Origin of the sequence: Peribacillus sp. YIM B13477 (assembly GCF_042787955.1) — a bacterium.
Lineage (GTDB): Bacteria > Bacillota > Bacilli > Bacillales > DSM-1321 > Peribacillus > Peribacillus frigoritolerans.
Window position 1 is genome coordinate 56068 of record NZ_JBHZPD010000003.1, and the last position, 57671, is coordinate 113738.

The window sequence follows — 57671 nt, forward strand, 5'->3', positions numbered from 1 at the left end:
TATGAGGATAGGCAAAAGTAAGCAGCGTATCTCCGAAGTCCCTCAGCACCCTTGCAGCAAGGTAGATGAAATAAAGGATGTATAGAAAAGCTACGATCCTGCCTAGAAAATTCCCCAATATACTACGTACAAATTCCGTTAACAGCTGATCAGGGTAGTATTGAAAAAGGCCATAATAAATGAAAAATAATAAAAATCCGCCTACCATTGCAATTAGGATGACCAGCCAGGCAGCCTGCTTGGCTTCACCTGCAAGCGGAACCAAAAGTGCACTGCCCATTTCAAACAGGAAAATAAGGACGAACAACTGGTACCCGCTGATATTTGCCTTTTCCATGAGGATGCCACTTCCTTTCCTTTATTGTTCATCCTTTTTTAAATTCGATAGATACGGCTTATTACGCAATCCGGTACGGCGAATGAAAGTTTCTACCTGCACTTCAACTTCCAGTTTAGGAAAAGTATCGTCGTCCCAGTTTTTCTCTAACTTCTTCCATTCTTTCGGATGGGATTCATGCATGAGCTCCCCAAAGCCAAAAATATCGGATTTATTTTTTTGTGCCCGAACGATTGCGTCTTCCATCTCCTTCTTCAAGTCTTTCGCTAATTTCTTTTCAATATCTATCAGGACATGCATATCGGTTAGATTCAAGGGAACATTCGCCTCCCGGATATCTCCTTCTGCACGGACCTTTATCGATATTTTCGGTTTGCCGTCTACCATTTTTGCCCCGATGTTGGTTTTTTGGCGAATGACTGAATAGGTGATTGCTTCTTTTTTACCCTCCCAATCAAGGTTTAAATGGGCATTTTCGATTCTATCCAATACCCACATTGATCCTATTGCCTTACCACCATCCAGCCAGTCAATCAATTTGCCATCTTTAAAAACACCTATCCCTGCTGCATTAGGGTTCGCCTCAATATCCGAGGACATGGTATTCTCCATTTTATCTTCCTTGCCCTTGTTTCCTCTTACGGTAAAACCGCTTATTATCGGTTCTTTTCCGGTACTAAGCAGATTCTTGATCACCTCTTGGAGATTGATGCTAATACTTTTCCCCTGGGTTTTTTCAGTGGTTTCAATCGTCCTAATGACTTTCTCGGCAGATACCTTATCGATTGCGGTTAACGTTTCGACAATATCCTTGGCATTCACACCCCGGGCAATCACGATCCTCGTAGTTGCCCTGAATTCCGGTGAGCGCTCAAATGCATCGAAAATATCGTTAAGGCCCTCTTCTTTTGCTAGTTCCTCACCGATGACAACCAGGTTGGCATGGGCAAAATACATATCTCGGGAGATTTTCGTTGAAGCGATACTATCCAATTCAAGCACATTATCTCCCGTGGCCCTATAAATGGATATCGGTGGATTCGATCCGCCGCCGCCCTGAAGAGCTCCTGCAACATTTCCTGGATTAATGATCTGGAAAGTTCCCACTAACCTCCCTTCTTTATTTCTATCGAGTCCGACCGCCGAAACGATGGCCATTTCATTTAACTCTGTTTTATCCCAACAGCCTGTGGTGAATGTGGCGGCGATCAACATCATCAAGAGCAGAACTAATCTTTTACGATTCATTGCCTTCACCTTTTTTCCCGTCAGAAGTTTTCATTCCACGCGATTCAGGAGGCAGCGGTCTTTGGTTATTGCCTTCCCTTATCAGATTATTTTCATTGGTCAAATATTGCGGCCTTTCCTTGAATGCCCATATAGGTCTTCTGAAGAATGTGTCGCCCAGCCCTTTTGGATTCAGAGGGGCGAGCGGTGTCATATATGGAACTCCAAGTGAACGCAGGCTGCATAAATGGACAATAAGGATGATAAAGGCTAAAATCATCCCATAAAAGCCTAACATGCCGGCACAAATGATGAATCCGAACCGCACAATGCGGGCAGAAATCGCTATGGCATAAGAAGGCGTTGCAAAACTGGCAATCGCCGTGATCGAGACGATGATGACCATTGCCGGCGATACGATACCAGCCTGGACGGCCGCCTGCCCGATGACCAATGCCCCGACAATGGACATCGTCGAACCAACGGCCTTTGGCATCCGAAGACTTGCTTCCCGTAATATCTCAAAGGTCATTTCCATAAGAAGCGCTTCAACGACGGCAGGCAAAGGAACCGTTTCCCTTTGGGCCGCTACAATGACCAGCAGCTTCGTTGGGATCATTTCCTGATGAAAGGTCGTGGCTGCAACATAAACAGCCGGCCCGACTATCGAGATGATGAAAACGATGATCCGTAAAAAACGTGTCGCTGAAGCAATGTCAAAGCGATTATAGTAGTCTTCGACAGATTGAAAAAACTGTACGAACAATGCCGGGGCGATCAAGACAAAAGGCGTTCCATTTACGAATATCGCCACTCTTCCTTCCAGCAGGTTTCCTGCGACCATATCCGGTCTTTCTGTATGGTTAAGGGTTGGGAATGGGGTCATGACCTGGTCTTCTATCAATTGTTCAATATATCCTGATTCAAGAATGCTATCGATGTTAATTCGATTTAAGCGCTTCTTGACCTCCTCGACAATTCCTTCCTTGACAATTCCATTTATATACATGATGGAAACGTCCGTTTTTGTCACCGTGCCTATTTTCATCGACTCTATCCATAAATCCGGGGTATTGATGATGCGGCGTAACATGGCGATGTTCGTTCCATTCGATTCCGTAAACCCTTCCCTAGATCCCCGGACAGTCAAATGCGTGCTTGGCTCCTGAATCGAGCGCTTCTCTCCTCCTCTTGTACTGGCAACCAGGGCGACGTTTACTCCATCAATAAAAATGATGGTGTCCCCTGATAATAATGTCAAAAATAGCTTTTCCCAGTCCGTGACCCTTTCTACGCCACCGAGGGAAACCACGTCCTCAGAGATAATTTCAATTGCTTCCAGTGGAAGTATGTTTTTTGACAGGTGGGGATTTTTCATGATTGATTCAATTATAAAATCCGTAACGCTAGGATTATCAATCAGACCCTGCACATACAAAATAGTTGTTTTTATCTCCGGGTTTATTCCGATTTTCAACGTTCGGATAATGATGTCGGGACTTTTCCCCGTCTTTTTCTTCACGATTTCCAGATTGGCGGAAAGGGAACTTTCAATATAATCAGGCGTTTTGCTTTGGGATTGACTTTCATCTTCCTTTTTCTTTTCACGTTGCTTCACTTGTCTCTTTTGTTTGAAAAAAGAAGCCATAGCACCGAACCTCATTCCTTTTTCGTTTCACTCATTTTGTCCAAAGCACTCCCCCTTTATTCTAGACTCATCCATCTTCCTCCAATAAGAAAAAGGCTGTCGCAATGACAGCCTTTAATGGTCATATTCGGTTAGGGAATGAATGCCGATGATAACGGCCCAATCAACTAAACTGAGATTATACTTTGCCTTTATTCCTTCTAAAAATCAAAACAACGAAAGCGATCAATAGCAAGGCCAGTATCGCATATACGATGTTTGAATAAATGTCCATGTACCCTACAATATCTTCCCACGAAGAGCCAACAGCTGCCCCGATATTCACCAAGATGATGTTCCAAATTAATGTTCCGGATGTTGTGTAAATAAGGAAGAGCCAAAAGCTCATATGGGACATTCCTGCTGGAATCGAGATCAAACTTCTGATCAGCGGAACCAGCCTGCAGAAAAACACGGTCCATGACCCGTATTTGTCAAACCATGAATTCGCCTTATGGACGTCCGATACCGTTAACCGAAGAATATGGCCCCATCTTTCCACGAACCTTTCAATGACCTTCACATCAAGAAGTAAACCAATTCCATAAAGGACGACTGCCCCTGCCACAGACCCTAGAGTCGAAGCGATCACGACACCGATAATCGTCATATCCGCTTTTGTCGTCATGTAACCGCCAAAAGTTAGAATGACCTCAGACGGGATCGGCGGGAAAATATTCTCCAATGCTATTAATAGAAAGATTCCCATATACCCAAAATCATTCATGAATTCCGTAATCCAGTTTTCCATTTAATACGCTCCTAACTTTCTTGAATCAACAGCTGGCTTGTTACCTGCCGGCTGCCTATCTTGCAATAACCTTGCTCCCTTTATTAACGATCTTTGTTCTTCCGACGGTCTTGGTACCTTTGGAAAAACCAGATGGAAATCGCGATCCAACAACCGCCCGCCAAATACCCGGCAATGATATCACTAGGATAATGGACCCCCAAGTATATGCGGCTAATACCTATCGAGAGGATCATCATCATGCTGAAAAGAATCAAGAGAATCCTTGCCCACCTAGCCGTAATGTGACGCCATAGCAGAAATGTAAGGATACCGTATAAAGAAAATGCATTCATGGCATGTCCACTAGGGAAACTGTATCCCCCTATATCGATGAGTCGATGTAAATCGGGTCGGGCGCGTTGAAAGAATAGCTTAACCATCAAATTGAGAAGAGGTGAACCCACGATGACTGCAGTGAATAAGACTAGTTCCAAACGATGCTTCAAAACCCTATATAAGAAAAACAAAATGACCAAGGAAAGGATGATCAGTGAAGCGGTTGAACCTATGTAAGTAAAGAACTTCATGATGTCCGTCAGCAGAGGGGACTCAATTCCCTGCACCAAGGAAATCACATCTTCATCAAATTTCAGGTATTCATTTGCACTTATTGTAAATGCCATGAAACTGAACCCGATTAAAGAAAGTACACTTATTATAAAGGCAATGGTTAATTGCTGCTTTAATTTCATAATAACATCCTTTCACTTATTAAAACTGTTTCATCTGGAAATTTCTATTTTATCATATCTTCTTCATTGCATGGTGGGTGTAATTGCTTCATCGCCCGCCAACCTAATTCGGGGAACATGCCTGGGCACAAAATTTTCTACTTTATCATACTACTCTATTCGTCATTGTCACCTCAACTTCAGGTTACTATAAGATTTCCTGCCGAACGTTTCAGGAGTGGCAGGAACATATTTAACGCATCCATTCAACATGCAAAAAGAAAAAAAACCTTATGCAGGTTAGGGCACAAGGTTTTTCGTTTTTTACATGCGGCTTGCCTTAAGCGGTAGTGATGTCAATGTTTGCCCTGTCGCTGAATCGGTAAGATTCTCTTCTAACTGGAACGATGGCACCGCTTCAATATGCTTGAATTTCTTCAGGAATGCAGTAAGCGCAATCTTCGCTTCCAGCCTGGCAAGCGGCGCTCCAAGGCAGAAATGAGGGCCATTACCGAATGTGAGATGTTTCTTATTATTAGGGCGGTGGATATTAAGTGTGAAGGGGTCTTCAAACATCTCTTCGTCCATATTAGCTGCACTCATCCAAACAACCACGTTATCCCCTTCTTTCAATTCCACTCCCAATAGATCGTTATCTTCCTTTACAGTGCGATCCAATTTAATAAGATTGAATCGGAAACGGAGCATTTCTTCGACCGCCTGCGGAACTAAATCCAGGTGTTCATGTAACTCTTGATAAACTTCTTTGTCATCATATAGCAGGGAATAAAAGCTATTGGCCAATAAATGACTGGTTGTCTCGACTCCTGCACCTAAAATCAGCATGGTCGTCCGGACGACCTCATCATCCGTAAACATTTCCCCATCCACTTCTGACTTCAATAGATCTGAGATGATATCATCCGCCGGGTTCAATCGTTTTTGCACAACAATCGGATACAAATACTGATAGTATTCTTTTGCTGCCACTTGCTTCAATTTATCTACTTCTTCTTGTTTTTCTCTATCAAAAGGAAGAAATAAGGTATCCACCCATTTCTTAAACAATAAACGATCTTTCGAGGGAACGCCCATCAAATCGGCCATGACAATGATCGGAAGCGGACTTGCCAATGATGCCACAATATCGATTTCCGTTCCCTCATCCATTTGTCCAATCAATTCATCTGCAATTTCCTGAATGCGAGGTTCCCAGTTTTGAAGACTTCTAGGTGTGAATGCTGCTGCCAGCAGTGAACGGCGTTTTCTATGATCAGGTGGATCCGATTCAGTGATTTGGATTTTTTCAGGCACAGAACCTTCCTCACTATCCGTTCCAACCGATATGGTGGTCCGTTTCCGTACACTTGAAAAATGTTTATAATCACTGAGAACCCGCTTCACATCTTCATATTTAAAGACATTCCACGTATCCGTTCCTTCGTGATAACTCACAGGGTCATTTTCTAACATCCTTTTACACCAAGCGTACGGGCTAAATTCCTCCGTCCTTGTTTTAAACCTAGTAATTTCTTTTACTGCAATAACTTCTTTCATCATACCGACTCCTCCCACTTCTCAAAAGTTACCTAACAAAAGGACCGAATGTGAAGCATTCTCCAACTCCGCCGATTTGTTATAGGGTCGAGCATTCCTGATAGATTTTTTCACCAAATCCTTAAATACACATCTATTCCATTATAGGGTAAAAGACCGCAACAAACCATGCATCTTCCATACCAGCGGCCTTACGTGAAATTTGCCCCACAATCCCGACGCCCCTATGTAAAACTGCTTATTTTTGACAATTCCCTTTCTTTTTCTATTTTTTTATGTCTCTCAATTGATGCTAAAATCGAATCCTCTTTTTCCAAATTTTGAGACAGTGCTTTCCACTAAGTTATTTCAGTATAGATTATTTTATAATTGCTTTAGTTTGTGGATCACGTTTCTTGGAACGTTTTTCAATTAATAAAAACTACAGGCAAGATAGGATTCGGAATGGTCTCCTGCCGAATGCCCATCAAGCTATTACAGGTGATAACCATGATTTAAAATAAGACTAATTTTTCCACATTTTTATATAGGATTAAATATTATTTCTGAAATCAAGCTGTTTAAATAAAAAAACTGCAGGCATACTCGCTTTTCTTCGAGTTTGCCTACAGCTTGAACGCCTGCACGATGCCGCCGTCAATTTTTTCCCCTTTTAATCAGTTCATGCAAATCATCCATTTTCTTTTCCATGATATCCAGTCTGGTTTTACGGTGCTTGATGGAACGGAAAAGGGATACGGTCCCAACGATGATCAGGATTAGAAATAAAAGGCAAAACAATTGGTATACCAGATCCGCAATATTATACCCACTCACTATGTAATCCCCCTAAATGGCATTCTCAATATTCTATTATACACCAGGCAAAATGAACAATTTAACCTTTTTAAGGAGAATCGGGAATAAAAAACCGGTAGCCATTTGCTACCGATTGCTGTTTGTAGACAAAAGGGGTTCGGAAAACGTGACTTTGATCAAATGATGTTCCCAAACCAACACCTTCAACTCATCAGGTATGGTTTCTAACTAATTTTTATAACAAAGCTGATTGGAGGGGAAGGGGGGCGAGACTCCTGCGGGAAAAGCGCGTCTAGGGAGACCCCGCAGGAGGCTCGCGGACCGCCCACGGAAGGCGAATGCCTGGAGCGGAAATCAACGCCATAAAAAGACTGTAGACAAACTCTATTAAAATCGAAATCGAGTTTGTCTACAGCTGAACCGATAGCCTTTTGCTATCGGTTAGTCTTTTATCCCTCTATTTGTTGATCATCGTCAATATCCTCTTGAGGCACAATCAATTCTTCATAGAATGCAGCCGTTGTTGTTCCTGCATAAGGAATCAACCATAGTAAACCAATTCCCAGCGTGAACATGCAAAGGATGCCCCACCCGATGAAGCTTAGGTGCATAAGGAAATACTTCCATTTCAAGCCCTTCATTCTTTTTTTGCTCTCTGTAATGGCTTCAAGCACCGTGTATTCAGGATGATCCTTCAATAAGAAAAACTGCTGCGAATAAGCGATGGCCTTGATGATACCCGGGATGATTAATAATAATGACCATAAAAAAATGAAAATTGCTTGTAAGATGGATGCCCCAATAAGCTTGAAAGAGGTTTTTCCATCTTTATAGATAGCGAACACTTCTGGAATGCCAGGATTCCCTTCCCTAACTAAATTCAGGTAGAACCAAGTGGTTGAAATGGTAAGCGGGATTAAGGCAATGGAAAAGACCATGCTGAAGATATCGGACCATAACGGTGTATCTTCCTGCATGAGCCATTCTGAAAACCCACCGCTTCCGATCACTTCGACAATTAAAGGAAAAATGAGGTTGATCAAGAACAACAGCAACATAAGCGAAACAGTTACTCCCCATTTACCTCCCAACGACTGAAGGGCTTTCCTCTTTAATTCTGAGATTCTCATACTCTGATTAACTCCCCTCTTTTAAACGGCGGAATTCTGAATGTAAATATGGATAGATTCAGAAAAACCACTATTTATTCGATGTCAAAATCTCAATTTGTATTTAAACATACTAGCTTCTAGCCGCGGGCTTAAATTCCTAGAAAGCGCACAACCGGTTTCGAGCAACCATGATTCACTCCTTTCTTGCCTTGGTACTGGCTTGTAAAAGTTTATGAACGGGAATAAGACAATATGCCCTTCCAAATCAAAAATACCTTCGCGGAACCATACCCTGTTATGACGTATGGCCAGCGAAGGAGCATGTATTTATCTTGGTTAAAAGTCCTTATGTTAATCTAGTTCTTTTTTCCTTTTCCTAGGTAGACCGGGCCACTCATTTAATCTATTCCAAAATCTTTCGAACAGCATGGTTGAACTACCCACCACTTATCGACCTTACGATCTGATTGAAGTGTGGGATGAATCTTCGTAAGTGGGATTGTCCTTCATGTTCTTCTCACCACGATCGAGCCCTCATCGTGTTTTCTTTTCAAACTTTTTCCTGGCTTTGTCACCGCCTTATAAATGATCACAACAAAAAAAGAGCATCCCAAAGCAGAAATCGCTTCCGCCTTTGGAACACCCTTTTTCCTATAATCAATCAGAGCCACTTATAACAAAATCGTCTTGGAGCAAAGCTAAAGGAAGCTTTCTATTAATAGGATCCCCTGCCGAAACATTAATTTCAGTAATGTGACCACTGGCACCTATTGAAACATCAATCAATTTCCCATCTTCCGTCTTCACTAAAAAGAGCCTTTCCCATTCATAAACATAGGAATCCTTTTGAACGTAAACTTGTTCGACGGTCCCATCTTGAGCACACTCGATGGTATGAATCGGTTTTAACACGGAATCACTCCTCCACTCCCCATTATTAGACTATGCTTATACCCAGCCGCGGAATATCGAGGCTTCTGCCATTTTTCTGACACCCACCATATACGCTGCCAGCCTCATATCCACTTTTCTCGTCTCGGACATTTCATATATTTGATTAAATGAGTTGACCAATAACGCTTTTAATTTGGTTTGGACCTCTTCATCTTCCCAATAATAACCTTGATTATTTTGAACCCATTCGAAGTAAGAAACTGTCACACCGCCTGAACTTGCCAATACATCAGGTACGAGAAGCACATTGCGTTCCGTCAAGATCTTGGTTGCCTCCAATGTGGTAGGTCCATTCGCGGCCTCGACGACAATTTGGGCTTTGATAAGATGTGCATTTTCTTTGGTGATTTGATTGGAAATGGCAGCAGGCACTAAAATATCACAATCTTGTTCCAGAAGCTCCTGGTTGGTGATTGTATGATCGAATAGTGTCGTTACCGTTCCAAAGCTATCCCTTTTATCAAGTAAGTAATCGATATCCAGACCCTCAGGTTTATAGATGGCACCATATGCGTCCGATATGCCAATCACTTTCGCACCTGCATCATGCATGAATTTGGCCAAAAAGCTTCCTGCATTCCCAAACCCTTGGACGATGATGCGTGCACCTTTCAATTCTATGCCCTTACGCTTTGCAGCTTCCTCGATACAGATGGTGACACCTTGTGCAGTCGCCTTTTCCCTGCCGTGTGAACCGCCCAGTACCAGTGGCTTACCTGTAATGAAACCAGGAGAATCGTGTTCTCTTATTCTACTGTACTCGTCCATCATCCATGCCATGATTTGTGAATTCGTATAAACATCCGGGGCCGGGATATCTTTAGTCGGCCCCACTATTTGGCTGATTGCCCGAACGTATCCACGGCTAAGCCTTTCCAATTCACCGATTGACATTTGGCGCGGATCACAGATGATGCCGCCTTTTCCTCCGCCATATGGCAGATTCACGATTCCGCATTTCAAACTCATCCACATTGAAAGTGCCTTGACTTCTTCCTCATCGACTTCAGGATGAAAACGGATTCCGCCTTTCGTCGGACCGACAGCATCGTTGTGCTGGGCACGGTATCCAGTGAAAATCTTCGTCGAATTGTCATCCATCTTAATTGGAATCCGGACGGTAAGCATCCGTAGAGGTTCCTTCAAAAGCTCGAACACTTCTTCAGAATAGCCAAGCTTATCCAGTGCCTCCTTGATTACGACCTGTGTTGAATCAAGCAAGCTGGCAGTTTCTTTTTCTTCTTTGATTGTTGTACTCAATGGAATTCACCTCATAGGTATATTAGGATAAAACTTTTTTAATGCGTTCGATTGCCCAATCCAAGTCTTCTTTAGTAATCACTAATGGCGGTGCAAAACGGATAACTGTATCATGTGTTTCTTTACATAGCAGTTTTTCTTCTTTAAGCTGCTCACAATATGGTCTTGCTGCTTCTGTTAGTTCTACTCCGATGAATAAGCCTCGGCCGCGGATGTCTTTAATCATTGGATTCTTGATTTCTTTTAAACTATCCATAAAGTATTGTCCAAGCTCCAATGAACGTTCCGCAAGCTTCTCTTCTTCAAGGACTTCCAATGAAGCGATGGAAACCGCACATGCCAATGGATTGCCGCCGAATGTAGAACCATGGGAACCAGGATTGAATACGCCAAGGATTTCACGGTTCGCAGCTACGCAAGAGATTGGGAAAACCCCTCCGCCCAGCGCTTTACCTAAAATGTACATATCGGGAACTACTCCATCCCAGTCAGAGGCGAACATTTTTCCTGAACGTCCAAGTCCTGACTGAATTTCATCAGAAACGAATAGGACATTATTTTCTTTACATAAGTCGTAAGCTTCTTTTAAGAATCCTTGTGGCGGAATGATGATTCCCGCTTCACCTTGAATCGGTTCGATTAAAAATCCAGCCGTTTGCGGTGTAATCGCTTCTTTCAATGCATCAAGATCGCCGTAAGGGATAAGCTTGATCCCTGGCAGCATCGGTCCAAAGCCCCTTCTATATTCATCATCGGATGACAAGGACACGGCTGCCATCGTACGGCCATGGAAGTTCCCGATACAAGCAATGATTTCAGCTTGGTTTTCTGCAATTCCCTTAACATCATAACCCCAGCGTCTAACAGCTTTGATGGCTGTTTCAACGGCTTCAGCACCTGTATTCATAGGCAGTGCCATGTCTTTTTGCGTAATGCGTGAAACCATTTCATACCATGGTCCTAATTTATCACTATGGAATGCACGGGATGTCAATGTTACGCGATCGGCTTGTTTTTTTAATTCGTCGATGATTTTCGGATGCCTGTGGCCTTGGTTCACTGCTGAATAGGCACTAAGCATATCCATATATTTGTTGCCTTCAGGATCTTCCACCCAAACTCCTTCTGCCTTCGAAATGACGATTGGAAGTGGATTATAATTGTTTGCACCATATTGTTCTGTTTGCTCGATTAATTTTTCCGTTAAAGTTGTCATGTTGATTCCCCCTAAAATTTATAGCGTTTCAGATGTTGTTTTACCTTGAAGATGAAGAACTAAATAATCAGGACCGCCCGCTTTTGAATCTGTACCTGACATATTGAATCCGCCAAATGGCTGGTATCCTACAATGGCACCAGTACAGCCGCGATTGAAGTACAGGTTACCTACGTGGAAATCCTCACGCGCTTGTTCGATATGTTCAATGTTGTTAGAGATGACTGCACCCGTTAATCCATAATCCGTGTTATTGGCAATCTCGATTGCATGATTGAAATCTTTTGCCTTACAGAATGCAACAACCGGTCCGAAAATCTCTTCTTTCATGACACGTGCATTCTCATCCACATCGGCAATGATGGTTGGCTGGATGAAGAAGCCTTTTGAATTGTCTCCTTCTCCCCCTGTAACAATTTTGCCTTCTTCTTTACCGATTTCAACGTAGCTCATGACTTTATCGAAAGCTGCTTGATCGATGACCGGACCCATGAAGTTGTTTAGATCTGTTGGTTCCCCGATCGTTTTTTCTTTCGTTAATTCAATGGCACGATTCAAGACTTGGTCATATACATCTTCCACTATGACAGCACGTGAACAAGCAGAACATTTTTGACCGGAGAATCCGAATGCAGAAGCGACGATTGATTGTGCCGCCAATTCCAGATCAGCCTCTTTATCTACAACGATCGTATCTTTACCGCCCATTTCAGCGATGACACGTTTTAACCAGATCTGGCCTTCATGTACTTTTGCCGCACGCTCATAAATACGGATACCGACATCACGAGATCCGGTAAAGCTGATGAAACGTGTACGTGGATGATCTACTAAATAATCGCCTACTTCGGCACCGCTTCCTGGAATGAAGTTCACAACTCCTGCAGGCATGCCCGCTTCTTCCAGCACTTCGATGAATTTAGCTGCAATGACCGGTGTTGTACTGGCCGGTTTCAATAAGACCGTATTGCCTGAAACTAGAGCAGCCGTCGTCATGCCTGCCATGATCGCAAACGGGAAGTTCCAAGGTGAGATGATGACACCCACACCAAGCGGAATATAATTGAAAGCATTGTGTTCAATCGGACGGCTTTCCACTGGCATGCCGTCTTTAAGCTTCAGCATTTGACGTGCATAGTATTCCATGAAGTCGATCGCTTCCGCTGTATCTGCATCCGCCTCATTCCAAGGCTTCCCTGCTTCTTTAACCAATAGAGCCGAGAAATAGTGTTTTCTTCTGCGAACGATCGCTGCAGCCCTGAATAAAATGTTTGCGCGCACTTCCGCTTTCGTTTTTCTCCAAGTTTGGAATGTCTTATCTGCCGCTTGCATCGCTTGCTCAGCAAGATCTTTATTCGCTTTGGATACGGTTCCGATAACTTCTTCTTTATTTGCTGGGTTTACAGAGGTAATGACTTCATCAGTAAACACTTTTTCACCATTAATGATCAGTGGATATTTCTTCCCTAGATCTTTAGCTACATCATTCAATGCCGCTTGAAAAGCTTTATTGTTTTCTTCGATTTTAAAATTAGTAAATGGTTCGTGTTTATATGTTTGGACCATTATGTCTCATCTCCCTAAGTTTATGTTTTTACTTCTCCCTTATTAAACAAGCAAGTTCCGTGCCAACTTTTCATTTTTTCGAAAAAATAATGTTTTTTCTTGAAAAATGCAATGAAATTTAGCACTTTAAGGGCAAAATTTACATAGTATGCCATTATTTTTTGCTCTAATCCCTATTTTTGTCTCTTAAACCTTACACTTTTTATTAATGCAAATTTCATGCCAACTAGAAAAACCATAAAAAACAGCATTTTCGCACTTTTTCCGCAAAATTTTTTTGCACTTCAATGCAAAATAATCTTGCTGTGCAAATTTTATTTGCGCCTTTGCTTCAATTCCTCTACAATAGCTCTAAGAAAAGAAGAAAAACGGGAGGCATTCATGAATTTAGATCAAATCATTAAAATAGATGGTTTCCAATCCATCCTTTATTCGCTTGTGGATGTAATCGATACAGGGATACATATAATCGATATAAAGGGGCGGACGATTGTATATAACAAGAAAATGGCAGAAATCGAAGGAATGGATTCAAAAGAAGTGTTAGGGAAGAAGATTCACGAAATCTTTAAATTCAAGGAAGAAACGGAGAGTACATTAATAAGGGCACTTCATTCGGGGAAGACAACCGAGAACTCGAAGCAGACCTACTTCAATAATCTTGGTCAGGAAATTACAACAATCAATAATACGTTTCCGATTTTGGATCAAAAGCAAAATATCATCGGGGCCATTGAAGTGGCAAAGGATATAACGAATCTGGAAAGAATCATTAAAGATAATATATTGAATAAGGGCGATACCAAATATACCTTTGACAGCATCATCGGAACGAGTGAAAATTTCCTGGAAGTCATAGAAAAGTGCAAGCGCTCGACCAGGACAGCATCCTCCATCCTCATCGTTGGGGAAACGGGCACTGGAAAAGAGCTCTTCGCCCAAAGCATCCATAATGGCAGCAGCCGTTCGACACAACCTTTCATCAGCCAAAACTGTGCTGCCCTGCCAGACAGTCTAATTGAAGGAATACTCTTCGGCACAAAGAAAGGCGCCTTCACCGGATCGATCGAACGGCCTGGATTATTCGAACAGGCACAGGGCGGTACCATCCTGCTAGATGAAATCAACTCATTAAATCCGAACATGCAAGCGAAATTATTACGGGCCCTTCAAGAAAGGACGATTCGCCGTGTTGGGGATACTAAGGATAAACAAATTGACGTTAGGGTCATTGCAACGATAAATGAAGATCCGATAGATGCCATTTCAAATGACCATTTACGAAAGGATTTATACTACCGTTTAAGTGTCGTTTCGTTATTCATCCCGCCTCTTCGTGAACGGAAAGAGGATATTCCTTTGCTGGCGCAATCCTTCATTGAGAAATTCAATGCGCTGTTCGAATTGAATATAGAAGGGATCAGCGAAGAAGTCTACTCGCTTTTTTATGATTACGACTGGCCCGGGAACGTAAGGGAACTTGAACATATCATTGAGGGGGCCATGAATTTAATGGAACCTGGCGATACAAAGATTGCCATCACCCACCTTCCGGCTCTATTTAGGAAGAAAGCCCATTTGGAAGACATTCATCCCGGAAGAAAAGAGACTCATGCAAATGGAGTTTTACAGGAGTCGACCTTATCTCTTGATGATTATATCGCAAATACTGAAAAGCAATACTTGGAGAAGATATTGAAGGAACATGGCATGAATATCTCCCAAGCAGCCAAGGCCCTGAATATTAGCCGCCAAAGCCTTCAATACCGTTTGAAAAAGTATCAGGTCAAATAACATCATCCCTTCACAAAGAAGGCCCCCATTTATATGGAGGGCCTTTTGTTTATCGGCGGAAAGGGAACGGGTTCAGGAAGTTGATCTCCACTCCAGGCACTCGCTTTCCGCGGGCGGTCCGCCCTCGGCGTCCTTGCGCCTGTGGGGTCTCCCTTGGACTCGCTTTTCCCGCAGGAGTCTCGAACACCCGCTCCAATCAAATGGAATGTTTTTTATAAAAACTGTAGGTTGGTCACATTCCGAATCCCTAACAAGAATTTAACGAGGAAATGATTACAATGAATTAAAAACAAGAGTTGGTTATACTCTATGATTTTGTATTCATTTATATGGGATTAACCCTCATTGAATAAAATTGCGACACTCCTGCCGAAAAACTGGCTAGCCAAGACCCCGGAGACGCTTGCTTTGATGCGGCTTGGCAGACAGTCGGCGGAAAGGGAGCGGATTTCTGAAATCAGCTGAATTGTTTTTCAAATAAAAAACTGCAGGCAAAGAAAGGCCCCCATTGATATGGAGGCCTTTCTTTGCCTGCTATTCTTTTCGCTTTGCAATCAGAATGCTTCAGCCGCTTTTGCAACGTTTTCCAAACCATCCGCGATGATTTTTTGTGACCGATCCGGATACTGATTATGGCCTTCAATGACCACGGTCTCCGGATTGTTGATACCCCATAGGCTAATGATATTTTCCACTAAACTCACGGCCATTTCAGCGGAAGCCATTCCTTCTAATGCATAATCAGAACCGCGGGCATTCAATAGCATGACTTTTTTATCTCCAGCATACCCGACAGGACCTTCCGCCGTATAATTGAACATTATTCCTGCTTGTGCCAAATAAGAAAGATAGGTGATTAACGGTGCAGGAACCGTTGAGTTCCATAGAGGGAAAGCGAATACCACTTTATCCATGGCCATGAATTGATTTAAATATTGGTCAACCAGTTTTGCGGCATTTTCCTCTTCAGCTGTCAGTTCAAGACCTTGGTTGCGTTTATATAGTCCGGTAATCGCCGTATTTCCATAGTAAGGAAGCTCTTCTTTAAATAAATCCAGCTCGGTCACTTCATCCGCACGGTGTGTCTCTTTATATGTTTGTATGAATGTGTCATACATTTTCGAGCTGATTGCCTGATCAGCTGGACGATCGTTCACTTTCACGAATAATACTTTTGTCATTTTCCCGTTCTCTTCTGCCGCGGCTTCTTTATTTCCAAATAATCTGCTTAAGAATCCCATTATCCTCTCACCATTGCTTTCTATATTATTCTTATCGTTTAGACGACTAAATGAATCTCATTGCCTGATGGATCTGTTACAGTGAAAAACCCTTCTTTTTCCGTGACGACAGCCCCGATCCCTTCCAGTTGCTCCGTTACTTTGTTTCTCGCTTCTTCATCTGCATAAACGAGTGTATACCAGTTTAGCCCCACACTATTTTCCTTCGGGGCAGGGGCACCAACGCCATTCCATGTGTTCAATCCGATGTGATGATGATATCCGCCGGTTGAAGTAAAGAGCGCTCCTCCATATCGATTCACGACGGTAAACCCAAGACCTTGCATGTAAAACTCCTCCGTTTTACGTAAATCCGCTACATGCAGATGTATATGCCCCATCAAGGTACCTGCAGGCAGTTTGCTCCACTCCCCATCGCTTTCTTTCAGCAGGTCATTCCCATCCAACGGATCTGTGCCCATTTCGACCTCCCCGCCTGCCCATCTCCAATCAGCTGATGGCCGGTCAGAGTATACTTCGATGCCATTTCCATCCGGATCGGTAATGTACAGCGCTTCACTCACTTCATGATCCGCCGCTCCAAATGGATATTTCGTTTGAAGTAAATGGCGTAAAAAAATCGATAAGTCGGCACGGCTCGGAAGCAACAGGGCAAAGTGATATAAGCCCGTCGTCCGCCCTTCTTTCGGAATCACATCCGCAGGCTGCTCAAGTGTCAGCAACGGGGTTTTTCCGTCTGTCGTCAAAACAGCTTGCCGGTCGGTTTTCTTCAATACTTGAAGACCGATGATTTCTTGATAAAACAGAATGGCCTTATTCAAATCCAAAACATTTATACTCACTTCGCCAACAAATGTAATTGGTTTTTGGTGAAATTTTTCCATATTGTCACTTCCCTTTTTTATTGAAAATCACGTTATCCATAGAAAGAACCGTGCGGTTGGCACACGCTAGATAGACAGACATCGCAAGCAGTGCCAAGTCCAATTCGTAACCCGCCGCTTGCCCGTTTCCTAGAAAACCGGCAGGTAATTTAGCCGTGAAAATCGCCCCCGCCATAATGACCGCAAATAGGACGGAAACGATTCGTGTTCCCAAACCCAGTATAACCGCAAGTCCTCCGATCAATTCGATTCCTGCAACGATGTAAGCCATGAAGCCAGGAATGCCAAGGCTATCAAAAAATCCCGCCGTATTTCCTATGCCCCCTTGGAACTTTGAAACGCCGTGAATGAAAAAAGTAAGACCTAATATCACCCTTAAAAAAACGTGGGCTGCATCATTTTTATTCATGTATGAATTCTCCTTTTTGTCGGTTACTTTATGTAAGTAATTATATTTTTATAAGCTTATAATGTCAAGTAAGTTTATTGGAATTTCTTTTTTCCCCTAAATAAAAACGAATTGCCGAAGCAACTCGTTCCATGGTGCCACTATTTAAATGTGTAATAAATGGTTGAATTGATGATGAAAGAATCCGCAATGGTTCTCCCGACTTCCTCACATGCCACCTTACTGAATTTTGTTGCATCAACGGGCTCATATAATAATTGATGAATGCCGTCCACCGACCGTATTGCGACGGTTGCATCAGGGTTTGTCTGATATATCCGTTCCATTATTTCTTCTTTATTAGGAACCAGGCTGGCAATCCATACAAGATCGAACCCCGTGTAGTCATGAAGGGCGCCATCATTCAAGATATAGTCTGAATCCCCTTCTTTATCCAGTTCTTGGACGATGCGCCGGCCAAGTGAATGGGCTTGTTCATCTATATCGAGACATGTCATTTTCGCACCCAACTCCCGTTGAAGCAGCAAAGGACTTAAAGGCAGAGGCCCCGTCCCTACAAATGCAAATGATCGAATATCATTTTTCACCTTATTCAATTCATTGATTTCCGTTTGAATCAGTTCTTTGTAGTTATCCCAATAAATGAAAGAACGGAAGTCATCCAGGGTGTTCACACTGCCAACAAATAATTTGGCATAATGATCCTCCATCAATGTTTCAGCAACCGTCAGCTTTCCAAGCATGGTATCCCGAATCGATCGGATTTCATCATGGATAAGAATTTCTTCTGCCACATGCTGGTCCAAAGGTTTCGATATCATCGAAACCAGTTCGGTTAAAACGCGATTGATGATTTCGTTATTTGGTGATAAATCATCTTCTTCAAGTAAAATTTTATAAGTATCCATATATGTATGAATGATTTTTTCCTGGTTTCTAGACCATTTGATCGTTTTCAAGGCGCACACTCCTATTTGGAAATATTTTTTCGCTTAACCTTGGTATATACAATGCCAAAAATACCGAACGTCCTAGGCTGAATACAATAAAGGCCAGCCATAATGCATGGTTTTGATAGGCCGGGACAAAAATATAAAGTGTTATCACAAAGGCAATCAAGGAATAAATCATCGAGTTACGAATCGGGGCAGCTTCTGTTGCCCCAGTAAAAACACCGTAGAAAACGATGCCTACGCTGGCCGTTAAAGGAAACAAAATAAGCCAGATTCCATAAATGTTTGCCAGCTCAATGACACTTGGTATCCTTGTGAAAAGCGCTAGGATGGCATCAGCGCATAAATAGTAACTGACAGCGAGCACCAGGGAGGACAGAACACCCCATTGCAACGACAGGATCAGGGTCTTCTTATATAAGTGCTTATCTCTCGCACCAATCGCTTTCCCAACAAGGATGCTTGAAGCATTTGCGAGACCGTCAAAGAAGTAAGCCATCATATAGTGAATTTGGATGAGTACGGCATTCGCCGCCAATATCTCCGTCCCATATGAGGCCCCCTTTGCCGTGAAGATATTAAAAACTGCCAACAGGCAAAGCGTCCTGATGAATAAATCCCGATTCACCGACATCATTTTCTTAATGGATGAAGGATCGAACATCTCTTTCAACGGGGGCATTTCCATTCGATGCGGCGAAGCTTTCACAATAATGATCAGTCCAATGAAAAAGGCCGTCACTTCCGAAATGAGGGTCGCTATCGCTACCCCTGGCACACCCCACTGGAATCCATGAACAAATAGGAAATCCAAGGCAATGTTCATCAGGTTCATGAACACCTGTAAAACTAGCGAAACCTTGATCTTGGACATCCCCATCAGCCATCCCAATATGACGTAATTCATTAAAGTGAATGGGATTCCCCATATTCGAATGCTGAAGTATTCAGCCGCATATCTTCGAACATCAGCATCGGGATTCATCAGTGTTAAGGAAACCTGTTCAATTGGCCCCTGAAGCAGGATGAAACCTATCCCTGCAACAATCGCCAGTATAAACGGCCTTAAAAAGGCTAAAAAGCCTTGCTTTCCGTCGTTTGCCCCAAGTGCTTGTGCAGCAAATCCCGAAGTGCTCACACGTAAAAAACCAAACAGCCAATATAAGGTATTGAAAATAACCGTACCCATAGCTACGCCGCCTAAATAAGCTGGGTTTGGCAACTGACCCACAACAGCGGTGTCCACCGCGCCTATCAATGGCGTCGTTATCGTCGATATGGTCAGAGGAATGGCCAAGGCCAAATATGATCGATGGTTCACCTTACTTCCTCCTTAAGTATCAAACTGCAACTTAATCGAAATCATTACGATTTAAAACCCGAACTTCATTATTCAAACATCGAAATCAGTTCTTTTGTGTATGAATGGCGATCGCTGCAAAAAAGCTGTTCTTTTTCGAATGAATCCACAATAACCCCCCCTTTCATCACCATGATCCGTTGGCTCATCTCCTGTACAGCCGATAGATCATGAGAAATAAAAAGGTAGGAGGTGTCCAAAGTCTCCCGCAGCCCGCCTAACAATTTCAGCACCGCCGCTTGGGACAGCACGTCCAGGCTTGAAGCCGGTTCATCCAATATAATGAGGGCCGGTTCGATGCTGATTGCACGTGCAATGGTCACCCGCTGCTTTTGTCCGCCGCTTAGCTCATGCGGGTAACGTTCAGCAAAACTCCTTGGAAGCTCCACCGTTTCCAGGAGCTGTCCGATAAAGTTCGCTTCACTTGTATACGTAAAATATTTCAAATTGACCAGGCTGCCAAATTGAAGATATGGATCCATTAGTGAATCCTTTATCCTTAGTTTTGGATTCAAAGCCGATGCAGGATTTTGCAAAACGGCCTGGATGTTCTTCCGATACGGTTTCAAACTGCGTTCACTTTTGTTTTGCAGCTCGGTCCCTTCAAATAGGATGCTGCCCTTGTCAAAAGATTCAATCTGAAGGATGAGTCTTGCCAGTGTGCTTTTTCCGCAGCCGCTCTCCCCCACTAACCCGAGGCATTCCTTCCTTTCCATGCTGAAATTCACGTTCCTTAGTATTTCCACTCCGTTATCATAGCTTTTATGGACATTTCGCACGTCTAATAAACTCATCCTGACACTCCTTCAAGCTTAAATGGAATTCTCCTCAATGATGGCGATGATTGAATCAGTTCATTCGTATAAGCATGCTGCGGATGATTCAATACCTGATTTTTATCACCGGTCTCTATGATGGCCCCGTCTTTCATGACCGCAATGCGGTCCGCATACTTCCTGACATGACGTAAATCATGGGTAATGAACAAGATTGCACATCCGGTTTCTTTTTGGAGCTTTGATAATAGCTGTAAAACCTTAAAGGAAGATACACTGTCCAAGGCTGTGGTCGGTTCATCCGCTACCAAGATATCAGGTTCAAGCAGCAGGGCCATTGAAATCGATACGCGTTGAAGCTGCCCGCCGCTTAATTGAAAAGGGTATCTGCCGTAGATATCTTCATTCAGGCCCACCGATATGAGCGCATTGACCGCTTGCTGCCTCCTTGCCTTTTTGGAAAGGTTCAAATGTGTTCGCTGATATTCGTCGAAATGCTGACCGATGGTAAGGAACGGTGTGAATGAACCCTGGTAATCTTGAAAAATATAGGCCAGGCGCTTTCCGCGAACCTTCCTGATTTCTGAGGAAGATAGGGTTAATAAATTCTTTTCCCCGTACCATATTTCCCCCTTCGCTTGAAGATTGGGTGCAAGCAGCTGACATATTGCCATGGCCGTCATGCTTTTGCCGCTCCCGCTTTGTCCGACAAGTGCGAACCACTCACCCTCCTGCACATCTAATGAAAGATCCTTGACGATATGATTTTGCTTGCCCATGATATGCAGCTGCCTCACGGATAAAATGCTCATGATCCCACCTCCTTTTTCACATCGAATGCATCACGCAAATAATCACCGAGCATGTTGGTTAGAAGGACGACAAATACGATGGCGAGCCCTGGGTAAATCATCAGCAACATATTGGATTGAAAGTATGGACGGGCATCATTCAGCATGGCTCCCCACTCCGGTGCCGGCGGCTGCGCACCGAGCCCGATATATGATAAGGAAGATATGAGCAAAATGATTTTTCCTAAATCGAGGCTAGAAAGGACAAGGACATTCCCGATAAGGTGCGGAAATAGATGCTTCCGCATGATCCCAAATGAACTTAATCCATTGATTTTAGCAACTGTGACATATTCCTTCTGACGTTCGGTGATCACCGTACTTCGCACAAGCCGGGCATAATTCACCCATTTCACCAGAACGATCGCCAACAGGAGATTTTCGATTCCCGGTCCTAATAAACCACTAAGAACAATGGCAACGATCGTATCTGGGAAGGCGAGAAACGCGTCGGCAATGCGCATGAAGATCCGATCGATCAGACCTCCTTTAAAACCGGCAATCATCCCGAACGGGACGCCGATGATAACTGCGGCAAACAAAGATAAGAGGCCGTAGCCAACCGTCAGCTGTGCACCAAGCAGAAGGCGCGTCAATACATCACGCCCTAGATGATCCGTCCCTAACGGATGTTCCATGCTCGCCGGCCATAGCCTTTCTTCCAGATTGACCAGTGCCGGATCATGTTTCAGAATAAGAAAGGTGTAAGCCAAAACGGCAAGGACTGTCGCCATCACCGTAAATAGGACGGTCATTCTCCCGAGCCTTTTGGATTTTTCTTTGATAACTAACTCCATTTTCCATGCTTCCTTTCCTTCAGTCTTAGCTCCGGATTTAAATAGCGATAAGATAAATCCACGGCACTATTAACCATGAATACAATGATGGCCATCACCAGCAGGTATCCTTGGATGACTGGATAATCCCGCGACCGAATCGAGTCCACGACCATCTTACCTATGCCCGGATAGGCAAAAATAACTTCGATCACGACTACACCGCCGATCAGGCTGCCAAGGCTGACGCCGAATACGGTAATGACCGGGGGCAAGCTATAACGAAATGCATGGGCAAAGAATATCCGCATCTCTGAAATCCCCCTAGATCGGGCAGCCCTGATGAAATCATGACTGAGGGAATCTATCAAACTCGAACGCAGCAAACGGACGTACACACTTGTGATGGCCAGCCCCAGCGTGACCGACGGCAGAATCAAAGAATGAAACCCGTCCCTGCCCATCGTTGGAAGGGCTCCCCATCGTACCGCAAATAAATCTATCAAAAGCAGCCCCAGCCAAAAGCTGGGAATGGCTGCCCCCAATAAAGAAACGGCCCGGCTGAATTGATCGATCCAGCTCCCCCTGTACAAGGCAGCAAGCGAACCTAACGGAATGGCTATACCAAGCATGACAAGCAATGCACCAACTGCCAGCTCAAGTGTTGCAGGCAGCCCGCTCATGATCATTTCCATCACAGGCTGATTCGTCAGGTAGGATTGCCCGAAATCCAATCGGATAAAGTCCGCAAACCAATTGCCATACTGCACGAACAGCGGATCATTGAACCCTAATTCTTCACGAAGCTCATTGACTTGCTCGTTTGTGACCGATACATCATCCACTTGAAGTATCGAGAGAACCGGGTCGCCAGGAGCAAGCCGAACAAAAAGGAAAGAAATGAATGTAATCACAAGAACAAAAATCGCGACCTCAATGAATCGGCGGACTAAGATGCGAAACATTCACTTCACATCCAATTCATTCGTCAGCATGTAGTATTCGCTTCTCGAAGTGATCCAGTTTTTAACTTTATCGGCATCATAAGCAACAAGTGTATTCGGATGTAAAATGAATGAATTATACACCTGTTCATCCACATACATCGCAATCTCCTCAGCTAAATCCGAGCGCTCCTCCTGCCCGACCGTCACGTTCAGCTCATCAATCAGGGACGTCAGGCGATCATCATCAGCCCCACTGAAGTTCAAGGCACCCTTTGGATGATAAGTAGCATTTAAATAATAACCGGCATCCCCTCTCGGAGCCGTTAAATTGCTGTAGGTCGTTAAATCCCAATCGCGATTGGAAGCCATATACTCTTCAGGGATTTCTATTTGCTTGATATTCACTTCAATCCCCAACTGACCGGCATCCGATTGAAAAACTTGGGCAATTAACGGCAGGTCGGCACGTGAACTGTATGTAAGCAGTGTAAAATTTAACGGTTTACCGTCTTTTTGCATGACACCATCCACTTTCTTATATCCCGCCTGATCAAGAAACGCCTTAGCGGCTTCCGTTCCATTCGCTTTTTTCGGATAATCCGGGGCAAAAGAGAAAGTGGATGGGAATGGCCCCGTCGCCACTTCTGCATGACCATGTAAAATCGTTTCCGCAATGGATGGACGATCGATCAAGGCATCAACCGCCTTCCGGACGTGTATGTCCTGCAATGCTTTACGTTCCAAATTCATCGTCATTTGATGTACGCGGAAAGTCGATGTCGATTCAACCTTCACACCATCTTTCGCCTCTAAATTTTCCAGGCTTTCCACTTCCGGACGGAAAACAATATCAGCGTCTCCCGATTCAAGGGCAAGAGAACGTGCATTGGCATCTTCATTAAACGAAAACCTGGCTCTCTCAAGCTTTGCTGCTCCATCCCAGTAAGACTCATACCGCATTAAATCAACAGCCGTACCTGGTATGAATTTCGAAACGGCAAATGGCCCGGTTCCTATCGGCTTGTTTATATAGTCACTTGCCTTCACATCAATAATCGATGTATTTGGATGAACCAATTCAGAAGGAAACTCCGGAAAAGGAACCTCCGTCTTAATGGTCAGCGCATTCCCGTCCGCTTCAATCGACTCAATGCGCAAAGCATTCTTGATCGCCGGACTATCTTTCATCGCCCTCTCCAAGGAAGCCTTCACCGCTTTGCCATCCATCGGCTTTCCATTCTGAAACGTCACACCCTTCCTTAACTCAAAATTCCACAATTGACCATCCTCGCTATCCCAGCTCTTCGCCAGCCAAGGTTCGATGGTCAAATCCTTATCATTGAGATGCACCAATGTCTCAGTGATGCCAGCCCTAAGCGACACATAACTAGTATCAACATTCGGATCAAGCGAGCTAGTCGCAAAATTAAAAAGCAAGTTCACTTCCTTCTTCCCTCCCGCTTGATCCTTCGCAGACTCGGTGGAACAAGCAGCCAAAAGAAAGACTGATAAACATACAATAAAAATCAATTTACATTTTCTGAACACGATATATTTCCTCCATTACCTCAACTATTTTGGCCGACATAAAATCGTATTGATTACGATTTATATTGCAGCTTTACCATCATGACAAACGTCGTAACACATCGCCGAATGCTTATCCGAAATCAAACTATTAATCCTCCTCGAGAGTAAACATCCATTCATGAGTAAATGTGCTAAACTCATGAGTATTTGCTCCAAACTCAAGAGTAAATCCTCCAAATTCACGAGTATTTGCTCCAAACTCAAGAGTAAATCCTCCAAATTCACGAATTTGCTCTAAATTCGTGAGTAACAGCTCTAAATTCGTGAATAACAGCTCTAAATCTCTTGCAATTGGACTAAATTATTAAAAAAATGCACCAAATTCTCAATTTATTGCACGAACCCTCCTTTTTCAATCCATTCTTTCAGTGCTTTTCGTCTAATAAATCAAAATGATTACGATTTATACCTTATAACACTCTCTCTTGTCTTGATTGTCTTCCATTATAAAACGTAATGATTACTGTTTACAAGGTTTTTTTGAGTTTTATTATCGGATGCCTGTTCCTTCGATGATTGGCTTTTTGATTAAGTAAAAAACTCCTGAAAAAGGATTTCAGGAGTTCTTCGGCTTTTATTTCAAGTTGTTGTAGTGGTTGATGACTTCTTCGGTGATTTCGCTATTCTCGTCCAATCCGCTAACTTCCTTAAGTGCTGAAGCTACACCGTGTTCTTTAATCATCGTTTGCAGTTTAAGGGCTTCTTCATCTTCGTTAAAATCAAAGAGTAAAGCCGCCGCTATCGCTTTCGCCAGATTAGTATAGGAAAGTCCGGCTTTCTTTGCTTCTACGGCAGGGCGCACGAGACGGTCGTTTGGCCCGAGTTTACGCAGCGGTGAACGTCCGACTCTATTCACCGAGTCATTCAGGTAGGAGTTTTTAAAACGATTAATGATTTTTTCGATATACTGCTGATGCTCACCTGCATCCAAGCCGTATTGCTTTATTAAATAGGCACCCGTTTCCCCTAGGGTTTTCTTGACTTGCTCCACAATGCCTGCGTCTTGCAATGACTGGTCAATCGTTGATTTTTTATTTTTGAGATAACCGAGGTAAGCAATGACGGCATGTCCTGTATTAACGGTAAACAGTTTTCTCTCAATGAATGGGGCGAGTTCTTTTACAATGGTCATCCCTTCAACGGCAGGTATGCTTTCCTTCGTTTCAACGACCCATTCATAATAAGGTTCCACCAAAACATCGAGTGATCCTTCGTTATTTTGGATAGGAACGATGCGATCGACTGCTGAGTTAAAGAAGTAGACTTTATCGGCTAGTTTTTCCTTTGTGGCTTGATCCAGGTTTTCCAGAATGTAGCCTTCTAAAAGGTCTGTTGCCGATATTTGGTTTTCGCAAGCGATCACATATAGTTTTTCATCGGTTTCCTTCACTCTTGATGCCAATCCTTTTGCAATTAAAGGAGCGATATGAGGCAAAATATTGGGACCGATAGCAGTGGTGAGGTAGGTTGCTTCGGAAATTGCTTTAATGACTTCCTCTTCCTGCTTTAAACTGTTTAAACCCGAAACATTTTTCACAGTGACTGATTCTTGTTGATCAGTGGCCAGTTTGACTTGATATTGCTTTTTATCATTTAACTGATCGATGATTTGATCAGCTATATCTACAAATGTCACATGATATCCAGATTGTGAAAAAAGTGCTCCGATAAATCCTCTTCCAATGTTTCCTGCACCGAAATGTACTGCTTGTTTCATTACAATCATCCCTTTATCAAGTTAGTATATAAATAATCCAAAAATATGGCTTCCAGCCTTCTTCTAATCATTTCTTCGTCCGAAGATGAAAAAATCATGATGGATTCATTGCTTTCAATTAAGCTTGAACTTATTAAGCTGACGATTTCCTGCTGCTTCACACTCAATTCTTCAGGTGCCAGCATCAGCAGTAAATTTTTCATATGGACGTCATTGCCGTCCATACCTTTGACCAGACGATATTCCTCCAGGTGAGCCACCTGGAATATCAGTTCTTTTACATTCTTTTGTCTCGTATGGAAAAGGCCCATCCCCGTGCCCGGAATGCCTAAACCGCCCTTTTTTTCCCGTTCCTTCAAGGATCTGACCACATCATCAGCACCCTTCAGCAGTTCTTCCGTTTCAGCCTTCCTCACCATTTCTTCGATGATTTCTGGATGTCCTTTCCGATGCGGCAGCCGATAAAACCGGAAATTATCCATGATCGACTCAATGCTCTGCTGGGCATCTTTCAATTCCTGCAGCACTTCTTTCAGTTCGCCATCCTCTTTTTTGGTCACGGTATCCTTAGCGGCTGACTTAATGCCATAACGCTTATTCTTCGTGAAGTTTTCGATATTCTTCCTTAAATAATTCCTGATGTTCAAAATATTATCTTCACTCAAAAGAGGGGATACAAGGATATAATCACTATCGATATACGGAAGCCGGACGGTAGAAATGATCACATCATAGTTTTTCAGGCTGCCCTGCTGCTGGATGTCTTTGATCGTCTTGATTTCTACCGTCTCGATTTCGATGATTTCCTTTTTGATCCGGCTTGCAAGCATCTTCGACGTACCGATACCTGTCGGGCAGACGATGAGTGCCCTAATTGATATTTCTTCCTCCCGCAGCACTAATGCAGATCCGAAATGAAGGACGATGAAGGCTATTTCATCTTCAGGAAATTCTTTTATTTCTTTGAATCCCTTTTCCAGACTGGTCTTCACTGCCAAAAAGAGAACCGGGTACTTTCGCTTAATATCTTCGGTTAAGGGGTTGTACAATCCCATTTCCTGTTTGATCCGGAAAAGCGATGGTTCCATATGGGCAAGAAGCCCCTGATACAATGGGAAATCCTTGGTCAAATCGATTTGCAGTTGTGCCGAAACATCTTTTATCAGGTTTCTTATCAGCTGTCCAAGCAGCACACTGTCATAGGGAACGGCATCCGCCGCATGAAGCTTGGAACCTTTAAGGACGGCTGCAAGGTAGCTTATATCATCGATGGTAAAAGAAACTTCCAGCATGGCGCTGAGTTCCTTGCCTATTTTATTCATGAGATTATTCTCATCGGAAAGTTCGCTTATTTTATTGAAGTCCTTCTCCAAAAAATATTGGCTTTCATTCCTTTGCAGGGTTACATAAATATGTACAATTAACCCTATATACCCGCTATCCGCCAATCGGGAATGGGCACTGTTAAAAGTTGAGTTCAGCACCCCGTCGATAGCCAGAAGATATTCGGGATCAAAATAGTCGAGGATTTTCGCTTCTGGAAATTTCCCTTCTTGCAGCAAAAATAAACTTTCAATCAGCTCTTCATTAAAGAAGTGCAAGAAATAGGCTGCCTGGGCTTTCCGTTTATTTTCTTCGGTGCCGGCAAGCTCTATTCCGACTCCTCTTTTTCTGGTAATCACGATATTAAAATTCCTTAACCATTCAGTCAGTTCGTCCAAATAGGTTGTAAGAGTCGTAATGCTTATACCGAGATCCCCCGCAAGAACTTGAGTTTTATAGGATTCTTCCTGCAGTAAAGCTAAAAGAAGATGCAGCTTTCTTTCTTGTGGCGTTTGATCGATCGGATGGTTGCCCATTAGGTGCTGTACAAGCCGAAAGACTTGTTCATTCTTCCCGTCGATGGACAGTCCCTCATGTGTATTGCGTGTTAAATGCAACTCGAATGATTGCAGGATTTTTTCTATGGACTTCAGATCGCGTTGAACCGTCCGGACACTAACATTCAATTGTGTCGCAATGGATAAGGCTGTATGTTTCCCTGAAGTTTTTATGATCAATTCTATGATTGATTTTTCCCTTGAAGTAATATACATGCTACCAACTCATTTCTGGTGGAGTAACACGAGAAAATACTGAATAGAAAAGCGTATAACGCTTTTCTATTCTTGGTTAAGAGTATTTAATTATTTTCTACACTTATAATATCCATCAATTCCCTGGCTGATGTGGCTTTAACCATCTTTTCAATATTCTCCATGTCAGAGCATGTAACTGCAATGCCCGATAGAATTTCAAGATGTGTCCCGTCCTTGCCGGCAATGCCGAATATCAATCGTGCCTTTTGGCCGTCAAAGTCGACACCCTCAGGAATTTGTAAAACGGTAAATCCGGATTTAAGGACATCTTTCTTAGCTTCCTCGGTTCCGTGCGGAATGGCTACATCATTCCCCATATAGGTTGAAGTCAATTCATCACGGGCAATCATCGCTTCAATATAGCTTTCCTTAACGTAACCTGCATTGACCAAAGCTCTTCCCGCAAAGCGGATCGCTTCTTCCTTATTGGCGAATTGTTGATTAAGGAAGACGTTTTCTTCACGAAGCAATTCATTACCTTCCGGCTCATCCTCGTTGATGCCAGGTTCGATTGAATGTTCACGAACACCGGGAACCTTCTCTTCAGCATCTTCGACGATTTCATGCAGCTCATCGGTACCGTCATCCTGAAGCCTCGCAAGCAACGAATCGTATTCAGGGCTCGATAGGAAATTATCGACGGATACATGATAAGCATTCGGCACTTTATTCTGTGCCCTTGGAGTTAACTCTTCCTGTGTAATGACGATTTGTGCATCAGCAGGAATGTTTGAGATTGCCGTATTTGTAACAGCGATATTCAATCCGGCTTCCTTCACCTTCTTGCGAAGCAGCGATGCCCCCATCGCACTTGATCCCATGCCGGCATCGCAGGCAAATATTATTTTGCTGACGTTTGTTGGCATCGTTCCCGGATCTGAAGCGAATACATCGGCAACAGAGCTTTTCTTGCCTTTCATTTCTTGCATTTTTTTCGCGGCATCTTCAATATTCTCTTCAGATTGCTTTCCTGTTTTCAGGATGAATGCACCGACGATGAATGAAACAAGGGCGGCTACGATGACGCCTGCAAAGTTAGCAATATATGCACCTGCATTATGCGGAGTTACCGCTGTAATGGCAAGTATGCTGCCTGGAGAAGCTGGAGCGAACAATCCTCCGCCTAGTAGGACCAAAGTGAAAACTCCACTCATTCCTCCAAGAATGACGGCTAAGAATAACATCGGCTTCATTAGGATATAAGGGAAATAAATTTCATGGATCCCGCCGAAGAAATGAATGATGGCAGCTCCTGGCGCGGATTTCTTCGCCGTTCCCTTTCCAAAAAAGCAATAAGCAAGGAGTACGCCGATACCTGGTCCTGGATTCGATTCCAGAAGGAACAGGATGGAAGCCCCTGTTTGTTTGACTTGCTCTACACCAATTGGTGATAGTACACCATGATTGATGGCATTGTTCAAGAACAATACCTTGGCAGGCTCGATCAGGATACTTGTCAACGGCAGTAAACCTGTACCGACAAGCCAATCGACTCCTGCTACAAGCCAGCCTGTAAATACGTCTACAGCAGGCCCGATGGCCAAGAAGGATAGGATGGACAATAAGCCCCCAATAATCCCCGCCGAGAAATTATTAACAAGCATTTCAAAACCGGCTTTTATTTTCCCTTCAATCAATTGATCGAATTTCTTGATGACATAACCGCCGAACGGTCCCATTATCATGGCTCCAAGGAACATCGGGATGTCAGATCCGACGATGACGCCCATTGTCGCAATGGCACCGACTACCCCGCCGCGGTGGTCATGGATTAGCTTACCGCCCGTATACCCAATTAAAAGCGGCAATAAAAACGTAACCATCGGTGTAACCATTTTGGCAAGGCTTTCATTTGGCAGGAAACCAGATGGGATGAATAGGGCAGTGATTAGCCCCCATGCTATGAAAGCTGATATATTCGGCATGACCATTGAACTTAGAAAGTTACCGAACTTTTGAACTGCAACTTTTATATTAAAGTGAGCCATTTTTGCTCTCTTCCCTTCTTATTAATATTGTTTCCTTTAATCTTAAGGTACGTACATCCCTCATTCAATAAAAGAAAAAGCTAACTTTGTCGCGAAAGAGAAGACAAACATAATGTATCTCACTTTTCCAGATTTATTCAGCGCTTGATGCAGACAGATAAAAGTCCCGTTCGCATCGTGACGAACGGGACTCTTTAAAGCTTTATAGCGGGATGATTCCCAATAGGACACAAACCACTATCATGACAAGCGTCGATCCGCATGCCCATTTCAGGAAAGTGCGCTGCAAGGCACCGAAATCTTCCCCTACCATTCCAACCAATAGATAAGTAGATGGAACAAGCGGGCTTAATAGATGGACAGGAAGCCCCAATAGTGAAGCTCTGCCGATCAGGGCAGGGTCAATTCCATAAGCAGCTCCCGCTTTAGCAAGTAATGGGAGCACACCATAATAAAATGCGTCATTAGACATGAAGAACGTAAAAGGTGCTGAGATGATGGCTGTGATGACAGCAAAATGTGCGCCCATTTGATCTGGAATATGCTGAATCAAAGAGTTTGCCATGGCATCGACCATCTCCGTGCCGGCAAGGATTCCAGTGAAAACACCTGCTGCAAAAATCATCGAAATGACGGATAAAGCATTGTCCGCATAGTTTGCTACACGTTCTTTCTGATCACTGAGTTTCGGATAATTAACCGTAATGGCAATCGCGAAACCTACCATGAACAGAACCGCTGAAGGCATAAGTTCCATGATCAGCGCAACCAGCAGTGTAAGAGTCAATGCGTAATTGAATATGATCAATTTAGGCCGTTTTAGATAAGCATCTTCCGTTGCAGCCGCGTGCTGTGCCACAGCATGATAATCGACCTCAATGATCCCGATTCTCTTTCTTTCTTTTTTACCCAGGCAGTATGCCATGAAAAGGACGAATAGGACTCCGCCAATCATCGCTGGAATGACGGGTGTGAACACATCGGACATTTCAAGTTTTAAAGCGGTCATCACTCGTGCTGTAGGGCCTCCCCAAGGAAGAAGGTTCATGACTCCAGATGACGAAACGGCAATGCCGGCCAATACTAGCGGTCTCATTCCAATCCGTTTATATAGCGGAAGCATGGCTGAAATCGTTATCATATATGTAGTCGTTCCATCTCCATCCAAGGAAATCAGCAAGGCCAGGACTGCCGTGCCGATGGCAATTTTCACCGGATCTCCTTTTACAACCTTAAGAATCGTATTGATGATCGGGTCAAAAACCCCAGCATCAATCAAAATGCCAAAGAAAAGGATCGCAAATAAAATCATGATTCCCGTTGGCGCAACGTCTTTGATGCCTTCCAGCGCCATCTCACCCATTTTACCGCCAAACCCGCCAATAAGTGCAAAGGCACTTGGTACTGCAATCAAAGCTATCATGGCTGAAAGTCGCCCTGTCATAATTAAAATCATAAACACTAATATCATCAAGTATCCTAATAAAGCGAGCATATCTATCACTCCTATCTTCTAATAAGATAAAGTGTATATGAAACCGCTTCATTTGTAAGCGTTCTCAATTTATTGTGTTTTAAAACTATTTTGTTAATTATGTTCATTGTGTTCACGGAAGCGATTTTTCGAGGATGAACCGAACGCCACTCCCCGGGTTGAATGGCGCGTTCTTTAAGGAAATAAGCGAATATTCAAGCAAATGTTCCGCGCATTTATTCTTCAAATGATAAATTTTCCGGTCCGTCCAATAGATCACACCCGTAGTCTATATTGGTCGTTGGTGTATCGATACTGACTTCCTCGAATTCCAATTCATCGATCCATACTTGGCCGCGCCCTGAAAGAAGGACCCCGAATGAAATGATGGCACTGTTTTCGGGTACATCCAGGACAATATAATAATGGTTCCATTCCGTATCGCTGACGATGGGCCGATCCCCCATATTGTCGAATTGCAAAACATCCTGGAGCGCATTATCCACCCTCATCCATAAACCACAAAATCCATCAACACCTTTTGATTTTAAAAAACCCGACAGTTTCATTCTTTTACCAAGGTAATTTTCCGCCTTGAATTGCTGCATCATCGTAGCAAATTCCTCCTTGGATTCGGCAGTGACGGATTTCAGGAATCCTGATGCCTGGCCTTTATGGAATGTCTCCCGGTCAATTCCCATTTGATAATTGAATGGATGACTCCCGCTTAAATTCCAGCCTTTTAATAATTGTTCGTTTTTCATCGTCATTTCCTCCTTTTGCAAGGTTAGTTTACTTACGAGTTTCCGATATTGCCCTGGCGGCAGGTCATAATATTTCTTGAATGAACGAGTAAAGGATTCCTGTGTTTCAAAGCGGTAATATAAAGCAATGTCGATTATTTTTTCATCGGTATAAAGCAGCATGTTAGCTGCATTGGCGATCCTTCGATATCGAATATATTCAGATACGGTCACGCCAACCTCCTTGTGAAAAATACGATGATAATGAAACTTCGAAAAACCTGCGAACCGTGCGATGTTCTCCAAGGATAATTCGTCTTGTAAGCTATTCTCTATATATTCAATCGTTTTTTGGATGATGGGGCTATATCTCATTTCCGAACCTCCTTAAGAAAAGGATAACAGATTAACATATCGTTTTTTTGACATATATTGCTTTTTTCATAATCTTTCAAACGATGCATCATAAAAAAAGGCTCTTTTCGTAAAGATTGTTGTTTTAAAAAACGAAACTATTTAAGGTTGATTGGAACTCCTGCGGGAGCAGCGGGACAGGTGAGACCCCACAGGCGTTTATGCCGAGGAGGCTCACCGCCCGCACCAAGGAAAGCGAGCATCTGGAGGGGAAATCAACCACAACTCACTACCTGGTAAATAGCAACAAAGTATGTGAAAACAGCCTAAAAAAAACACCTTCAATCTTGAAGGTGTCTCTCACTTAATTCTATTGAATTTTATAATATCTTCGCTCAGGTCTCCCCACTACCCCATATACGACTTCCGCTTTACATTTCTTAACGGAAATCAAGTATTCCAGATAGCGTCTCGCAGTTGTCCTGGAAGCACCGATCTGTCCGCTCACTTGCTCAGCCGACAAACCGATATCGCTTGCTTCGAGTACCTCGATCACCTTTGCCAAAGTGATTTCGTCGACCCCTTTCGGCAGGGTCTGCCCATCGTTCGATTCCAAAACGGAAGAACCCTTTTTCAAAATGAGATCCACAAAATCCTGATCTATCTCTTGTTTGGATTTCATCAGATGGACTTTCTTCAGATACTCTTCGATGACTTGGTTGAAGCGCTTCATTTCCACTGGTTTAATTAAATAATTCTCTACACCATAGTGAAGCGCCTTTTCAAGTTGTTCTTTATCCGTTGCCGCGGTAATCATGATGATATCCACATTCGGGAACTTTTTCCGTATGTCCGGAAGGAGGTCTGTACCAAGTTGATCCGGCATATATACATCAAGCAAAAGCAGATCCGGGCTTTTTTGTTCCAAGATCCGAAGCGTTTTTTTGGCATTGACAGCTTTTCCGACTACTTCTATTTCATCAAAGTTTTTCAAGAATTTTTCATGGATATCCGCTACACGAAAATCATCCTCTGCGATGACTGCTCTTATCTTCTGCATTCTTTCCCTCCTTACTGTTCTTTAGGAAGATAAACGGTGAATATGGTGTTTCCACCCTCGCTTTGAACTTCGATGATGCCGCCCAGCTCTTTGACGACATGATCTGCATTCGAAAGTCCATAACCACTCGGACTTCCGCTGTTTTTCGAAGTGAAACCCCGATCGAAAATATGGGCGATGGCATCCTCAGGTATTCCTTTTCCGTTATCACTCACTTCAAATACCATATCATTTCCGATATCTGTGGCGAAAAATTTCACGAGCGGCTCCTCCATGCTTGAAACCGCTTCAAGTGCATTATCGATAATGTTGCCTAGAATCAATGTTAGTTGTGACAATTTTATATGATCCGGCAGTTTCTCCAGGTAGCTTTGTGCGTCTATTTCAAAGATGATCTTCTTCTCAGATGCTTTCCCGATCTTGCCAAGTAACAGGGCTTGTACCTTTGTATCCTTTATCTGTTCGAACACGACACGGTTCAATGAATGCAACTCTGAAGTTTCGCTTTGAATCATATCGATAGCTTCATCGTATTCCCCTAATTGTATCAAACCTGAAAGGACGTATAGTTTATTGGTGAATTCATGGGTTTGTGCCCTTAAATCCTCTGAATGCATCTTCACTTCCGATAATGTGTTGACCATTTCCTCAATTTCCGTTCGATCACGGAACGAAGCAACAACACCGCTTACCCCTTCACTATCGAAAATTGGCGTACAATTGACGATAACGGATTTGTCTTCCCATGAAATCTCCTTATCCACTTGCGGTTCACCGGACTTCAGCACCTCGAATAAATATTTCGAAGGAAAAAGGCCATCGACGTTCAAATGGCGAACGGACTCTTTAATATCCAGCAATTTTTTTGCCGGCTGATTCATCGAGGTAATCAGCCCATTTTGGTCAATGGCCAGAATCCCTTCTTTCACCGATTGAAGCACTGCATTTTTTTCTTTATATAAATTGGCGATTTCGAATGGTTCCAGCCCCAGTGTATCTTTACGTATGCTCCTTGCCAGCATATAACTGCCAATGATCGAGATCATGATGGCCACTAAAGATACAATCATCTCCTTGGACAAATCCTTGAATATTTGGGCGCGGACATCGTCCACCAAAAAACCGACGGAGACGATTCCAATTATTTTTCCATCCTCATTGAATACCGGTGACTTTCCCCGAATGGAAAGGCCGAGTGATCCTGCCGCTTCGGAGACATAATATTCGCCTTCCCGAATGGCCCTGCTATTATCCCCGCCTTCCATCCGCTTCCCAATTTCGGAAGCCAGCGGATGGGAATAGCGAATTCCCTCTGCATTCCCCACAACGATGAACTCAGCACCTGTTTCCCTGCGGATCTTTTCGGCAATCGGCTGGATGATGCCAGCGGGATCATCCGTCTTAAAGGCCTCTGTAACGGTAGGCATGAAGCTAATCGTCTTTGAAAGCTCCAACGCCAATTGACCTTTATCCTTCGCTATTTGCCTTCCTTCCATATAGGAAAAAGTAGTCGTCAATAACAGGATCAAAAACAGGCTCAACGATAGGACTAACCCGAGAATCTTGGTTTCCAGCGATACTTTCCTCATATTCAACAGCATCCTCTATTTTCATTTTCGTTCACTAATTTTTATAGGAGCATAATGATTTTACCATTTCTATTAAATATTGAACATTGTTGACCGACTATTTCTCAGTGTCCTATTTAAGAAAAATGAACACGCCGATGATGGTGCGAAGTTCAAGGAGCAGTTGTTTTCCACCTGTAATCTTAATGATGTTTATATTTGGACAATGCTGGTTCTGTCTTGAAAGCAAAACAATCAGAAACATAAAATGCTCAAAGGAAACATCTCCTTTGAGCATTTTTTCAAAAACAGGTAAATGAATTGATTTGTCTTGTATCGATGCCAAAAATCGTCCAGAACCTGCCATTCCACCTGAAGCCCGCAACAGAACGCGGACCGACGAAGATTGGGTAATACCAGAAACGCGCACCATTGTTTAGCCATATAAAAGTATTCCTGAACAGACAAAAGGAAATCGCACCTGGATCTATCGCAAATGCTGACGCCGATTGCTGTTGGGGAATAAACGCTGGCGGAGGAGCTGTAGGTGCTTGCGAACCCGGCGGTGGTCCTGGCTGACCCGGAAATTGAGGCACACCGGGAAAACCGGGTTGGCCTGGAAAGCCCGGTGATCCTGGAATGCCCGGAAAGCCGGATAGACCGGGAAACTGCCGTTCAAGAAGAACTTGATCTTCATACTGATACGTTGGGTATATATACATGGTCATTCACCTCTATAAGATTGAATGTAATAAGTTATGAAATATGGACCCAACGTGTCTCGGCTGGAAAGGCATTTATAAAAGAAAATAGATATATCTCCGGATATGGGGATATATCGACGAATTCTACTGTTTATCTCCGAATATAGGGATATATCGACGTTACTTGCAGTTTTATCTCCGAGAGATATATCTACGTTACTTGCAGTTTTCTCTCCGGGATTCAATATAGCAATCTCCATAAATAGAAGGTTGCATAGGATTCCCAATCGGCCCATGCTTCCGATAGTTTCAGGATTTCCGCTTTCGTTGGTTTTGCTTCTGTTTGCATGAGAAGTTTCATGGAATTATGCAGCCCGACGTCATCGATGGGAAAGGCTGCTGGAAAACGCAAACAGCGCATCAAGACATAGTTCGCTGTCCACGGTCCGATCCCCCGTATGTTGGTCAGCATTTTTTCAGCCTCTTTTACATCCTTTGCATTCAAGAGCTTTTCTTTAGTAAGTTCCCCTTCTGCAATCAGTTGAGCAACACCTATTAAATATTCACACTTCTTTACCGTCATCCTCAAATCGGCAAAATCTTCGACGGTCAATTTCGCGATTGCATCAGGTGTCGGAAACAGCCAATATTGCTTTCCTTCGAATTCAACATATTCACCATATCCCTCCACAAGCCTCCGTTTCAAGGTATAGGCATAAGTCAAGTTAATCTGCTGACCAAGTATTCCCCAAGCAATCGCTTCAAATAAATCAGGGATGCCCATATTTCTCAAGCCGAAGAATTGGCTTACCGGCTTTTGCAATAAAGGGTCCTTTTGGGCCAGCTCATAAAAAGGAAGCAGATTTGTCTCAAGATCGAACCAGTGACGAACGTATTGGGAAACAGCATCCTTTACCTGATTATCCACCCGTGCAGTTCGTCCTGGGAAACGAACGTTCAGCTCCGTTTCATTCAAAGCACTGATTTCTACTAAAAGTGTCTCGTTTTCGACAACAAGTGCTCGATAAATCTTTTGATCAACAATATCGAACAGACATTCATTGGAGGATCTTGATAAATATTTAAGATTTTCCGAAAAACTAAACTCTTTTGGTGCACGAATACTCAATTCATTTATGCCTTCATCATTTGATAATGTCTCTTTCATCCTGCTCCCTCCTTTAGCTTTATTCTAATGACAAACCGATACGTTATCTTGCTCTTTCATTCAACTCCCTAATTTTAACAAAATTTATTGAACAATTACGTTATCTTGCTTTTATATTATCAAAATGTTTGTATATCAACCCTTTCTTGTATACTAAATGGAGAGGTGAATGTAGTGAATCCGAAAAAAGCAGATTTCCCGAATGAATATTGGAAAGCTATTATAGATTGTGATGCAGCATATGATGATCATTTTTTATACGGGGTAATTACGACAGGCATCTTTTGCAGGCCCTCCTGTAAATCAAGGGTGCCTAAAAAGGAAAACGTGAAGATCTTCCAAAATGCCATGATGGCTTTGGAAGAGGAGTTCCGGCCTTGTAAACGATGTAAACCGGAAGGACTGAATGTGCCGACAGAAGAATGGGTTGAACAAATAGCCGAATGGATCGACACCCATTACAGCGAACCCCTCACTTTGAACAAATTGGCGGATATTTCCCATGGCAGCCCGTATCATTTACAACGAACATTCAAGCGCGTGAAGGGAATATCGCCCACTGAATACATTCAGCGGCTTCGCCTTGAAAAAGCGGCGAGGCTGCTGGAAACCTCCGAAATGCCGATAACTGAAATAGGCTTCGCTGCCGGGTTCTCCAGTACACCCTATTTCATGACGTTATTCAAAAGGAAAATGGGGAATACCCCTTCAGGATATAGGAATGCTTATCTCAAAACTCAAGCTTTGGAGCGTGAAGAAAATGAAGAATGATAAAAAACAAACCATTGAATGGGCCATATTGCATTATGATAAGTGGCAATTATATGTGGCCAGGACGGAAAAAGGGCTTTGCTATGTAGGCTCTCCCGGTCAAACGTATGAAGAACTGAAGTCCTTGATGCAAAAACGCTTTCCAAATGCGAACCTTGTTGAAAATGAAAAAGCATTAAATCCGTATCTAAAAGAACTACAAGAATATTTCGAAGGAACCAGGCAGACTTTCTCCCTTCCCGCAGATATAAAAGGCACCCCCTTTCAACAAGAAATTTGGGCAGCGCTGAATGAAATACCCTATGGACAAACCTGTTCCTATTCCGATATTGCCCAAATCATCCAAAGACCTGCAGCTGTTCGGGCGGTTGGTACGGCCATTGGCGCCAACCCAATTCTGATCACGGTGCCATGTCACCGGGTTATCGGAAAAAACGGGGCCATTACCGGCTACCGTGGAGGTACGGAGATGAAACGATATCTACTTCAATTGGAAGCACAATCTGACCGCAAAAAAAGCATCCGGCTATAAGGATGCTTTTTTGCGTTTTTGTTTTTTAGTACCAAATAGTCACCGCTTTATTATAGGCATCACTATTCGGAATCGCATGGATCCCTTGGGCCTGTGCTTTGCGCGGGTCATAATCATATACCATTGGTGTATAGCATGAGGTCTGCCCGATATTCACGACACCATTGCCCCCGGAACTTGAGCATGTATAGGCCTTACCATCAGTACTTCGGACGATTCTCGCATCCGCTTCATGATTGTATACGGCGGGGCGTGTTACGGTCACTTTTGCCCAGGCGGTTTTACACACAGTGCTGTATTTCAATTCTACGTACGAATTGGAATCGATCCATTTTTTATCCTTCGTTACCGCCGAATTTGCACAACTATTATAGTATGGACTTTTCCCATCATAGGTGTGTGTTTCGGCCAGTGCTTGATTTTTTCCAAATCCAAAGTCGACAATAAACATCGACAGTGTCATCACCATGGATAAACCTATCATTTTAAGCTTTTTATTCAATTCATTCATCCTTTCTTTGCAAAAATATAGATGAAGGTTTTTCTTTTTTCATTAATACCAGTCGGTTTCACCTGCTGTATATGGCCAAAAGGCTACCGCTTTTGCTTTTCGCGGATCTAAATCATATACCATCGGTGTATAGCATGACGTTTGACCTTTATTTATTTCACCATTTCCTCCAGGAGATGCACAGCTGAATTGTTTATTATCAGTATTGCGGACAACCAATGCCGTTGCCTCCCCATCTGCTTTAGCCGGTCTGCTTAGAGTGATCTTCGCCCAGGCGGTTTTACAGACAGTGCTGAATTTCAATTCCAAATTGGCAGAACCGCCATTGGCATAAATTTTCACCGACTTCTTCGTGACAGCGCTATTCGCACAACTATTATAGTAAGGACTTTTTCCATCATAGGTGTGTGTTTCGGCTGAAGCTTTGTTCGCAAAAGAATCAAGGGAGCCAAAAAGGACTAAAGAAGCTACAAAAAATGAAATGCATAAAACCATTTTTTTCATTATTTCACTCATCCCCTTAACAAAATTTATACACTGTTCATCTTACAATTTTGTAATATTCTTACAAGTGATAAATTCCCTAGTTCTGAAAAACTACATCCCCGCCCTTACGTTGCAGCCTGGCATCATCATTACAGTCTGGTGTGTCTCGCTTTATCAGCTGAATCATCACAGAGACAAAGTCATTATCCCTATGAGCCATTCAGGACAAATAAGGTAACAACTAAGAACTTATGCGTATCAAGCTGGAACAAAACGAGCCAATAGGCTGCCGTTGATCGAGAAAGATACAGGTCGATATACTTAATGTTTTTTTCAAGAAAAAAGAAAAGCCCCGACAAAACTCGAATCGTTTTGCCAGGGCTTTATTTTCATTTAGCGAGGTTTTCTCTGATCAATCTAATGATGCTATCATAATAGGAACGATCATGCGGAACGAACTCATTCCGTCCTACAAATCGATCGATCATCATCCTGCGGCCTTCGTGATTCATTTCAAATCCCTTAATATTCACTTTGTCCTTCGCTTCGGTCCAAAGCTCTTCGAAGTCAGTCAGCACAACCTTCACCATCCCGGAAACCTCTTCTGGCTGCAGGGTGAAATCATCGAAGCCATGTGCACGTTCATATAGAAAGACGTTTGCCAGTTCTTTGTCGATGAAACCTTCTTTCGTTTGATGGTATTCAATAATCCCTAATGGAACCAACTCGTCAAAGGAAACGTCAATGCCCAGCTCTTCTTTAATCTCCCTTACTCCGTCGTATACCGTTTCATGAGCCAGTAAATGGCCGGCAGCCGTAATATCCCATAGATTCGGATAATCTTTTTTCATCGCACAACGATGCTGAAGATATAGGTAATCCACGCCCGCTTCCGAACTTGCGAACCAGCAATGGAAAACCTCATGCCAATGTCCCAATCTATGTACTTCCTCTCGCGAAGCCACGCCGGTTTGAATGCGATTGGAATCGAAAACTTTCAACAACTCAGTTTCCATTGGAGCTTCACTCCCAGCCCTTTTTTATAAAAAAAGCTTCAGCCTTTTTCTTTTCTCCAGTTTTTCGGGTTTAAATAGCCTTTATATTTAGCGGCCACTTCTTTCCCGACCAAAAGCGCGCCTGCCCAAAACATCACTTCCGCAAAGACAATCGCACCTGTTATGACCCCAGCCTTAACCGCTGTCGAAAATGGCGTAAAAGGAGCTGCGACAGGAATGATCCAAGTGAGAAGGGAAATGATAAGGAACCCCATCCCTACTTTGTAAAACCTTGATTTCTTTATTTCCTTACTTTCTTTATCCAATTAAATAACCTCCGTCATGATATTTTCATTTAATTACCCCGCCGAACAAATATACCATTGAATATATTCTGTTTTTATACGTTTGAATGTTCATTTCGTTTCATAAATTTGAGAAATAAAGATATTCCATTTGTGGAAAACTATTAATGAATTGACTTTACGATTTTTAATGGATTTAATATTCATATAACACTTGCATGCAGGAAAGGAAAATCCAATGTACATTGAATTCATTGCCACAACGATAGAAGATGCCCTAATGATCGAAGAATCGGGCGCAGACCGAATCGAGCTTGTCAGTTCTTTAGCCGAGGGTGGATTAACTCCAAGCCACGCCCTGATAGAAGCTGTCGTCAATTCAGTGAAGATACCAGTCAACGTGATGGTAAGGCCTCACAGCCAGTCGTTTTGCTATACGCAAAAGGATTTGGAAATCATGAAAAAAGATATCCAAATCATTCGATCACTGGGAGCGAACGGGGTCGTATTAGGTGCATTAAATGAAAAAAACGAAATCAATCGACCATACCTCGAAGAACTATTGACCGTATGTGAAGGTTTGGAAATTACATTCCACCGAGCCATTGATGATACGCACGACCCTGTCATTTCAGCTGAAATGCTAGCAAAATATCCAGAAATCACTACGATATTGACCTCAGGCGGGCATGGGGATTTCCCTAGCCGCATGAAAACGATTCAACAAATGAAAAGAGTCTGCGGCGACATAGCCATACTGGTTGGAAGCGGATTGAATAAGGATAATATCCTTTCTATCCATTCCGAACTGCATACCGGTCACTATCATTTCGGTACGGCTGTTCGAAAAAACAACAGTATCATTGAAGGAGTTACATTAGAAAAAGCTAAAGAAATCGTAAACTTGCTAAAGAAATAATGTTGGAAGGGACCATTTAACCGGTCCCTTTTTATGATGCAGAGCTTTTTTTTTGTAAAAAGACCGAATCCCAAAACCAAAAAAACAGTGCCGCTAAAAGGCTGATTGCATAGTAATTCTTTGTAGTCAAAATATCCATGCTGAAGTCAAAATTAAGCACCGAACTATAAATGAATACGGCCGGCAAAGAGAAAAAAATATAAAGGCAAAAATAGATTACACTGAATTTTTTAGGATGTTTATTGAAAAGGACCTGTACCGGAACAGCAAATAATAAATAAGGGATAACGACATAAAAAGAAATCACGATAATGCCAATCACCCCCCAGGTATCCAGGCTGAATACAACCAACACCGTGGAAAGCGACAGACAGGAAGAAACTAGACTAAAAAAATAATAAGGAATCAAATCGCTTAGCTCCGAAACCTTTTGACTGACTTTCCAAAGTTCCATTTTAACCAGTACCTCGCAGTCTAATATAATATAATGGGAATTTTTACATAATCATTATACTATATAAAATGGAGGTGTTTTTATTTTGGAGCTATATTTCGAATTATTCGTGTTTCTGGCCATCATTTTTATAATCGTCCTTTCCAATAGATTCATAACCTGGTTGGTAAAAGCCGCCATTGTCGTTTATTACTCTGTCATTTCCTATATCTTCATTACCACAAAAAATAAAATGGATGAACGGTATGAAAATATCACTCCTGTGCCTGACGCCTACTGGGATAAAAATTCAGCCTGGGTTGACACGATGACTGGTTATTATTTATGGTCCTTTTTAATCATTCTCCTGTACATTTATTTTAAATGGTTCACAAGTGTGAAAAGTAAGGAAGCGAAGGGATGGGTGCTAATTAGTTTCATTCCAGCATTGGCCGTTTTTTTACTTTTCATATTCATATTCAGTTTTTCTTACGGGTATAGACCATAGGGGTTGGCTATTGCCTGATATCCAGCTCCAAAATAAGAAGGTTGCCGGAGCAACCTTCCATCATGAAATTTCTCAATCCCGAGATTTAATTTTTGTTAGCATCAGCAAAATGCCCCATCGCATCACACATGAATTTTGCCAGCCCTTCACCGTATTGATCGATATTTTTGGTGAAGCGTTGATCGTCCACGTACATCTGTCCCAACCCTTTGAAAGCATCCAGCGAGTATGTGCCGAAGTTATTGTTCAAACAATCATACCATTCTTTAATGGCCTCTTGTGCCTCCTCCGACTTAGGCGAAGCATCTCGGATTGCCGCAAGTTTTAAATAGATCTCCGATACAACTTTCTGTGCATCTTTGGACATGCCCGCCACTTTAGCCTTCGACTCATCAACAGCTTTATCCCCCCAAAGCTTGCGGGCTTCATCTTCATATGGATTCTGACTGAAGTCAAATCCTTCAAATTTCTCTTTATTCGTCATCTGAATTTCCCCTTTCATATGCTTGATCGATTTTTCGACCGTCTTAATTAATTTATCGAGCTGACTGCGTTTCTCCAGTAGCATTTTTTGATGTTGCTTTAACGCATCTTGTTTATCAAACGAAGAGCTGTTTACCATTTGTTTTATTTCCTTTAATGGCATGCCAAGTTCCCTGAAAAACAGGATTTGCTGCAACATCTCAAGATTATCATTCGAATAAAGGCGATAACCTGCATCGGTTATTTCCTCCGGCGATAATAACCCGATTTCATCATAATAATGCAGTGTCCGCACACTAATGCCAACCAAATCGGCTAGCTCCTTCACTTTCATTGCCACTGCTTCTTACCTCCTTTCGATAACATTTACATTAAGGTATCACGCAACGTCAGAGTCAAAGGAAAAATGAACATTTCCTGCCCAAATGTAAAAGACGATCCTTCCAAATGAAGAATCGCTGTTGGTAGAGTTCACTCTCTGTAAAAACTTCGGATTAAAGCCAAATCCAATTTACTTGTCCGCTATTGATGTTCATGCACTATGTAGTAAATTTCCCATTACTCGCGAGTTTTACGCATTTACTCGCGAGTTTCGCGCTTTTACTCGTGAGTTTTACGCTTTTACTCGTGAGTTTTACGCTTTTACTCGTGAGTTTGGGCTTTACTCATGAATAAAACATCCTTCTACCTCCAATGATCGGGAATCCTTAATGAGTGCGGTAATTTTGTCTTCGTGTCGCCTTTAGCAGAGTTAATCTGTGCTTGTGTGATGAAGAAACTTCCGGTGAGATCGGCACCGCTTAAATCGGCGTCCCTAAAGTCTGCACCGATCAGGTCCGTCACTCTCATGTCAGCTTCCCTGAGGTCGGATGCAATAAGCAAAGCCCCCCTTAAGTTCGCTCCCCTAAGGTCAGCACCTCTCAATTTTGCACCGATCAGGTCACTTCCCCTACCTATTTTGTTCGGTTTTTTCTTATTTTTCTTAAATGGAACCTTTGCACGTACCATTTCACTTGTGCGCAGGAGTAAATCGTTAACGATCATTCTATGAGCTGGTACATTCAGGTCCATGATAGACTTTGGACTTTGTTTAGTGAGATATTCCGTGTCTTCAAAAGCGGCCTGCAATTCCCGGTGAAGAGGTTGGGCATCTTCTAAATTAAGTGCTTCATTTAAGTAGCAAAGCATTTCATGCAGTTGTTGCATAATTGGAAAAACTTCGAACATTTCCTTTGCTGATGCTGGGTTGTCCCTCCAATCGTTTCCATCATAGGTGAGCTGGGATACCTTTTGACCGGCACCGAAGCATTCATATACCGTGCAGCCTTTATACCCTTTTGCTCGGAGATTTTCATGGATGCCGCAACGATAATCGGATTGAAGGTTTGAACATGGTGTACCTCCATCTTTATCAAATGCAAAATCAGCAGACTTTGCATATGGCAATGCTACACAGCACAAACCAAAACAATTCTCACAGTCTGCACGTAATTGATTATGGATACTATCGTTATTCGTTACTTGCATTCTTACACTTCCTTCTATAAAACACTGGCTCTGCCTTTTTTAAAAAATCAAAAGTTTCATACAGTATATTTTTTTGTTTTCATTTTATCAAAAAAACCAATTAATCTATATATTGACAAAATACAAATAAACAAGAAATCTGAAATTAATCATTAGAGGGAAGCAAGTGATTTCCATAATCATGTTATACTTTATTCAAGATCACGGTACTCTAGGGGGTGTAGGCATGTATCCTTTTGGTGGCAGGAAAAATGGGGAGACAAAAAAAGAAATGCAGGATTGCAACTACACGTTGGATACAGAAGGAGAAATGGAAGAAATGTCTTTTCGAATCGCAGGAGTTCTTCGGTCAACGTCAAAAGAGATCATCTTTTTATGTATTGGTTCAGATCGATCCACCGGAGATTCATTCGGGCCTTTAGTAGGGACGATGCTAAGAGAAAACCAAGTCCCTTATCATGTCTTCGGAACACTCGCAGAACCTGTTCACGCCCTTAATTTGAAAAGTGTTTTGAAAGAAATAAAAAAGCAATTCAAAAATCCCTTTATTTTTGGTATCGATGCTTGTTTAGGCGGTTATCATCAAATCGGTTCTATTAGTCTGACAAAAGGTCCTTTTAGCCCTGGTGAAGCGATTAATAAACCCTTACCTGAATTGGGTGATTATCACCTAAAGGCCGTCGTAAATTATTTAGACCCCCTTTTGCCAAAACAGTCTCTAAATGAAACAAGACTGGATACGGTCATGAATCTGGCGAAGATTACCACAAGAATCATTGTTAAAAGTTTAAACTAATAGGAAAACCCCAATAAAGCCTAAGCTTTTTCGGGGTAAACAATGTAAGCATAGTCTTGAAGGACATTGCTATCATCATGCTAAACCTGGGTCATTAAAGTAAATAACTTCTGAAAGAATCTTATTGCCCTGAATATTACAGAAAACGTCCCTTGCTGCTTGTTCTGTTTCAAATTCATACATTACAATATCTCTGCTTTTATAGAGTGTGATGATCCACATTGAAAATCCTCCATTATAAAATATCGATTTGCCCATCTGCACGATAAAGTAACCATTCCTTTTACTAAATGACTCCCAGGATTATCGCCGCTATTGTCATGACCGTGACAGTCCCTAATGCCCATTTCACGGCAAACCGCTGTAAATCACCGAAGTCAGTGCCAACTAAGCCTATTAGCAAATGTGCTGCAGCTACCAAAGGACTCAATACGTGTATCGGCTGCCCTATTAATGAGGCGCGCCCTATTTCTGCCGCGCTAATTCCATAAGCATCAGCTGCTTGTGCGATAATCGGAAGTACGCCAAAATAGAATGCATTATTTGACATAAAGAAAGTAAAAGGGGCACTGGCATACGCAACAATAACCGGTAAAAATGGTCCAAAAGATTCCGGGATAAAAGAGACCAACGTAATGGCCATTGCATCAATCATTTTCGTTCCAGACATGATGCCGGTAAAAATCCCGGCTGCAATGACAATTGAAACGACGGCCAATGCATTTTTCGAATGAACGGCGATTCTATCCTGCTGATCTTTCAAATCAGGATAATTGACCAATAACGCGATGGCGAAAGCAATCATGAATAAAATGGTCAAAGACATAAAATCAATGATTAATGATGCCATGAGCACAATCGTTAAAATGAAGTTGAACCAGACCAATTTCGGCCTGCGATAATCACGGGAAACCGTTGTTGCCGCTAACTCGGAATTGGCCGCCGAGTTCCTTTCATTTCTGTGATCATGCTGGATCTCCACTACGCCCAATCTCTTTCGTTCCCCTTTTCCCAATATAAAAGCCACGACAAGAACCCAAATTAGGCCAAATCCCATGACAGGAATCATAGGCAAGAACAATTCCGATGCGTCAAGGTTCAACGATGCCATCGCCATGGCGGAAGCTCCCCCCCACGGTGTCATATTCATTACACCCATGGATAGCATCGCAACAGTGGCTAATATGATTTTGTTCATGCCCAGACGCTTATAAAGGGGTAAAAGCGCTGAGACAGTAATGATGTAAGTAGTTGTCCCGTCCCCATCCAATGCGACGGTCATTGAGAGAATAGCGGTTCCTACAACTATTTTTAAGGGATCTCCTTTTACTATTTTCAATATTTTAGAAATAAGCGGATCAAATAAACCGGAATCTATCATTATTCCAAAATATAAAATCGCAAACAAAATCATTATGGCAGTTGAAGCTATCCCTTCAACACCTTCCTGCATCATGGGTCCCAGCTCTGTAAAAAATCCTCCAATCACTCCAAATATGATGGGAACGAGCATAATGGCCACTAGTGCCGATAGTCGCTTCGACATAATTAAATACATGAATACTGCAATCATCGAAAATCCTAAAATGGATAACATCTTCAAGCCCCCTTCTGTTAATCACCATCTTGTTTTGATAGCGCTTTCTTTAGAGACTATCATCCATTAAGCCTTAATCACATATAAAGAAAGTAATAAGAGTTTTTTTCATTTTTTTCACGCCTGAAAAAGAAAGGCTGTTTTCGCATACTTTGTTGCTATTTACGAAGTAGTGCAGTGTGGTTGATTTCCCCTCCAGGTGCTCGCTTTCCGCGGGGCGGGCGGTGAGCCTCCTCGGCGTAAACGCCTGTGGGGTCTCACCTGTCCCGCAGCTCCCGCAGGAGTCTCGCACTTCCGCTCCAATCAACCTAAAATAGTTTCGTTTTAAAAACAACAATCTTTACGAAAAGAGCCAAAAGAAAAAACCCCATTGATGAAAACGAATTTCATCAACTGGGATTTACATGTGTTTTATTTTATATTTTCTTTCAGGCCTTCCAACACTTCCATACAAAACCTCAACTTCCATTTCATTGCAGGAAACTAAATACTCCAGGTATCTGCGCATGGTTGAATAACTAATTCCAACAAGTTGACCTAGTTCATCCGCGTTTAAACTGCCATTGACGTTTTGAATCTTGCTTCTGACCATTTTCAGGGTATGTTTGTCAATTCCTTTGGGAAGAGAATTTATTTGGACATCATTTGCTGTATTTGAATTACTTATGGTCCGAAAAAGAGTATCCACTTTATCTTGATTTACTAAATTGCTATTATGCAGCTGCCGTCTCGTCATGTCGTATTGGTTGAGCGTCGCAAGAAGCTTATCGATAATGATCGGTTTTATAAGGTAACCAAAAGCCCCTCCCCTAATCGCTTCACTGACTGTTTCGGTATCATTCGCGGCGGTGATCAGAATTACATCAATCCCCCGGTATTCCCTCCTAATTTCTCGAAGAAGGTCAATTCCATTCATATCAGGTAAAAAGATATCCAATAAAATTAAGTCAGGTTGTGCGGCATGCAGTATATTCAGCGCTTGCTTGCCTGTGCTAGCTGTAGCAATGACAGTAAATTGTTCTAGTTGATTCGTAAATTGTTTATATATATTCACTGCATTCTCGTCATCTTCAACAATGACAACTGTAATCGGTCCTTTCGACATTCTCACGCCTCCTTTTCTCCTTTTATATCCTTCGGGAAGACGAGTGTAAATCTTGCTCCCCCCAAATAACTGCGATCAATATAAATCTCACCGCTTAAAAGACCAATGGAGTTTTTCACAATGGCCAAACCGATCCCATGATTTTCCCCATTTTTAGTCGTATAACCATCTGTAAAAATAATATCCTCCATTGCATGAGGGATACCAGGACCGTTATCCTCGATATCAAATATGATTTCGTTTCCTAAATCCGTAAACGAAACTTTGACCTTTCCCTTATTTTTGTTCTTTTGCCTTGCTGCCTCCATCGCATTATCGATGATATTACCAATAACGGATACCAAGTGATGAGAATCCTCAGGTTTTAATAAACTGTTTAAATTGCTTTCCTGCTCGATTTCTAGGATAACCTGCAATTCTTTTGAACGGTTTATCTTTCCAAGTAAACAGGCAGCGATTAAAGGATCTTTTACCGATGACATAAGAAACGAAATGATATCTTGCCTCTCTCTCACTTCAGAAGAGATGATGTTCATTGCCCTATCATACTGTTTTAAACTAAGTAATCCATAAATGGTATTTAATTTATTTAAAAACTCATGATTTTGTGCCCGCATATTTTCTGAAAAGGCCTTGATTTCTGAAAATTCATCTGTTAATTGTTCAATTTCGGATACTGTCCTTATTGTTAAAACGATGCCCCTGACGTCCTTCTGATTTAAGATAGGGGATAAATCCAAAATGTATAGCTGTTGGCCTAAGAGTAACTTGCGATTGAACTGTCCCTCTTTTGTGCTGATTACGATTTTGATGAGTTTTTCTAAATGTCCATTTACAATCCGCTTTCCCACCATAAGCTGATGATCATGAAACAATTCACGTGCTCTTTTATTCATGGAAGTAACCTGTTTTTCAATATTAATCGTAATGGTAGCATATCGGATGGCATCAAGTGTCGCTTCCCTTTCTTGAAAAAGAAAGGAAATTTCCTCAGGCTCCAGACCCAAAATGAGCTTTTTTAAGCGTCGCGCTATAAATATTGCCCACACGTTACCTACACTGATTGGGATAAGTGACAAATGAATAATCTTCATTTTATAATTGGATAGCTGATCTTGCACATTCTCTACCAAAAACCCTACAGATGAAACACCGATAACTTCCCCTTTATCATTCCAGATAGGCGCCTTAGCTTTAATCGCTGGTCCCGATATCCCATTTCCTTGATAAATAATTGCTTTGTGTTCATTGAGTACTGCATCATTACTAGTAGCCGTGGGCTTTCCGATATATTCTGGATTGGGATGAGAGTATCGCAGTCCTTTATGATTCGCAATGGTTACATAATCGGCCCCTGTTGTTTGACGAATCAGTTCTGATGCGGGTTGAATCACCTTTGAGGGCTGTTCATCGTTAAATCCCTGGATGATCGTTGGATTTTGAGCCGCTAATTTGGCAACCGTCATTGCTTGCTTACCCATATGGTTTTCGACGATGTCTTCCAGCAGTGTAGAGAATAGAATGCTCACAAGTAAGGTACTGATGAAAACAACGAATATGATAAGCAATGTCATTTGAGTTAATAAGTTCACTCTAATTTTAAACATCACATTTATACCCTAAGCCTTTCCATATTGATTGCTCATACTTCTATTAAAAATTGTTGATTGAGACTGGGCGGGGAAATTTCCCTTTACAAAGTTCACCTGGTTAATAGTTCTTCCCATTCTTCAAGCGAAAGTTTTTCGGTCATATGCTTATATGCATCAGGGACTTTTATCGAACACATAAGTTCGAGACTATTGCCATCAGGATCATTGAAATAGACGGAAGCGTTTCCTTGGTTCGGCCGTACAAATGGTTCAATCGTTGTCCTTTTTCCAAAAGGGACGACTTCAATTTGCAAGGATTTGAGCCAAGTTAATGCATTTTTCATATTATCATAAGTTACCCGAAAGGCGATATGCCTTAGTGAAGGGTGGTATGGAGTTTGATATTCCTTCCCATAAGCCGACCCAGCTTTTGTTTTCCTCGATCCAAAAAAAGGCAGTATCTTCATCCCTCCAAGCTAGCTTCAAGCCTATTTTCTTATAAAAATCCATGGAGATGTCCAGGTTCTTGACTGGTAAATGGGCTTCATATAAACCTTCTATCATATTAGATTCTCCTTTCTCCTTTTAAGTAAACCAACTCTTTTGCCGGGAAAATATCTCCCAATTATTTACTCTTAAGTCCTTTGCGACCATCAAGCGGTCTATCCTCTGTTAGTTTAAAGGGAAGGTCCTTTCTGTGACAGCCGCTGCCGCTGCCTCCCCCTCTTTTCACAATTAAAAAATGGAATGCGTTCTATTATATAGAAGGAATTGGATTTAAAGGTTCCTACTATAATGGAAGAATGTTAGCTTTTGACCCGAATCCGCACCAATTTCTTCATTAATCGAAATCCGTTCAAAACCGTTTTTAACCAAAACCTTTTGGGAGGCGATATTGTCACTTGTCGTTTTGGCCTGTATTTGCTTCACATTCAAATCCGGTGCCAGCTTCATCAAAAGCTTTAAAGCTCATTCGCAATCCCTTTTTGCGTAAACGCTTCACCGATTCTATAACCGACATGAGCCGTACCCTTGATGGGGTCGATATCCACAAGATTAATCCTGCCGACGATTATGCCTGAACCATCCTTAATCAAATAAAAAGAGGAGATGGCCCCTTGTTGTTCTTTTAATAATTCCTTATGCCTGATTCCAAACGTTCCAAAGCTATAATAATCATCACCCCGTCCTGGGACCGTTTGTTCGAAAAACCTTCTATTATTGCATTCAAATGCAAATAACGCCTGTGCATCCCGTTCATTAAGCCTGTCAATGTATATATCCATCATTCTTTCACCCTTTCAAAAAAAACGCTAAGCATATACATTCAAGAAAACAAAGAGCTTATCCTTCCTGATAAATAAATATAGAATATTCTTTCATTCAACAGTTTTTAGGCAGCATCCAGTACCTTCTATTTTTAAACATTCGATGGTACAAACAAACCGTTTATATCGATAACACTGTCGCATATTGACAAAATTTGATACCCTCAATACCATATCATTCCAAGTGCGAATGGACCCATCATACCTACTACCTTCGATAAAAATCCAAAATTATTGAGAATAAATCTTTTTACACACGTTGTATTAAGTGTAAAAGCTTTTACAAAAAAACAAGGGGAATCATGTCATGAAGTCTACTGATAAAAATTTTATCGAGCGGTTGCAACGCCAAGAAGAAGACGCATTGGAGTTCATAGTGGATACCTATTTGCCACTAATCAAGGGGGTCACATATAAGGTTCTCTCTCCTCTTAGGAACGACGGTGTCATGGAAGAATGCATCAATGATATTTTTCTTTCAATCTGGAACAATTCAATAAAGTTCCATGGGGATACAACTGATTTCAGAAAATGGATTTGTGCGATCGCTAAGTTTAAAGCGATTGATTATTACCGAAAAGCCATGAAGAAAATGGAGCTTACATCAGGTTACACAGAAGTAGATCCAGAAAAATCTGCAGAAGACGAACTGATTATACTGGAAGACAGAAAAGAACTGCTTCAGTTAATTGCCCTTTTAGAACCTGTAGATCGGGATATTTTTATCATGAAGTACTTTCTTGGTTTAAAAAATGAGGATATCTCGATAAAACTCGGGTTGACCAAAGCATCAATAGATAATCGAATTTATAGGGGAAAAAAGAAGCTAAGTCAAAAAGCTACGAATCTTAAGTTAGGAGGCAGTGTGGTATGAAGGATATTTATGAATTATTAAATGATATAGACATAGACGAAACTGAATTTAAGGAAATGGAAGTCACCGAACTAGAAAAAGCTAAAGTCAAAAGAACCCTAAAAAAATCAATAAGCAAGAAGAAAAAAATGAAACGCTGGCAAAAGAATGTTCTGGCTGCTTCTATTATATTCGGGTTATCCACCGCAACGATTGGTTTATCGTTCACGGCTTCTGCTAAAAGCATTCCTTTGATGGGAGATATTTTCAGCTATTTTAGTAATGAAAACTCAGGTCTCTCCGATGATATCAAGAATGGAAAGGGTCTTTATAGTGATTATAAGGCCTACTCTAACGAAATTGGCCTTACTAAAGAAAGCAATGGCCTTACTTTCACGATAAATGACGCCATTTATGACGGAAAAACGGTAACCATCACTTATATTATAGAAAGCGAAGAAGATTTGGGTGACGGATCATTCTTTATTCCCAGCCCGAATATAAAAGAAATGAAAGCCCAAGGAGGATCGGATGGAATTTCAAAAGTAGCTGATAAAAAATATGTAGGCTTATTAACGGTTAGTAACTTAGAAGATCTTAAAGTAGATAAGGTAAATATAGACTGGGATATAAACAGCATTGGTATTACCGACATGGATAAAGAGATAAAAGGAAATTGGGACTTTGCCTTCTCTCTAAAGGCAACTGAAAGCAACGAGAAGGTCATCAATAAAAGTGTGAATCAACACGGTGTAAAAGTATCCGTCAAAAAACTATCGATCTCGCCAATGTCCTTTGTGGTTGATTATCATCAAGAAGTGTCCGACTCAGTCAAAAACAAATGGGATGAAGCCTATTTGGAGTTGTCCATTAGAGATGACTTAGGAAATGTGTATGCTGGTCAAGGTAACGGAGGAAGCGGTATCGATTCTTATAATTTGAACTTCAGCAAAACATTTCAAAAAATCGATCCAAACGCTACGAAACTGATTGCAACACCACATGTAACATTACGTAATTTCACTTCAGAGAACCACGGAGAAGCAACCATAACGGAAGATGGTGAAGAAAAGGTGTCATCCTTCCCAACCAAACCAAGTAGTGCTCCAAAAGAGTTGGTATTGGATGAAATCGTGATTGATTTGAAGAAATAACAATTTTACCTACAAGAGGTATACTGAACCCTAGATCCTAGAGTGGAGAAAGGTTCATGTATATCTCTTTTTTGTGACTTCTTATTCAGTCCATGAATAGATAAATACATGAATTAGTTGAAAAGTCAAAAATAAATTATTTTCTTCTGGTAAAAAATCAGCGGATGATGTATCATAGGCTTCAGATATTTATTATTCTCATTTGGTTAATCGGAATTAGGAGGAATATATATGATTGGTTATGTGTTTTTAAATCTTGCCATAATGCTCGTTCTTTTAGGCGTTTTATTTTACATGAATAAGGAGCATATTTCCTTTACAAAAAGGGTCTTTACTGGACTTGGTTTAGGAATTGTATTCGGACTTCTTTTGCAGTATTTCTATGAACCTCAGTCAGAGGCGATCGTTAAATCGGTCGATTGGTTTAACATTGTAGGTTCCGGCTATGTCAAGTTCCTGCAAATGATCGTCATGCCACTTGTCTTCATTTCAATCTTATCCGCATTCACAAGATTGAAACTGACTAGCAATATTGGAAAGATTAGTATCCTGATCATCGGAATCCTGCTTGGAACGACTGCGATTGCAGCAGCTGTCGGGATCACATCGGCAACTGTTTTCAATTTGGAAGCCGTTCAAATTGAGCAAGGGGAAGCGGAGTTAAGCCGCGGGGATCAAATATCGGAAACATACGGTACGATTCAGGATAAAACGATGCCGCAGCAAATTCTTGAATTGATTCCGTCCAATCCGTTCCTTGATTTAACGGGTGCACGTCCGACATCAACCATTTCCGTTGTAATTTTTGCTGCATTTCTTGGGATTGCCTATTTAGGAGTCAAAAGGAAACAGCCTGAACATGCTGAATTTTTTGCTAAAATAGTAGATACATTGCACAGCATCATCATGCGCGTAGTAACATTGATCCTGCGTTTAACACCTTACGGGATCTTGGCGATCATGACTAAGACGGTAGCTACGAGTGATTTGGATGCCATCCTGAAATTAGGGAAATTCGTAGGTGCCTCATATGTGGCCCTGATTGTCATGTTCCTTATCCATTTGCTATTGCTGATGCTTGCAGGATTGAATCCAATCGTATATTTGAGAAAAGCTTTCCCAGTATTATCGTTTGCCTTCACTTCAAGAACAAGTGCTGGTGCTCTGCCATTGAACATCCAAACACAGAAACAACTAGGGGTGTCCGAAGGTATTGCCAACTTTGCCGGATCCTTCGGCTTGTCGATCGGTCAAAACGGCTGTGCCGGAATCTATCCGGCCATGTTAGCGGTTATGATCGCTCCAACGGTTGGGATCAACCCGCTAGATCCTTCCTTTATCGCCATGTTGATTGCCATCGTGGCCATTAGTTCTTTCGGGGTTGCAGGTGTAGGCGGAGGAGCAACATTCGCTGCCATCCTTGTATTATCTGCAATGAACCTGCCAATCGCCTTGGCCGGCCTGTTGATTTCCGTCGAGCCATTGATCGATATGGGAAGAACAGCCGTGAATGTCAGCGGAAGCATGACTTCCGGTATTCTGACTAGTAAAATAACGGGCGACCTGGATAAAGAACAGTTCAGCGAAGAAACATCTTTGAAAATTGAAGCTGAAATGTAAAAGAAAAAAGCATCGGACTTCCTGTCATGGGAGGTTCGATGCTTTTTTTCATAGGCTTTACATTCAGCATTACTCTTGTCATATATGGCATAGGCAACAAGTTCAAAACCCGGCCAATAATTTTCCAACTTTGCTTTAACCAAGTCTTCAGCCATTCGATCAAGATGATGAGGCATTCTTTTCCTCCCTCCACTGTTTCCATTCGATTAAAAACATAATACCATATATATTTTACATAAATACCCAATCATTCAATAAAAAAAAGCCGCTGTAACATATCAACTCATGGGAGCGAATATTCTTACAGTGGCTTTTTCCTGTGGTCACTTTTTAAATTGCCTTGCTGCATAATGATTGGCCTGAAAACCAGGTAGCGCATGGAAGGTATACTGGACGGCTGCATATACACCGCATGCAAGGAGGATTCCTGCGAGTACATCCAATACAGCATGCTGTTTCGTAAATAGCGTGGAGAGGATGATCAGTGTTCCGAATGCAGTGACACTGGCATACTCCCATTTGTGCTCTTCTTTCCGCTTATGGGCGACGATCATCATGATGAATGTGGTCAGTACATGTATGCTGGGAAGGCAGTTGACAGGTTGATCATGACTATAGATGAACCGCATTAACTGGGCAAAGATATCGTTGCCCACGACTTCTGGACGCGGAACTGTCGTTTGCCAAAGGCAATATACAAGAAAACAGAGAAGTTTCCCTGATATCAAACTGCCTAATCCTACGAAATAGTGCTTTCGGTCAACAAAGCAATAGTAAATCAGCAATCCATAAATATACGGATACCAAAGTAAATAAGGAACGGCAAATTCTTTAATAAAGGGAATCTCCCCATCTATTATAGTCGTAACATCGACAGCATGACCTGAAGATTGATTGATGATTGAATAGATGGAACTAGTAATCATCAAAAGTAATAAATAATATAACGGGTGAAAGGATAGTATGGAATTGTTTTTCATAGCTCGCTCCGGCTTTCAATATATTAGTTTTTTTCCAAAGATTATTATACTACATTTTTCACTGGATTAACTCTTTTATCGCTAAAGTTAATGAATCCCATGAACTAGTAAAATGGATATCTCTTACTTTTAATCCGACTAAAATACATAACGAAAGCCATGGCATATACCACGGCTTGATATGAAACTTATATGCGGGAAGGCAAAAGTGATCACTCCGCCATCTCTAGATTTTGTTATGGCGTTTTTTCCATACATACGTTAAGGAAATGAAGATGTAGATGCAAAGAGTAATGATCGTAACGACTATGGATGTCGTGAAAATGATTCCGATCAGGATCGTTATTAAAGCGATGATCGCAGCCCAAGTCGTATACGGGAACCATTTTACCCTATAGGCACTTGTTTTTCCGGACTGTTGTTTACGTGATTTCAAATGGGCGAAAGCAATGATCAACCAGATGAATAATACGGTATATCCAAGCGAACCCATTAGGAAATCGAAGGTCTTGCTTCCAGCAAATAAAGAAATCAATACACCGCCATATAAAGCGGAAGTACACATTAAGATTGCGGGAACAGGTACTTTCTTCTTGGATAAACGGGAAAAGATTTTCGGAACGCGACCATCCACGGCTTGTGTATACAGAACGCGGGATGAACCATACAACCCGGAGTTCATCGATGATATGATCGCTAATAGGACAACGGCATTCATGATATGGTCGGCACCTGGAATCCCGATCATTTGAAAGACCATTACAAACGGACTTTCCTTCACCCCGTTTACTTCGTTCCAAGGAATTAAGCTAACGATGATGAAAAAAGGAATGATATAGAAAGAAATGATCCTGACCAATGTACTGCGAACGGCCTTTGGAACCACTTTTTCAGGATTTTTCGTTTCAGCTAATGTGACCCCGATGATTTCCGTACCGCCATATGAATAGATTACCACCAGCATCGCCGTGATCAACCCTGTCGATCCATTCGGAAAGAAACCGCCATGTTCGGTCAAGTTAGAAAAGCCGACCGCTGTATGATCACCAAAAGTAACGAGCAGCAACAATAATCCAGCCATGATGAACACAATGATGACCGTAATCTTAATTAAAGCAAGCCAGTACTCCGTTTCAGCAAAAACCTTCACCGACAGCAAGTTAACCGCAGTAACCAAAACCGAAACAGCTAATGCCAATATCCAGATTGGATATCCGGGCAGCCAATATTGAAGGAAAATCGCCGCAACCACTGATTCGGCCGCGATATTCAACACCCACATTTTCCAATAAATCCAATCCAGGAAATAGGCAGGATACTTTCCTAAGATCGATTGGACCAAATCCCTGAATGTTCGTGCACCGCTGTTGCGGACCGCCATTTCAGCTAAACCTTGCATGATGAATAATAGGATGATGCCTCCTATCAAGTACGCAAGGATTACGGAAGGGCCTGCCATATCAATGGCTGAACTGCTTCCTTTAAATAAACCTGCCCCGATGG

54 protein-coding genes and 2 pseudogenes (2 of these 56 only partly in view) are annotated in these 57671 nt (G+C 42.2%); 9 read left to right on the top strand and 47 right to left on the bottom strand.

The genetic code is table 11. The annotated features are described in order from the left end of the window. From ACFX4H_RS11975 to pruA, 12 genes are all read right to left on the bottom strand, one after another. Positions 1-337: the 5' end (the start) of a GerAB/ArcD/ProY family transporter gene (locus ACFX4H_RS11975; RefSeq protein WP_241635017.1), read on the bottom strand. The gene continues 803 nt to the left of window position 1, outside the view; the window shows 337 of its 1140 coding nt (coding positions 1-337); its start codon is at positions 335-337; its stop codon lies off the left edge, out of view. 21 nt (positions 338-358) lie between these two features. Then, positions 359-1585, bottom strand: a complete 1227-nt coding sequence (locus ACFX4H_RS11980) for a Ger(x)C family spore germination protein (protein WP_377435365.1) — start codon at positions 1583-1585, stop codon at positions 359-361. Beyond that, positions 1575-3212, bottom strand: a complete 1638-nt coding sequence (locus tag ACFX4H_RS11985) for a spore germination protein (protein WP_377435366.1) — start codon at positions 3210-3212, stop codon at positions 1575-1577. The genes ACFX4H_RS11980 and ACFX4H_RS11985 overlap by 11 nt, the downstream gene beginning before the upstream one ends. Positions 3213-3390: 178 nt before the next feature. Continuing rightward, entirely contained in the window at positions 3391-4002 is a 612-nt protein-coding gene (locus ACFX4H_RS11990) for a DedA family protein (RefSeq protein WP_063590355.1), read from the bottom strand. 83 nt (positions 4003-4085) lie between these two features. Then, positions 4086-4736: a phosphatase PAP2 family protein gene (locus tag ACFX4H_RS11995; RefSeq protein ID WP_034309465.1), complete on the bottom strand. Its 651-nt coding sequence runs from the start codon at positions 4734-4736 to the stop codon at positions 4086-4088. A gap of 303 nt (positions 4737-5039) precedes the next feature. Continuing rightward, positions 5040-6275, bottom strand: a complete 1236-nt coding sequence (locus ACFX4H_RS12000) for a cytochrome P450 (protein ID WP_034311525.1) — start codon at positions 6273-6275, stop codon at positions 5040-5042. 633 nt (positions 6276-6908) lie between these two features. Further along, complete coding sequence (locus tag ACFX4H_RS12005; RefSeq protein WP_034309467.1) at positions 6909-7088, bottom strand: hypothetical protein; 180 nt, start codon at positions 7086-7088, stop codon at positions 6909-6911. 431 nt (positions 7089-7519) lie between these two features. Beyond that, positions 7520-8200 carry a DUF975 family protein gene (locus ACFX4H_RS12010; protein ID WP_048686802.1) on the bottom strand — a complete coding sequence of 227 codons (681 nt, stop codon included), beginning with the start codon at positions 8198-8200 and terminating at the stop codon, positions 7520-7522. A 639-nt stretch (positions 8201-8839) separates the two neighbouring features. Beyond that, positions 8840-9094, bottom strand: a complete 255-nt coding sequence (locus ACFX4H_RS12015; protein WP_249597329.1) for a biotin/lipoyl attachment domain-containing protein — start codon at positions 9092-9094, stop codon at positions 8840-8842. 36 nt (positions 9095-9130) lie between these two features. After that, a complete protein-coding gene (locus ACFX4H_RS12020; RefSeq protein ID WP_048686806.1) occupies positions 9131-10396 on the bottom strand; it encodes a Glu/Leu/Phe/Val family dehydrogenase in 1266 nt (421 codons plus the stop codon). Between the two features lie 22 nt (positions 10397-10418). Further along, positions 10419-11612, bottom strand: a complete 1194-nt coding sequence (locus ACFX4H_RS12025; RefSeq protein ID WP_034309472.1) for an ornithine--oxo-acid transaminase — start codon at positions 11610-11612, stop codon at positions 10419-10421. A gap of 18 nt (positions 11613-11630) precedes the next feature. Then, on the bottom strand, positions 11631-13178 hold the full coding sequence (pruA, locus tag ACFX4H_RS12030) for an L-glutamate gamma-semialdehyde dehydrogenase (protein ID WP_063590353.1): 1548 nt from the start codon (positions 13176-13178) through the stop codon (positions 11631-11633). Positions 13179-13559: 381 nt separating this feature from the next. On the opposite strand from pruA, the gene ACFX4H_RS12035 reads away from it, so the two are divergent. After that, entirely contained in the window at positions 13560-14972 is a 1413-nt protein-coding gene (locus ACFX4H_RS12035) for a sigma-54 interaction domain-containing protein (protein ID WP_377435368.1), read from the top strand. Between the two features lie 554 nt (positions 14973-15526). Here ACFX4H_RS12035 and ACFX4H_RS12040 read toward each other — a convergent pair. The 20 genes from ACFX4H_RS12040 to ACFX4H_RS12135 all read right to left on the bottom strand — a co-directional run bounded on the left by ACFX4H_RS12040 (position 15527) and on the right by ACFX4H_RS12135 (position 37673). Beyond that, positions 15527-16213, bottom strand: a complete 687-nt coding sequence (locus ACFX4H_RS12040; RefSeq protein ID WP_377435370.1) for an FMN-dependent NADH-azoreductase — start codon at positions 16211-16213, stop codon at positions 15527-15529. 38 nt (positions 16214-16251) lie between these two features. Continuing rightward, complete coding sequence (locus ACFX4H_RS12045) at positions 16252-17097, bottom strand: VOC family protein (protein ID WP_377435372.1); 846 nt, start codon at positions 17095-17097, stop codon at positions 16252-16254. A gap of 4 nt (positions 17098-17101) precedes the next feature. Further along, the gene (locus tag ACFX4H_RS12050; protein ID WP_034309486.1) at positions 17102-17506 is read right to left on the bottom strand and encodes a DoxX family protein; all 405 of its coding nucleotides are present in this window, start codon (positions 17504-17506) and stop codon (positions 17102-17104) included. 140 nt (positions 17507-17646) lie between these two features. Continuing rightward, positions 17647-18465, bottom strand: a complete 819-nt coding sequence (locus ACFX4H_RS12055; protein WP_377435375.1) for a nicotianamine synthase family protein — start codon at positions 18463-18465, stop codon at positions 17647-17649. After that, a complete protein-coding gene (locus tag ACFX4H_RS12060; RefSeq protein WP_377435377.1) occupies positions 18443-19780 on the bottom strand; it encodes an MATE family efflux transporter in 1338 nt (445 codons plus the stop codon). The genes ACFX4H_RS12055 and ACFX4H_RS12060 overlap by 23 nt, the downstream gene beginning before the upstream one ends. A gap of 68 nt (positions 19781-19848) precedes the next feature. Then, the gene (locus ACFX4H_RS12065; protein WP_063590347.1) at positions 19849-20613 is read right to left on the bottom strand and encodes an ABC transporter ATP-binding protein; all 765 of its coding nucleotides are present in this window, start codon (positions 20611-20613) and stop codon (positions 19849-19851) included. Continuing rightward, positions 20610-21407 (bottom strand): ABC transporter ATP-binding protein, encoded by a 798-nt coding sequence (locus tag ACFX4H_RS12070; protein ID WP_377435379.1) that lies wholly within the window; start codon positions 21405-21407, stop codon positions 20610-20612. The genes ACFX4H_RS12065 and ACFX4H_RS12070 overlap by 4 nt, the downstream gene beginning before the upstream one ends. Next, positions 21404-22243, bottom strand: coding sequence for a nickel transporter permease (gene nikC, locus ACFX4H_RS12075; RefSeq protein ID WP_377435381.1), 840 nt, complete (start codon positions 22241-22243; stop codon positions 21404-21406). Before nikC ends, ACFX4H_RS12070 begins: the two co-directional genes overlap by 4 nt. Then, on the bottom strand, positions 22234-23187 hold the full coding sequence (nikB, locus tag ACFX4H_RS12080; protein WP_283866269.1) for a nickel ABC transporter permease: 954 nt from the start codon (positions 23185-23187) through the stop codon (positions 22234-22236). Before nikB ends, nikC begins: the two co-directional genes overlap by 10 nt. Continuing rightward, the gene (nikA, locus tag ACFX4H_RS12085) at positions 23188-24717 is read right to left on the bottom strand and encodes a nickel ABC transporter substrate-binding protein (RefSeq protein ID WP_377435384.1); all 1530 of its coding nucleotides are present in this window, start codon (positions 24715-24717) and stop codon (positions 23188-23190) included. A gap of 60 nt (positions 24718-24777) precedes the next feature. After that, positions 24778-24963 carry a hypothetical protein gene (locus ACFX4H_RS12090; RefSeq protein ID WP_377435386.1) on the bottom strand — a complete coding sequence of 62 codons (186 nt, stop codon included), beginning with the start codon at positions 24961-24963 and terminating at the stop codon, positions 24778-24780. A gap of 370 nt (positions 24964-25333) precedes the next feature. After that, on the bottom strand, positions 25334-26476 hold the full coding sequence (locus ACFX4H_RS12095) for a mannitol-1-phosphate 5-dehydrogenase (RefSeq protein ID WP_328138974.1): 1143 nt from the start codon (positions 26474-26476) through the stop codon (positions 25334-25336). 5 nt (positions 26477-26481) lie between these two features. After that, positions 26482-28572, bottom strand: coding sequence for a BglG family transcription antiterminator (locus ACFX4H_RS12100; protein ID WP_328138975.1), 2091 nt, complete (start codon positions 28570-28572; stop codon positions 26482-26484). 86 nt (positions 28573-28658) lie between these two features. Next, positions 28659-30602, bottom strand: coding sequence for a PTS mannitol transporter subunit IICBA (locus tag ACFX4H_RS12105; RefSeq protein WP_377435387.1), 1944 nt, complete (start codon positions 30600-30602; stop codon positions 28659-28661). A gap of 202 nt (positions 30603-30804) precedes the next feature. Continuing rightward, a complete protein-coding gene (locus ACFX4H_RS12110) occupies positions 30805-32097 on the bottom strand; it encodes a CitMHS family transporter (protein ID WP_063594521.1) in 1293 nt (430 codons plus the stop codon). Between the two features lie 215 nt (positions 32098-32312). Beyond that, complete coding sequence (locus ACFX4H_RS12115; protein ID WP_377435388.1) at positions 32313-33194, bottom strand: helix-turn-helix transcriptional regulator; 882 nt, start codon at positions 33192-33194, stop codon at positions 32313-32315. Between the two features lie 349 nt (positions 33195-33543). Continuing rightward, positions 33544-34233, bottom strand: coding sequence for a response regulator (locus tag ACFX4H_RS12120; RefSeq protein WP_034309516.1), 690 nt, complete (start codon positions 34231-34233; stop codon positions 33544-33546). An 11-nt stretch (positions 34234-34244) separates the two neighbouring features. Then, complete coding sequence (locus ACFX4H_RS12125; RefSeq protein ID WP_034309519.1) at positions 34245-35822, bottom strand: ATP-binding protein; 1578 nt, start codon at positions 35820-35822, stop codon at positions 34245-34247. Between the two features lie 281 nt (positions 35823-36103). After that, positions 36104-36523 carry a collagen-like protein gene (locus tag ACFX4H_RS12130; RefSeq protein WP_377435389.1) on the bottom strand — a complete coding sequence of 140 codons (420 nt, stop codon included), beginning with the start codon at positions 36521-36523 and terminating at the stop codon, positions 36104-36106. A gap of 223 nt (positions 36524-36746) precedes the next feature. Further along, a complete protein-coding gene (locus ACFX4H_RS12135) occupies positions 36747-37673 on the bottom strand; it encodes a DNA-3-methyladenine glycosylase family protein (protein WP_377435391.1) in 927 nt (308 codons plus the stop codon). A gap of 174 nt (positions 37674-37847) precedes the next feature. Here ACFX4H_RS12135 and ACFX4H_RS12140 point away from each other — a divergent pair, with 174 nt between their 5' ends. Then, the gene (locus ACFX4H_RS12140) at positions 37848-38444 is read left to right on the top strand and encodes a bifunctional transcriptional activator/DNA repair enzyme AdaA (protein WP_241635051.1); all 597 of its coding nucleotides are present in this window, start codon (positions 37848-37850) and stop codon (positions 38442-38444) included. Then, entirely contained in the window at positions 38434-38976 is a 543-nt protein-coding gene (locus ACFX4H_RS12145) for a methylated-DNA--[protein]-cysteine S-methyltransferase (protein WP_034309532.1), read from the top strand. Before ACFX4H_RS12140 ends, ACFX4H_RS12145 begins: the two co-directional genes overlap by 11 nt. 25 nt (positions 38977-39001) lie before the next feature. Here the strand turns inward: ACFX4H_RS12145 and ACFX4H_RS12150 are convergent, their stop codons facing one another. The 4 genes from ACFX4H_RS12150 to ACFX4H_RS12165 form a co-directional block, all read right to left on the bottom strand. Continuing rightward, positions 39002-39445, bottom strand: a complete 444-nt coding sequence (locus tag ACFX4H_RS12150) for a DUF2690 domain-containing protein (protein WP_170946930.1) — start codon at positions 39443-39445, stop codon at positions 39002-39004. Positions 39446-39529: 84 nt separating this feature from the next. After that, positions 39530-39991, bottom strand: a complete 462-nt coding sequence (locus ACFX4H_RS12155) for a DUF2690 domain-containing protein (RefSeq protein ID WP_052137328.1) — start codon at positions 39989-39991, stop codon at positions 39530-39532. Between the two features lie 371 nt (positions 39992-40362). After that, on the bottom strand, positions 40363-40989 hold the full coding sequence (locus ACFX4H_RS12160) for an NUDIX hydrolase (RefSeq protein ID WP_063594529.1): 627 nt from the start codon (positions 40987-40989) through the stop codon (positions 40363-40365). Between the two features lie 38 nt (positions 40990-41027). Further along, on the bottom strand, positions 41028-41294 hold the full coding sequence (locus tag ACFX4H_RS12165; RefSeq protein ID WP_034309540.1) for a transporter suffix domain-containing protein: 267 nt from the start codon (positions 41292-41294) through the stop codon (positions 41028-41030). Between the two features lie 217 nt (positions 41295-41511). On the opposite strand from ACFX4H_RS12165, the gene ACFX4H_RS12170 reads away from it, so the two are divergent. After that, entirely contained in the window at positions 41512-42192 is a 681-nt protein-coding gene (locus ACFX4H_RS12170; protein WP_377435392.1) for a copper homeostasis protein CutC, read from the top strand. A 31-nt stretch (positions 42193-42223) separates the two neighbouring features. Here ACFX4H_RS12170 and ACFX4H_RS12175 read toward each other — a convergent pair whose 3' ends face one another. After that, the gene (locus tag ACFX4H_RS12175; RefSeq protein WP_186442067.1) at positions 42224-42646 is read right to left on the bottom strand and encodes a UPF0715 family protein; all 423 of its coding nucleotides are present in this window, start codon (positions 42644-42646) and stop codon (positions 42224-42226) included. Between the two features lie 85 nt (positions 42647-42731). Between ACFX4H_RS12175 and ACFX4H_RS12180 the strand changes: the two genes are divergently transcribed. Then, positions 42732-43133: a hypothetical protein gene (locus tag ACFX4H_RS12180; protein WP_377435394.1), complete on the top strand. Its 402-nt coding sequence runs from the start codon at positions 42732-42734 to the stop codon at positions 43131-43133. Between the two features lie 85 nt (positions 43134-43218). Here ACFX4H_RS12180 and ACFX4H_RS12185 read toward each other — a convergent pair whose 3' ends face one another. Further along, positions 43219-43956 carry a MerR family transcriptional regulator gene (locus ACFX4H_RS12185; RefSeq protein ID WP_063590329.1) on the bottom strand — a complete coding sequence of 246 codons (738 nt, stop codon included), beginning with the start codon at positions 43954-43956 and terminating at the stop codon, positions 43219-43221. A gap of 344 nt (positions 43957-44300) precedes the next feature. Beyond that, a complete protein-coding gene (locus tag ACFX4H_RS12190; RefSeq protein WP_377435396.1) occupies positions 44301-45143 on the bottom strand; it encodes a pentapeptide repeat-containing protein in 843 nt (280 codons plus the stop codon). A gap of 226 nt (positions 45144-45369) precedes the next feature. On the opposite strand from ACFX4H_RS12190, the gene yyaC reads away from it, so the two are divergent. Beyond that, positions 45370-45939, top strand: a complete 570-nt coding sequence (gene yyaC / locus ACFX4H_RS12195; RefSeq protein ID WP_241635070.1) for a spore protease YyaC — start codon at positions 45370-45372, stop codon at positions 45937-45939. A 75-nt stretch (positions 45940-46014) separates the two neighbouring features. Here the strand turns inward: yyaC and ACFX4H_RS12200 are convergent, their stop codons facing one another. The 6 genes and pseudogenes from ACFX4H_RS12200 to ACFX4H_RS26835 form a co-directional block, all read right to left on the bottom strand. Next, on the bottom strand, positions 46015-46161 hold the full coding sequence (locus ACFX4H_RS12200) for a hypothetical protein (protein WP_170946924.1): 147 nt from the start codon (positions 46159-46161) through the stop codon (positions 46015-46017). Positions 46162-46225: 64 nt separating this feature from the next. Then, positions 46226-47536 carry a CitMHS family transporter gene (locus tag ACFX4H_RS12205; RefSeq protein WP_241635072.1) on the bottom strand — a complete coding sequence of 437 codons (1311 nt, stop codon included), beginning with the start codon at positions 47534-47536 and terminating at the stop codon, positions 46226-46228. A gap of 400 nt (positions 47537-47936) precedes the next feature. Further along, entirely contained in the window at positions 47937-48641 is a 705-nt protein-coding gene (locus ACFX4H_RS12210; protein ID WP_063590324.1) for a response regulator, read from the bottom strand. 2 nt (positions 48642-48643) lie between these two features. Next, positions 48644-50248 (bottom strand): ATP-binding protein, encoded by a 1605-nt coding sequence (locus ACFX4H_RS12215; protein WP_063590323.1) that lies wholly within the window; start codon positions 50246-50248, stop codon positions 48644-48646. 95 nt (positions 50249-50343) lie between these two features. Next, positions 50344-50797, bottom strand: a pseudogene (locus tag ACFX4H_RS12220) (VOC family protein). 213 nt (positions 50798-51010) lie between these two features. Then, positions 51011-51519: pseudogene (locus ACFX4H_RS26835) on the bottom strand (GNAT family N-acetyltransferase). Positions 51520-51868: 349 nt separating this feature from the next. Between ACFX4H_RS26835 and ACFX4H_RS12235 the strand changes: the two are divergent. The 3 genes from ACFX4H_RS12235 to ACFX4H_RS12245 all read left to right on the top strand — a co-directional run bounded on the left by ACFX4H_RS12235 (position 51869) and on the right by ACFX4H_RS12245 (position 55188). Further along, complete coding sequence (locus ACFX4H_RS12235) at positions 51869-52435, top strand: sigma-70 family RNA polymerase sigma factor (protein WP_377435401.1); 567 nt, start codon at positions 51869-51871, stop codon at positions 52433-52435. After that, positions 52432-53568: a DUF4179 domain-containing protein gene (locus ACFX4H_RS12240; protein ID WP_377435403.1), complete on the top strand. Its 1137-nt coding sequence runs from the start codon at positions 52432-52434 to the stop codon at positions 53566-53568. Before ACFX4H_RS12235 ends, ACFX4H_RS12240 begins: the two co-directional genes overlap by 4 nt. Positions 53569-53799: 231 nt before the next feature. Beyond that, positions 53800-55188 (top strand): L-cystine transporter, encoded by a 1389-nt coding sequence (locus tag ACFX4H_RS12245; RefSeq protein WP_377435404.1) that lies wholly within the window; start codon positions 53800-53802, stop codon positions 55186-55188. Positions 55189-55511: 323 nt separating this feature from the next. Here the strand turns inward: ACFX4H_RS12245 and ACFX4H_RS12250 are convergent, their stop codons facing one another. Both ACFX4H_RS12250 and ACFX4H_RS12255 read right to left on the bottom strand, forming a co-directional pair. Continuing rightward, complete coding sequence (locus tag ACFX4H_RS12250) at positions 55512-56168, bottom strand: phosphatase PAP2 family protein (RefSeq protein ID WP_377435405.1); 657 nt, start codon at positions 56166-56168, stop codon at positions 55512-55514. A 226-nt stretch (positions 56169-56394) separates the two neighbouring features. Further along, positions 56395-57671 carry the 3' portion of an amino acid permease gene (locus tag ACFX4H_RS12255; RefSeq protein WP_098186247.1) on the bottom strand. The gene runs 73 nt beyond the window's last position, so 1277 of the gene's 1350 nt are visible here — the last part of the coding sequence; the start codon falls outside the window, past its right edge; it ends in the stop codon at positions 56395-56397.

Bases quoted from the DNA above. Each gene is read 5' to 3' on its own strand.
- ACFX4H_RS12065 (WP_063590347.1), bottom strand. From the start codon at position 20,613: ATGAGTTTATTAGACGTGCGAAATGTCCATAAAAGCTATGATAACGGA.
- ACFX4H_RS12105 (WP_377435387.1), bottom strand. From the start codon at position 30,602: ATGGCTCACTTTAATATAAAAGTTGCAGTTCAAAAGTTCGGTAACTTT.
- ACFX4H_RS11995 (WP_034309465.1), bottom strand. From the start codon at position 4,736: ATGAAATTAAAGCAGCAATTAACCATTGCCTTTATAATAAGTGTACTT.
- ACFX4H_RS12245 (WP_377435404.1), top strand. From the start codon at position 53,800: ATGATTGGTTATGTGTTTTTAAATCTTGCCATAATGCTCGTTCTTTTA.
- ACFX4H_RS12100 (WP_328138975.1), bottom strand. From the start codon at position 28,572: ATGTATATTACTTCAAGGGAAAAATCAATCATAGAATTGATCATAAAA.
- ACFX4H_RS11980 (WP_377435365.1), bottom strand. From the start codon at position 1,585: ATGAATCGTAAAAGATTAGTTCTGCTCTTGATGATGTTGATCGCCGCC.
- ACFX4H_RS12010 (WP_048686802.1), bottom strand. From the start codon at position 8,200: ATGAGAATCTCAGAATTAAAGAGGAAAGCCCTTCAGTCGTTGGGAGGT.
- ACFX4H_RS12215 (WP_063590323.1), bottom strand. From the start codon at position 50,248: ATGTTTAAAATTAGAGTGAACTTATTAACTCAAATGACATTGCTTATC.
- ACFX4H_RS12125 (WP_034309519.1), bottom strand. From the start codon at position 35,822: ATGAGGAAAGTATCGCTGGAAACCAAGATTCTCGGGTTAGTCCTATCG.
- ACFX4H_RS12240 (WP_377435403.1), top strand. From the start codon at position 52,432: ATGAAGGATATTTATGAATTATTAAATGATATAGACATAGACGAAACT.
- nikB (WP_283866269.1), bottom strand. From the start codon at position 23,187: ATGTTTCGCATCTTAGTCCGCCGATTCATTGAGGTCGCGATTTTTGTT.
- ACFX4H_RS12150 (WP_170946930.1), bottom strand. From the start codon at position 39,445: ATGGTGATGACACTGTCGATGTTTATTGTCGACTTTGGATTTGGAAAA.
- ACFX4H_RS12170 (WP_377435392.1), top strand. From the start codon at position 41,512: ATGTACATTGAATTCATTGCCACAACGATAGAAGATGCCCTAATGATC.
- ACFX4H_RS12175 (WP_186442067.1), bottom strand. From the start codon at position 42,646: ATGGAACTTTGGAAAGTCAGTCAAAAGGTTTCGGAGCTAAGCGATTTG.
- ACFX4H_RS12210 (WP_063590324.1), bottom strand. From the start codon at position 48,641: ATGTCGAAAGGACCGATTACAGTTGTCATTGTTGAAGATGACGAGAAT.
- ACFX4H_RS12110 (WP_063594521.1), bottom strand. From the start codon at position 32,097: ATGCTCGCTTTATTAGGATACTTGATGATATTAGTGTTTATGATTTTA.
- yyaC (WP_241635070.1), top strand. From the start codon at position 45,370: ATGTATCCTTTTGGTGGCAGGAAAAATGGGGAGACAAAAAAAGAAATG.
- ACFX4H_RS12095 (WP_328138974.1), bottom strand. From the start codon at position 26,476: ATGAAACAAGCAGTACATTTCGGTGCAGGAAACATTGGAAGAGGATTT.
- ACFX4H_RS12145 (WP_034309532.1), top strand. From the start codon at position 38,434: ATGAAGAATGATAAAAAACAAACCATTGAATGGGCCATATTGCATTAT.
- ACFX4H_RS11990 (WP_063590355.1), bottom strand. From the start codon at position 4,002: ATGGAAAACTGGATTACGGAATTCATGAATGATTTTGGGTATATGGGA.
- ACFX4H_RS12250 (WP_377435405.1), bottom strand. From the start codon at position 56,168: ATGAAAAACAATTCCATACTATCCTTTCACCCGTTATATTATTTATTA.
- pruA (WP_063590353.1), bottom strand. From the start codon at position 13,178: ATGGTCCAAACATATAAACACGAACCATTTACTAATTTTAAAATCGAA.
- ACFX4H_RS12160 (WP_063594529.1), bottom strand. From the start codon at position 40,989: ATGGAAACTGAGTTGTTGAAAGTTTTCGATTCCAATCGCATTCAAACC.
- ACFX4H_RS12205 (WP_241635072.1), bottom strand. From the start codon at position 47,536: ATGTTATCCATTTTAGGATTTTCGATGATTGCAGTATTCATGTATTTA.
- ACFX4H_RS12190 (WP_377435396.1), bottom strand. From the start codon at position 45,143: ATGCAAGTAACGAATAACGATAGTATCCATAATCAATTACGTGCAGAC.
- ACFX4H_RS12120 (WP_034309516.1), bottom strand. From the start codon at position 34,233: ATGCAGAAGATAAGAGCAGTCATCGCAGAGGATGATTTTCGTGTAGCG.
- ACFX4H_RS12040 (WP_377435370.1), bottom strand. From the start codon at position 16,213: ATGGGATTCTTAAGCAGATTATTTGGAAATAAAGAAGCCGCGGCAGAA.
- nikC (WP_377435381.1), bottom strand. From the start codon at position 22,243: ATGGAGTTAGTTATCAAAGAAAAATCCAAAAGGCTCGGGAGAATGACC.
- ACFX4H_RS12200 (WP_170946924.1), bottom strand. From the start codon at position 46,161: ATGTGGATCATCACACTCTATAAAAGCAGAGATATTGTAATGTATGAA.
- ACFX4H_RS12115 (WP_377435388.1), bottom strand. From the start codon at position 33,194: ATGAGATATAGCCCCATCATCCAAAAAACGATTGAATATATAGAGAAT.
- ACFX4H_RS12035 (WP_377435368.1), top strand. From the start codon at position 13,560: ATGAATTTAGATCAAATCATTAAAATAGATGGTTTCCAATCCATCCTT.
- ACFX4H_RS12050 (WP_034309486.1), bottom strand. From the start codon at position 17,506: ATGAATAAAAATGATGCAGCCCACGTTTTTTTAAGGGTGATATTAGGT.
- ACFX4H_RS12135 (WP_377435391.1), bottom strand. From the start codon at position 37,673: ATGAAAGAGACATTATCAAATGATGAAGGCATAAATGAATTGAGTATT.
- ACFX4H_RS12130 (WP_377435389.1), bottom strand. From the start codon at position 36,523: ATGTATATATACCCAACGTATCAGTATGAAGATCAAGTTCTTCTTGAA.
- ACFX4H_RS12155 (WP_052137328.1), bottom strand. From the start codon at position 39,991: ATGAAAAAAATGGTTTTATGCATTTCATTTTTTGTAGCTTCTTTAGTC.
- ACFX4H_RS12000 (WP_034311525.1), bottom strand. From the start codon at position 6,275: ATGATGAAAGAAGTTATTGCAGTAAAAGAAATTACTAGGTTTAAAACA.
- ACFX4H_RS12045 (WP_377435372.1), bottom strand. From the start codon at position 17,097: ATGGAAAAATTTCACCAAAAACCAATTACATTTGTTGGCGAAGTGAGT.
- ACFX4H_RS12025 (WP_034309472.1), bottom strand. From the start codon at position 11,612: ATGACAACTTTAACGGAAAAATTAATCGAGCAAACAGAACAATATGGT.
- ACFX4H_RS12070 (WP_377435379.1), bottom strand. From the start codon at position 21,407: ATGAGCATTTTATCCGTGAGGCAGCTGCATATCATGGGCAAGCAAAAT.
- ACFX4H_RS11985 (WP_377435366.1), bottom strand. From the start codon at position 3,212: ATGGCTTCTTTTTTCAAACAAAAGAGACAAGTGAAGCAACGTGAAAAG.
- ACFX4H_RS12235 (WP_377435401.1), top strand. From the start codon at position 51,869: ATGAAGTCTACTGATAAAAATTTTATCGAGCGGTTGCAACGCCAAGAA.